This window comes from Pantoea sp. Lu_F5_004 (assembly GCF_051136245.1).
Lineage (GTDB): Bacteria > Pseudomonadota > Gammaproteobacteria > Enterobacterales > Enterobacteriaceae > Pantoea > Pantoea agglomerans.
This window is the reverse complement of sequence record NZ_CP194946.1, coordinates 3,662,485-3,719,229: the sequence shown is the minus strand read 5'-3', so window position 1 is coordinate 3,719,229 and position 56,745 is coordinate 3,662,485. Positions and strand designations below refer to the sequence as shown.

Sequence of the window (56,745 nt, the reverse complement as noted above, 5' to 3'; positions counted from 1 at the left end):
CAGGCACCACGGTAAGCATGGCGCGTAAGTCGAGTTTGCCCACTTCCAGCGGGTGATCCATCAGGTGCAACAGGTCAGAGCGACCGCGTGCCTCACGCAGGGAACGCAGGCCCATACGCGCCAGGATTTCACGCACTTCATGCGCCACGTTGAGGAAATACTGCGCCAGCTGACGCGGATCGCCATCAAACGCTTCGGCATTCGTGGTTAAGCCAGCCGGGCACTTAACGTTACAGTTCTTCGCCATCACGCATTTCAGCATCATCAGCGCTGTCGTACCGAACTCAAAGCTGTCGCCGCCCAGCAGCGCAGATTTCACCACGTCGCTGCCGGTCTGCTGTGCGCCAGAACAGCGCAGCAGCACTTTCTCACGCAGGCCATTAGCGCACAGCGCCTGGTGGACTTCAGCGATGCCGATTTCGGCCACGCGTCCGGTATATTTCAGGCTGGTCACCGACGCAGCGCCGGTACCGCCGGTGTTACCCGCAACGTTAATCACGTCTGCACCCGCTTTGGCTACGCCAACCGCGATGGTGCCGATCCCTTCAGACGAGACCAGCTTGACGATAACGCGCACCCGCGCGGCTTTGCAGTCGTGGATCAGCTGCGCCAGATCTTCGATGGAATAGGTGTCGTGGTGCGGCGGCGGTGAGACCAGCTCGACGCCAGGCGTACCGCCACGCGCAGCAGCAATCTCGACGGTAACTTTGGCCGCCGGTAACTGACCGCCTTCGCCAGGTTTCGCACCCTGACCAATTTTGATCTCCAGCTCTTCCAGCATCGGATCCGCCAGATAGGCAGCCCAGACGCCAAAACGGCCCGAAGCCAGCTGTTTGATGCGTGAGGCACGGATGGTGCCGTGACGGGAGTAATGCTCGCCGCCTTCACCGCAGTTACTCATGCCGCCGACCATATTGGTGCCGTGCGCGACCGCTTCATGAGCGGGAGCCACCAGCGCGCCGTGGCTCATCGCCCCGGAGGCAAAGGTACGGGTAATTTCACAGGCTGGCTGCACTTCGCTCAGCGGCAGTGAGGGCAGGGTAGTGAAGATACGTGACAGATAATCGGCCGCTTTACCGTAAGCGGTTACTTTCAGACCGCCAGTCACCACTTCGCTGCTTTCGATATCGTCGCCGAAGCGGGATTTCAGGGCGCGAGACAGATTCTGCAGGCGTTCGCTCTCAGGCTTCAGTCCTTCAATCGCATCAGTCAGACGCAGCATAAAGTGATTCAGGCTGCCATCTACCGCTTCACACTCCATGCCACGAATGGCAAAGCCGTTGTTGGTCAGCGAGTAGCGTCCCAGCTTGCGGCGGAACTCCGCTTCGCTGTCGATGTGGGTCAGGTCAGCCGGGAATGTCAGGATGTCGCGCAGGGCCGCCGGGCGACGTTTACGCTCTTCATACATCAGGCTTGAGAACTGACGGTAATCAGCAGTAATCGCGAAATTATTGATCACCTCATCCGGGATGCGCTCAAAGCTGCTGTCTTTAAAGGTCTCTGGCTTGATGCCAAACGCATTATCCAGTTTAGCCAGCGTCATCAGGCGGATGAAGTTGTCCTCTTCGCGCGCTTTGTCAGCAAAGCGAATCGGCTCTTCGGTCATATCGATAAAGGTCCGCACGGCGATGGTGCCGTAGGAGTGACCTGCGCCTTCTGCACGCTCTTTGAACAGACCCAGCAACGGAACTTCAGATTCGCCCTGGATCTTCAGTGCGCTCTGGTGCCAGTCAACGGCCATCTGCGCGATCGTCGCGAAGCCTGCGCCGCCCACCGGCGTTTTGATATTCGGGAAATACTTTTTCAGCACCGGGTCATCGGTGTTGAGGAAGTTAGGCTCAAAGAACTCGCCGCTGCTGTAGCTCTCAACGGTACAGAGGCCCACTTTGCCCATGGTTTTCATCAGTGCTTTTTCAGCCGCTTTGGCATAGCGCTTAAAGGCTTTATTACCTTCTTCACCTTCACCAAATTTCTCCTCTGCGCGCATCTGTACGCCCAGCGGATAGATAGCCGACGCCCCAAAGCCAAGTGTGGCGGCAATGTGGTGCGAGGAGATGCTCTGGCCGCTTTCAACTACCAGAGAAACATCCAGACGCAACCCTTCCTTTATCAGGCGCTGGTTGATGGCGGAAACCACCAGCAGCATCGGGATCGCGGCGTGCTTTGAAGAGATATGGCGATCGGTAAGTACGGCGATGCCACCCTGGGTACGGGCAAAATCAACCACCTGTTGCGCCAGGTCATCAATCGCTTTTTCCAGGGCATTCGCGTTCGCGGTGGTGCTCAGCAGATCTTTGCCGATCACCGGCTCATAGAGCATCTCAAAGCGGGCATAAGGTGCGATGCTCTGCTCGCGTAAACGCAGCATATCAAGGTGGCTGAGAATCGGGGTCGGCACCACAATCTGACGGCCTTTGCTGCGGCCCAGATGGGGTTTTGCCCCCAGCGCGACACGCAGCGTCATGCCATCCACTTCGCGGATTGAGTCCAGCGGCGGGTTGGTGACCTGAGCAAAGCGCTGAGAGAAGTAGTGCGCCATGCCGCCTTCATGATCGGATAAGCCGTTGATGGCGTTGCCGTAACCCATCGCGGAGATCTTCTCTGCGCCGGTATTCAGCATCGGATCCATCATGAACTTGAAGCTTTCCTGGTTGTAGTAGTAGGCAACAAAGCGCTGATACGTTTTCAGATCGCCACGATAACGCAGCGGTGAACCCTGTTGTTCTGCCGGGATCTCGGGCAGATCGTCAAGTCCGACGCGCGCTTCACGCAGCAACGCCGAATAATCTTTCTCTGCGGCCAGTTTTTCCAGCGCCTGCAGCGTGGTATAGCTGCGTTTTTCACGGTGATCGAAATAGAGCATACCGCCCGCTTCGATACGCCCACGACGCAACACGCTTTCAGGTGGGAAGGCGATCTGGCCCGCTTCCGACATCGCACCGATATAGTCAGCGGTTTCTACTGAACGCAGGGGACGCAGGCCCAGACGATCAAGACGGGCGCCAATCACTTCGCCATTACCAAAGATTAAGGCAGCAGGACCGTCGTTCTTCTCTTCATACAGCGAGAAGTACTCCAGCATGTCACGCACTTCTGGCGACAGCGCGCTGTCGTTTTCCCAGGCGGGCGGCATCATCGACACCACGGCGGTGATCAGATCGAGGTCATCTTCCATCAGACGGCTGTGGATGCTCTGATCCAGGCGCGAACTGTCGGACTGGCCTTTAGGCCGCACGATGGTCTTGCCACGGGCCAGCGCCAGCGCGGACTCAGCGATGCGGTTTTTACGGTCAGTGTTCAGCTCGCCGTTGTGCGCCATCAGGCGGAACGGCTGCGCCATCGTGGTATGTGGATCGGTGTTAGTGGAGAAGCGGGTATGGAAAAACAGCCCGCGCACCTGATGATCAGGATCGGTCAGATCTTTGAAGTAAGGGATCACTTCATTGGAATTCAGACGGGCTTTGAACACCTGCGTGCGTGACGACAGCGACAGCGGATAGAGGCCGCCAAATTCGCTTTCGGTGAAAGCTCGGGCTTCAATGGTTAACAGGGCGCGGTAGATGCGTTTTTCGAAGTCGTTCTGATCAACCACATCCTGTGGCGCAGTGAAAATCCACTGCAGAATCGGTAACTGGAACTGCGCGGCTGCCGGACGCGTCACGCTGCTGTCGAGCGGCATGTCACGTTTCATGAGTACCGGCAGACCAAAGCTGCTGAGGGTTTCATCCACCAGACGTTCGGCATTCGCACGCAGCTCAGCATCTTTCGGCACAAAGAAGTTACCGACACCAAAGCGTCCCGCTTCCAGCGGCTGGCCGGTAATTTTGCGGAAGAATTGCAGCGAAAGATCAACGTTGACCCCCGCGCCATCACCAACGCCTTCCGCTGACATGCCGCCGCGGTGAGGCACCGTACACAGGGCGCTGTGCGCCATCTGCAGAATCTCGTGGGTCTGCTCGCCGTCCTTACGCGTAATGAAACCTACACCACAGCTGTCACTGCCTGCTGTCGGATCATACAAGCCATAGGATTGAGGTTTTTTAGTGGACATTGAGGGTCTCCTTAAACTGCTTTGACATTACCTGCACTGTTTCAGGGTCTGAGCGCAACGGGGGCGCTATCATTTTCATCGCCATGCTCTGTCGAGCGCGCGTCATAGCCCTGAGCATTTCTCTCCAGACATCGGTAAAACGTCCTTAATTGAGCTGCTCTTTGATTTCCGGTCTCTTAAAGGAGATGACTTAAACCACGCGGGAGTCTTCTTGTTGCATAGATATGCCGAGACAATGGCCCGTCTGGAAAGCTTTCAGCGGATTTCCAACTTATCGGGAAAGCGTAATCAGGTCAAATAGGGCGGTCAGACGGGATTATCAGGCGTTTTATCTGCTTAAGGCTATGAATTTAATGATTTTTATGGTTTAAAATGTATCACTCTGGTGCCAGGAGACAGGCCGATAAATGTGAACTGACTCACTGTAGTGCAGGTGTCAGATCTCTGCACCATGCTGGTGACAGGGTCTTTAGCAGCATTAAATGCTGTTCAGCACCCGTGATGCATAGCATGTATCTGTTTTTCTTATGTCCGGCTATTTGAATGAAACCACGGTTGGTTATAAGAAAAATTAATCAGCATGGGCATGCTTAAAACAGCATTAAAGATGAATGGGTATGCATATAAAAGGGTGTGCCTGCGCAACAGGACGCTGCCAGGATATTGAAAAAAGGCCGTACAGAGGAATCGGTGATTCGCTGGCGGCCTTACAGATTATTCATTTGGCACAGTCAGTCAAGGGTTTTAACCGCTTTGTCCTTAACGTCGCCGATCGGCGAGGCTGCTGCACCATAAAAGCGCATTTGATCCCTTATCTCCACGCGACGTGCTGCGACGGCAGCGGGGTAACTGCGCTATTATGAGGCTGTTTCTCTTCCAGGGAGTTGTTATGAAACAAATTCGTCTGTTGGCGCAGTACTACGTTGATTTAATGGTGAAGCTCGGACTGGTGAGGTTCTCGCTGCTGCTGGCGTCTGCGCTGGTGGTGCTGGCGATGATTGTTCAGATGGCGGTCACGATGGTACTGCGGGGCCATGTCGAGAGTATTGACGTGGTGCGTTCGGTCTTCTTCGGGCTGTTGATCACGCCCTGGGCGGTCTATTTTCTCTCGGTGGTGGTGGATCAGCTGGAGGAGTCACGGCAACGACTGGCACGGCTGGTGGATAAGCTGGAAGAGATGCGTACCCGCGATCTGGAACTCAATCAGCAGATGAAAGAGACCATTACGCAGCTGAATCAGGAGATCAGCGATCGTAAAAAGGCGGAGCTGGCACGCGAACAGGTGATGGATAAGCTGCGTGAAGAGGTAACGCGTCGTGAGCAGGCACAGATTGAGCTGGAACAGCAATCCTCCTTCCTGCGCTCCTTCCTGGATGCCTCGCCTGACCTGGTGTTCTATCGCAACATCGATAAACAGTTCTCCGGCTGCAACCGCGCGATGGAGCTGCTGACCGGCAAAAGCGAAAAGCAGCTGATTGGCCTGACGCCGCGCGATATCTATGATGATGAAGCGGCCACTAAGGTGCTGGAAACGGACGAGAAGGTGTTCCGCCACAACGTCTCGCTGACCTATGAACAGTGGCTGCAATATCCCGACGGACGCAAAGCCTGCTTTGAGATCCGTAAAGTGCCTTACTACGACCGCGTGGGTAAGCGCAGCGGATTGATGGGCTTTGGCCGCGATATAACCGAACGTAAGCGCTATCAGGACGCGTTAGAGAACGCCAGCCGGGAGAAGACCACCTTTATCTCTACGATCAGCCACGAGCTTCGTACGCCGCTTAATGGCATTGTCGGCCTGAGCCGCATCCTGCTTGACACCGACCTTAATCAGGAACAGCTGAAATACCTGAAAACCATTCACGTCTCCGCTATCACGCTGGGCAACATCTTCAATGATGTGATTGAGGTGGACAAAATCGAGCGCCGTAAAGTGCAGCTGGATAATCAGCCGCTCGACTTCACCGGTTTCCTGGCCGATTTAGAAAACCTCTCTGGTCTGCTGGCACAGCCGAAAGGGCTGAAGTTTGTGCTCGCGCCGCAACTGCCGCTGCCGCATATGATCTCGACCGATGGAACGCGTCTGCGCCAGATTCTCTGGAACCTGATTGGTAACGCCGTGAAGTTCACCCAGCAGGGCGAGATCGTGGTGCGGGTAACCTATGAGCAGGACGAGACGCTGCGCTTTGAGGTGCAGGACTCCGGCATGGGTATCCGTCAGGAGGAGCAGGACAAGATCTTCGCTATGTACTATCAGGTCAAAGATCAGCATGGCGGAAAACCCGCAACCGGTACCGGCATCGGGCTGGCAGTATCACGCCGCCTGGCGCAGGCGATGGGCGGTGATATCCGCGTGCACAGTGCGCCGGGACAGGGGTCATGCTTCACCGTAGAGATCAAAGCGCCACGCATTGCTGAAGAGGTGGAGGATGAAGGTGTGGACGACAGCCTGCCACTGCCTGCGCTGCACGTGCTGCTGGTTGAAGATATTGAGCTTAATGTGATTGTGGCGCGCTCGGTACTGGAGAAGCTGGGCTGCAGTGTGGAGGTCGCCATGACCGGCAGCGAGGCGCTGGCGATGTTTGACCCCCTGGAGTTTGACCTGGTGCTGCTGGACATTCAGCTGCCCGATATGACCGGGCTGGATGTCTCACGTGCGATTCGCCAGCAGTACCAGGGTACGCATCTGCCCCCGCTGGTTGCTCTTACCGCCAATGTCCTCAAAGACAAAAAAGAGTACTTCGATGCGGGAATGGATGACGTGCTTAGCAAACCGCTGGCAGTGCCGGCACTCACTGCGATGATTAAAAAGTACTGGGATTATCAGGCCGAACCGGAAGAGGAGATCGCTGATGTCAGCGATGACAAAACCCGGATGCTGCTGGATGTCGCGATGCTCGAACAGTATATCGAGCTGGTTGGCCCCAGCCTGATTACCCAAAGCCTGACGATGTTTGAAAAGATGATGCCGGACTACCTTGCGGTGCTGGAATCGAATCTGATGGCGCGCGATCAGAAAGGCATTGCTGAAGAGGGGCACAAAATCAAAGGGGCGGCGGGTTCGGTCGGGCTGCAGCGTTTGCAGATGCTGGCGAAACAGATCCAGAGTCCGGAGTTACCGGCGTGGTGGGACAATGTGGGTGAATGGATTGATGAGCTGAAGCATGAATGGCGACACGATGTGCAGGTATTACGCGACTGGGTGGCAGAGCAGGATAAGTGATACCCCGGAAAAAAATGACCCCAGCCGAGGCCGGGGTGCGCGAAATACTGCGCCAACACCAGGGAAATCATTGCGGCCGCTATGATTTGAATAATTAATGCAGCCGCAGGGTATTGGTTAACACTGTCATCACCTTAGCAAATTCATCTTCTCATGCGACAAGATTCATTAAAATTTGTGATATTGAGCAGCGTTTAAATACAGAAAACATTAATTTGGCAACACAGTCAAGTAAGGAATTAATTTCTGTGCTGTGTTGCTGTTATTTTAATCAGTTTTACGCTTTTTCGTGTAGTTTTAACGCTGCCGGGCAGGGAAGCAGAGGCTGAACAGCACCAAAGTGAGCCCGCGTTAACATTTGCCTTTTAAGGGAGGCTAACGCGCTGATATTGCAAGCGCGCTGCCTGAAATGACACGAATTATCCAAAACGATTTGGAATGATAAAAAAGAATCTAAAACTTTGTGCTTCTGTCGTTCTGCCATCAGGGTTATTGCCGAAAGGAAATAGTGCCGTTCTGGCAACCTGTGACGCCATTAAGCGCTGTTTATTTATACGTTATAACGATAATTCTGATTAACCTTTGGGCTCAGCAGGATTAAGAAAAAAATAACAGTTAAGCATGGTAAATGATTTGTGCGGGTGCTTATTACTCATTATTAAGTGTTTATCTGGAAAGAGGCTAAGCAGTGGCAATGAATGGAACCGATTCCTTTTTTGCGGAAGTACTTGAACTATTTCGAACTGTTGCAGCATGTTGATGCAAAATGATTGAATAAAGTCTGGAAACAGCCAGTCAGTTTTCAGCGATAATCGTAAAAAAGCTGCTTTTTTAGCAGTGATTACATGAGTGATTGATTAACGTCTGAAACAAGTGTGGGAAGATTGCATGAACAAGCATAAAGGAAGCGTCGGGCAGCGTATCAGACGTATTGTTGGTCGTATCGTACTGGTGTGGCTGGGAATATGGCTGGCGGGCATTTTACTCTTTTCGTTCTTACCCGTACCGTTCTCAGCGGTGATGGCTGAACGACAGATTGGAGCCTGGTTACGCGGTGATTTTAGTTATGTCGCCCATTCAGACTGGGTCGGCCATGACGAGATTTCGCCCTGGATGGGGCTGGCCGTTATCGCTTCAGAAGATCAAAAGTTTCCCACCCATTGGGGCTTCGATGTGGCGGCGATTGAGTCTGTACTGGATAACAGCGATAGCCGGATGCGTGGGGCGTCCACGCTGTCTCAACAGACGGCGAAGAATCTGTTCCTCTGGGATGGCCGCAGCTGGGTGCGTAAAGGTCTGGAAGCGGGTCTGACGGTAGGAATTGAAACGGTCTGGACAAAGCGGCGTATTTTAACCGTCTATCTCAATATTGCGGAGTTCGGGCCGGGCATCTTTGGCGTTGAGGCGGCTTCTCAGCGCTACTTCCTTAAGCCTGCCAGCCGGCTGACCGCAGCAGATGCTGCCTTACTGGCAGCGGTGCTGCCTAATCCGATACGTTATCGTGCTGCTGCACCCTCAGGCTACGTCAGAGAGCGGCAGCAGTGGATACTGCGTCAGATGCGCCAGCTTGGCGGGGAAGGCTTCCTGCAGCGTAATCAGCTCGACTAAGCGTTAATCTTCATCGAAACCAGCTTCAAATAACTCAATGACCGCTGCCAGCGCCGGGATCTCCTCCGGGCCGCTGGCCTCAATCTCAATGTGGCCGCCTTTTGCCGAGTCGAGCATCAGCAGCGCAATCACGCTGCTGGCTTCGGCTTCAGTGCCCGCTTCATTGCGCAGTAGTACTTCGGCATCAAAGCTCTGCACCAGCTCAAATAACTTCATCGCCGGACGTGCATGCATACCCAGCTTATTTTTAATTTCTACAGTTTGTCTGACGGTCATGATTTGCGCTTTTCCAGCGTACGATGGCGTGACTGCACATTCTTACCCCGTGAACGGAAGTAATCTGCCAGCTGTTCTGCAATATAGACTGAGCGGTGTTTACCGCCGGTGCAGCCAATCGCCACGGTAAGATAGCTACGGTTATTGGTCTCCAGCATCGGCAGCCAGAGTTCAAGGTAGCTGCGCGTCTGGTAGATAAAATTATGCACTTCAGTGTGGCGATCAAGGAAGGCCGCCACAGGGCGATCCAGGCCGGTCATCGGGCGCAGTTTGGGATCCCAGTGGGGGTTGGGCAGAAAGCGCACGTCAAATACATAGTCAGCGTCAATCGGGATGCCATGCTTGAAGCCAAACGACTCAAACACCATGGTCAGCTCACGTTCACGCTTGCCCAGCAGGCGGGTACGCAGCATCTCGGCCAGCTCATGCACCGACATCTCTGAGGTGTCGATGATCAGATCGGCACGCGAACGAAGTGGCTCCAGCAGATCGCTCTCTTCATCAATCGCACTCTCCAGGGAGAGGTTTTTGCTGGAGAGGGGATGCAGACGGCGCGTATCGCTGTAACGACGTATCAGGGTGTTGCGATCGGCGTCGAGAAACAGCAGCTGAGGGGAAAATGTATCAGGCAGATTATTCAGTGCGGTTTCAAAAATTTCCGGGGATTCAGGCATATTACGCACGTCGATGCTGACCGCCGCCGAAATATTGCGCTCTGCCAGCGAGTTAGCTAACTCAGGCAGCAGCACGACCGGCAGGTTATCAACGCAGTAGAACCCCATATCTTCCAGCGCACGGAGCGCCACTGACTTCCCCGAGCCTGAACGACCGCTAACGATCATCAGCACCATGACCTTCTCTCCCGTTTTAAAACCGGCACCCGGCCGGTAAAGACGCGTTACTGCTCCGACTGGACTTCCGTAATAATGGCATAGAGCTCTTCATCACTCTGCGCTGCGCGCAGACGACGGCAAACCGTTTTATCTGCCAGACGCTTTGCCACCAGTGACAGGGTGTGGAGATGTGTTTTGCACTGGTCAGCCGGGACCAGTAAGGCAAACAACAGATCGACCGGCTGGTTGTCGACGGCATCAAACGCAATCGGCTGTTCGAGGCTGATAAAGACCCCAACCGCGCGCAGCGTATCCTCTTCCAGCTTGCCGTGCGGGATGGCTATCCCGTTACCAATACCGGTACTGCCCATGCGTTCGCGGGTCAGGATCGCTTCGAAAAGCGTCTGGTGCGGCAGGTTGAGCTGCTTAGCGGCCAGTTCGCTGATAATTTCCAGCGCACGTTTTTTGCTCTGGCAGTGGACGCCGCTGCGGGTGCAGTCTGGCGAAAGCACTGTGCTCAATTCCAGTGTGAGATCGTTGTTCATTATCGTTTCACTTGCGTGTTCACCAGGCCATTCACCGCCAGCGCGTATTGACGCGTGTGACAAACGGCGCCTGCTCAGATGACAAAACGGGGCGGATTATCCGCCCCATCCTGTCGGCTCTGCGCGCCAGGCGCGGTCGCTAGCGTGAAGGTTAGTGTTTTTTCAGTTTATCTTTGTGTTTGGTCAGCTGACGGGTGAGCTTATCGATCAGTCCGTCAATGGCCGCATACATATCTTCCGCTTCGGATGTGGCGTGCAGCTCGCCACCATTCACGTGTAGTGTTGCGTCAGCCACCTGTGTGACTTTCTCAACCTTCAGGACAATATAGACCTGATTGATATGTTCAAAATAGTGTTCCAGTTTGGCAAATTTACCGTTGACGAATTCACGCAGAGGTGGAGTGATTTCAACGTGTTGCCCGGTCAGGTTCAGCTGCATAGGTCTTCCTTCTCATTTCTTTCAAACCAGTTGTTTACGCTGGTTCGATGGCGGGATGGATAAAGACTCACGATATTTGGCGACGGTGCGCCGTGCCACCATGATCCCCTGATCAGATAACATGGAGGTCAGTTTACTGTCGCTCAAGGGTTTGGCTGGATTTTCCGCCGAAATTAATTTTTTCACCAGGGCACGAATCGCGGTAGAGGAGGCTTCACCGCCACCTTCCGTATTAACGTGACTGGAGAAAAAGTACTTCAGTTCAAAAATGCCACGCGGGCTGTGCAGATACTTCTGCGTGGTAACGCGGGAGATGGTCGATTCGTGCATCTCAACGGCCTGGGCAATATCCGCCAGCACCATCGGGCGCATAAATTCTTCACCCTGCTCGAAAAAGGCCTGCTGCTGCTCAACAATACAGCGCGTCACTTTCAGCAGGGTATCATTGCGGCTTTCCAGGCTCTTAATCAGCCAGCGGGCTTCCTGCAGATTACTGCGAATGAACTGGCTGTCGCTGTCGTTCCGCGTCGCGCCGCTCATTGCCGCATAGTGCTGATTGATCTTCAGGCGTGGCACGCTATCGGCATTGAGTTCAACCGTCCAGCGGCTGCCGACTTTACGTACCAGCACATCGGGAATGACATATTCTGGTTCGCCGGTGTTGATCGACTGACCCGGACGCGGGTCCAGCGACTGAATCAGCAGCATCGCCTCTTTCAGCACCTCTTCTTTCAGGCGTGTGACCCGCATCAGGCTGCGGAAGTCGTGGTTTGCCAGCAGATCGAGATGTTCGCTGACGATCAGGCGCGCCTCTGCCAGCATCGGCGTTTCGGGCGCATATTGTGAAAGCTGCACCAGCAGGCAGTCACGCAGATCGCGCGCGCCGACACCAATCGGGTCAAAGCGCTGGATGCGTTTCAGCACCGCTTCAACTTCATCCGCTTCGAGCTCATCATCGCCGATGCTGTCAAGAATCTCTTCAAGCGAAACGGTGAGATATCCGGTGTCATCAATAGCATCGACAATAGAGGTGGCAATGGCGCGATCGGTATCGCTGAACGGCGTCAGTCCGACCTGCCACATCAGATAATCCTGCAGTGACTGGGTCGTCTCGCCCTGATAAACCGGTAACTCATCATCCTGGTAATCGGTGCCGGTGCCGGAAGGCGTACCCGCGGTGTAGATCTCATCCCAGGTCGCATCCAGCGGCAGTTCATCAGGCATCTCTTTCTGCTCAAGCGCTTCGCGTGTATCCAGCGCCTCGGCCTCTGAAGACTCCCGTGAATCGATCTCTTCATGCAGGTCAGTCTGCTCAAGCAGCGGATTACTTTCCAGCGCAAGCTGAAGTTCCTGCTGGAGTTCAAGCGTAGAGAGTTGCAGCAGGCGAATCGCCTGTTGCAATTGCGGAGTCATTGCCAGCTGTTGGCTGAACCTGAGTTGTAAACCTTGCTTCATAGACAGGATGATCGTTCCCAGGTAAACATCGGTATTAACGACACCTTATCAGAGTCTGAACTCTTCACCCAAATAAACCCGCTTAACCTGCTCATCCGCAAGAATTTCATTCGGTGTGCCGTGTGCGATCAGGTGCCCCTGACTGACGATATAAGCCCGCTCACAGACCGCTAACGTTTCGCGTACGTTATGGTCGGTAATCAGCACACCGAGGCCGCTGTCACGCAGATGCTCAATGATCTTCTTAATGTCGATAACGGAGATGGGGTCAACACCGGCAAAAGGTTCATCCAGCAGGATAAATTTAGGATTAGCCGCCAGCGCCCGCGCAATCTCAACACGACGTCGCTCACCACCCGAAAGTGCCTGGCCCATGCTGTCGCGCAGGTGCTCAATGTGAAACTCTTCCATCAGTTCACGGGCGCGATCCTGGCGTTGCTCTTCGGTCAGATCGTCACGGATCTGCAAGACCGCCATCAGGTTATCGTAGACGCTGAGGCGACGGAAGATCGATGCCTCCTGCGGCAGATAGCCGATGCCACGACGCGCACGAGCATGCAGCGGCAGGATGCTGATATCTTCATCATCAATAATAATGCGGCCAGCGTCACGCGGCACAATGCCCACCACCATGTAAAAGGTGGTGGTTTTACCGGCACCGTTCGGGCCCAGCAGGCCGACAATCTCGCCGGATTTTACCTGCAGGCTGACATCTTCTACCACGCGACGGCCCTTATATGCCTTCGCCAGGTTTTCTGCGATTAATGTGGCCATAGCTATCAGTTACTCTTCTTTCCGCTGTTGGACGAACCTTTGTCCTGAAGTTGCGACGGCACCAGTACAGTCGTGACGCGCTTGTTCTGACCCTGACTGAAAGCCTGCATTTTCTGCTCTTTCACCAGGTAGGTAATACGATCGCCTTTGATGTTGCTGTCCTGCTGCTCAATGAACGCATTGCCGGTCAGTTCAACGAAATCGTTAGCCAGTTCATAGTGCAGTTTTGCGGCATGGCCCTGCACCGGCTTACCGCTGTCCTGCATCTGATAGAAGGTGGCGGGATTACCGTAGGCGTCAACGATGGTTTTCTTGCTGTCGCCGCCCGGACGGGTCACCACGACTTTATCTGCCGTGATTTTAATTGAGCCCTGCGTCACGATGACATTGCCGGTAAAGGTCGCGACATTGCCTTGCAAATCCAGCGCCTGATTCTGCGAGTCAATATTGACGGGCTTGTCCGAGTCACCGGTCAGAGCCAGCGCCGGAACGCTGGTTGCCAGCAGCAGGCTGGCCAGTAAAAGCTTCAGGCTATTTTTGTTCATTTTGAATTTCATAAGAGGTTTTGACCTTCTCGATTAACTCGGCGTTTTTTGTCCGTAAATTGCCGCGCATTTTCATGCCGGTGGAGTTAAAACTGCGGCCATACAATGTCACCTGGTCATCAGAGGTAACGTCCTGAGTGACAAGATTAATCTGGGCGTTATCGGTTTTGATCCGCTCAAGCTGAGAATCCTGCGTCAGCGTATTCAGCTCAACATGGCCATACAGGTAAAGCATACGATCTTTGGTGAGCTTTGCTTTATCCGCGCGTAACGTCCAGGTAGGGATTTTGTTCTCATCAAAGGTGGTCATGACCGGATTGTCGAACCAGCTCAGTTCATCATCCGAGAAATAGGTCACTTTGTCAGAGACCAGTTTATATGACAGCGCGCCCTGCGGGTTGTAAACCACAGTGTGTGAATCAGCACTGGTATAGGTCGGTGACTGAGTGTCCGTGCCGACTGGCGTGCCATCGTCATCCTGGTTAGTAAGATTCCAGCCGATCAAAACCAGTGCAATCAAGGTCAGAATCAGCGTTATCCAACGCCTGCTTTTACTCATACTGATTGCCCTTTGGCATCCTCAAATTTGTTCTGCGCCATTAAGATCAGGTCACATACTTCGCGAACTGCACCGCGTCCACCGGCAATCCGCGTGACATAATGCGCGCGCGGCAACAGGATTGGATGTGCATCCGCCACCGCCACGCTTAATCCCACTTTCGCCATAACAGGCCAGTCGATCAGATCGTCACCGATGTAGGCGACCTGGTCGTCGGAAAGAGACAGTTTATCCAGAAGTTCACGATAGGCCAAAAGCTTATCCGATTGTCCCTGATAAAGATGACGGATGCCGAGCGTTTTGCAGCGATCTTCCATCAGACGGGCATTGCGGCCGGTAATAATAGCCACTTCCACATCGGAGGTCAGCAAACAGCGAACGCCGTAACCGTCCCGCACGTTGAATGCCTTCAGCTCTTCGCCATTATTCCCCATGTAGATCACCCCGTCGGACATCACGCCATCGACATCGCAGATCAGCAGACGAATCCTGCTGGCGTGCGCCATAACGTCAGCGCTGACCGGGCCATAGCAGGTTTCAATCGGGTGGGTTGCCTGTTGCATTTTTTCTTCCTGTTCAGACTACGCCAGCGCGCAGCATGTCATGCATATGTACCACACCGAGCAGATGGTCGTCATCGGCCACCAGAATCGAGGTAATGTTTTTGGTCTGCATCAGGTTCAGGGCTTCCACCGCCAGCATATTAGGCCGCACGCGAATGCCACCTGGCGTCATCACTTCCCCGATGGTGGCACGCTGGAAATCGATGCCCATATCAAAGATGCGGCGCAGGTCACCATCGGTAAAGATACCTTCAATTTTCATCAGATCGTCGACGATCACCGTCAGCCCCAGATTCTTGCGGGTAATCTCCAGCAGCGCATCACGCAGCGAGGCGTCCCGTGTAACGTGCGGCAGTTCATCGCCGCTGTGCATGATATCAGCCACATGCAGCAGCAGCTTACGGCCCAGCGCACCGCCAGGATGGGACAAAGCAAAGTCTTCCGCGGTGAAGCCGCGCGCTTCCAGCAGCGAAACCGCCAGCGCGTCACCCATCACCAGTGTGGCCGTGGTGCTGGTGGTCGGTGCCAGTCCCAGTGGGCAGGCTTCCTGCGGAACATGGACACACAGATGCACATCGGCAACCCGGCCCATCGCACTGTCAGGCCGTCCGGTCATGCAGATCAGCGTGATGTGCTGACGCTTTAAAACCGGAATCAGCGCGAGGATTTCGTTTGATTCACCGCTGTTGGAGATGGCGATGACCACATCATTTTTGCTCACCATGCCCAGATCGCCATGGCTGGCTTCGGCCGGATGAACAAAAAAAGCGGGCGTGCCGGTACTGGCAAAGGTCGCCGCCATTTTTTTGCCGATATGGCCAGACTTGCCCATACCCATCACCACCACTTTACCCTGACAGGCGTAGATCAGGGCGCAGGCGCGGGCGAAGTCGTCGTTAATATATTGATCGAGTTGTTCCAGACCTTCGCGCTCAATGCGCAGTACGGTTTTCCCCGCCTGCTGGAAATCAAATGCTGTTGGTTGCTGATATGACATAGTGAGTCTGTCCTTGTTAGCCGTCCATGAATGCCGGCTGCATCCACAGCAGCGTCACCCAGACGAAGAAACTACAGAGTAAAAATAAGCCTGCCGTACGGCCAACGCGGCGGCGACGTAGCAGGCAGAGCAGGGCAAACAGCACGCTGACTCCCAGCATCACCCAGTAATCACGGGCGAAGGCGTGATAATCGACACTGCCAGGGTGAATCAGCGCCGGCAGACCCAGCACAATGGCAATATTATAAATGTTGGCGCCGATCAGATTGCCGATCGCGATATCATCTTCGCCTTTCAGCGCACCGGCAATAACCGTTGCCAGCTCGGGCAGGCTGGTGCCCACGGCGATCAGCGTCAGGCCCATCACCAGTTCGCTGACGCCAAAATAGTCGGCAAACGCCGTGGCATTGTCGATCACCATTCGTGTCGACATCGGCAGGATAATCAGCGCGACGGCCAGCCAGAGAAAGGCCACCGTATTTCCGCTCTCCTCGCGTGGCAATTCGGCCAGCTGCTCGCGGGTCAGGGTGTCGTTGTTATCCCGTTCTGCTTTACGCGCAATGCGAATCACTACCATCAGATAAATCGCGGCAATAGCGATCAGGCCTATTCCATCCAGTCGACTAAGCTGATTGTCAAACAGCATGAAACCGCTGAGCAGGGTAACCAGCAACATTAACGGCAGTTCACGGCGTATCAGATTAGAATGGACGCTAAGCGGGTGCATGAGCGCAGCGGCACCCAGGATGAGTAAAATATTGGTAATATTCGAGCCGAGCGCGGTGCCAACAGCAAGATCCATCTGGCCATGCTGCGCGGCGGAAAAGGAGAGGATCATCTCTGGCAGCGAGGTGCCGATGCTGACAACGGTCATGCCAATAATCAGTGGCGGGATGCCAAATGATCGACACAATATAGAGGCGCTAAACACCAGACGATCGGCACCATATGCCAGTAAAAGCAAACCGATAATCAGCAGTGCAGAAGCTACGAACATGAAAAATCCTTGCGTAAAAACCCAGGCCGGCAATGCCTTTCCCGACCGGTTTAAGGTTCTGTTTGGCGAGACAGGCGCTGATTTTGACCGTCCGGACGGCAAAAGTAAATTTAATGACCATTTTCGCCAAATCTTAGCGGTAAGTTTCTGTAAAGCTATCGTGAATCAGGACCGAACAGGCTACCATCGTACCCCATGTTTACGCCCGATCCTTACAAGAGGTTATAATGATCCAGCAGCAATCGAATCTGGTTGAGGTTCGTGGCGTGAGTTTTTCGCGCGGAGATCGCACCATCTTCGATGACATTTCGCTGACCGTGCCGAAAGGCAAAGTGACGGCGATAATGGGGCCGTCGGGGATAGGAAAAACCACGCTGCTACGCTTGATTGGGGGGCAACTTCAGCCGACCAGCGGTGAAATCTTTTTCCGTGGTGAAAACATTCCGTCATTGTCTCGCACTAAATTGTACGAAGCGCGCAAAAAAATGAGCATGCTGTTCCAGTCTGGCGCGCTGTTTACTGACCTGACGGTCTATGAAAATGTTGCCTGGCCGCTGCGTGAACATACCCGTCTGCCTCCTCCGCTGCTGCACAGCACAGTGCTGATGAAGCTGGAAGCGGTGGGTCTGCGTGGCGCGGCCCAGCTGAAGCCCGCGGAGCTGTCGGGCGGAATGGCGCGTCGTGTGGCCCTGGCGCGCGCTATCGCGCTGGAGCCGGAACTGATCATGTTTGATGAGCCTTTCGTCGGTCAGGATCCGATCACGATGGGTGTGCTGGTAAAACTCATTGATGAACTGAACCATGCTCTGGGCCTGACCTGTATTGTGGTCTCGCACGACGTACCGGAAGTACTGAGTATTGCGGACTATGCCTATATCGTGGCCGGACAAAAAATTATCGCACACGGCACCACGCCGGAGTTGCGAGAGAACAATGACCCGCGCGTTCGCCAGTTTATTGATGGCGATGCGGATGGTCCGGTTCCCTTCCGTTTTCCTGCCGGCGACTATCTCGCTGATTTAACCGGCTCAGGGAGTAACTAAACTGATGGTGTTGAAGGCGCTGGCGACATTTGGACGTCAGGGAATTGAAACGTGCGCCAGTTTTGGACGCGCAGGACTCATGCTCTTTCATGCGCTGGTGGGCAAGCCAGCGTTCCGCAGACACACGCCGCTACTGATTAAACAACTTTATAGCGTCGGCGTGCTGTCGCTGCTGATCATCGTGGTTTCCGGTCTGTTTATCGGCATGGTGCTTGGCCTCCAGGGTTATCTGGTCTTAAACACGTATGGGGCGGAAACCAGCCTCGGTATGCTGGTGGCGTTGTCATTGCTGCGCGAACTGGGGCCGGTTGTAACCGCGCTGCTGTTCGCCGGACGGGCAGGGTCTGCGCTGACCGCCGAAATCGGCCTGATGAAAGCCACCGAACAGCTCTCCAGCATGGAGATGATGGCGGTTGACCCGTTGCGCCGGGTGGTCTCGCCGCGCTTCTGGGCCGGTTTTATCAGTATGCCCTTACTGACGCTGATTTTTACCGCGGTAGGGATTGCCGGTGGGGCGCTGGTCGGGGTGAGCTGGAAAGGGATTGATCCTGGTTTCTTCTGGTCGGCGATGCAGAATGCCGTCGATTTTCGTGCCGATGTGGTTAACTGCCTGATTAAAAGTGCAGTATTTGCCATTACCGTGACGTGGATTGCGCTGTTTAACGGCTATGATGCGATTCCAACCTCTGAAGGGATCAGTCGCGCGACGACGCGCACTGTGGTGCACGCGTCACTGGCGGTGCTCGGATTGGATTTTGTGCTGACAGCACTGATGTTTGGGAATTGATGCAATGCAAAGCAAAAAAAGCGAAATCTGGGTTGGCATATTTATGATTATGGCGTTACTGGCGGCGCTGTTTCTCGCGCTGCGCGTCGCCGATTTAAAGTCGATGGGCACCGAGCCGACGTGGAAGCTCTACGCCACCTTTGACAATATTGGCGGTCTTAAAGCCAGTTCGCCGGTCAAGATTGGCGGGGTGGTGATTGGCCGGGTGACCAACATTGAGTTAGAGCCGAAAACGCTGCTGCCGCGTGTCACCATGGACATCAGCGATCAGTATGCGAATAAAATTTCAGACACCAGCTCGCTGGCGGTTCGCACTCAGGGACTGCTGGGTGAGCAATTCCTGGCGCTCAACTTAGGATTTGACGATCCTGAACTGGGTTCGGCGATGCTGAAAGATGGCGATACGCTGCGCGATACGAAATCCGCCATGGTGCTCGAAGACCTGATCGGTCAGTTCCTTTATAAGAGCGGCGATAATAAACAAAACAGTGAAAACAAGGATGCGCAGGAAGGCGACAGTGCTGCGCCTGCGGCACCGGCTCAACCTTAAAGAAGAGGGTATACCATGTTTAAACGTTTACTGATGATTGCCATGCTGGTGGTTGCGGTACCGCTGACGGCAACCGCAGCCGATCAGAGCAACCCCTACAAACTGATGAATGAAGCGGCGCAAAAGACGTTCACCCGTCTGAAAAACGAGCAGCCGAAAATCAAGCAGGACCCTAACTACCTGCGTCAGATTGTGCGTCAGGAGCTGCTGCCCTATGTGCAGATCAAATATGCGGGCGCGTTAGTGCTGGGCCGCTACTATCGTGATTCGACCCCCGCTCAGCGTGAAGCCTACTTCAGCGCCTTTGGTGACTATCTGGCGCAGGCTTATGGTCAGGCACTGGCACTGTACAACGGACAGAGCTACCAGATTCAACCTGAGCAGCCGTTAGGCGATGCCCAGATTGTCGCTATTCGCGTTTCCATTATCGACCCAAATGGTCGTCCACCGGTTCGCCTCGACTTCCAGTGGCGTAAAAACAGCCAGAGCGGTAACTGGCAGGCGTATGACATGATCGCTGAAGGCGTAAGCATGATCACCACCAAACAAAATGAGTGGAGCGATCTGTTACGTACCAAAGGTATTGATGGTCTGACGGCGCAGCTGAAATCTTCTGCGGCACAGCCAATCACGCTGGATAAACAACAATAATGCACGAATCGTTACGCTGGGAGCGGGAAGCCAGCACGCTATTACTGAAAGGCGAACTGGATCGCGACACGCTGATGGGCCTGTGGCAGCAACGTGAGACGCTGATTAAAGATGTCGATACCATCGACGTTGCGGCGCTGGAGCGTGTGGACTCTTCCGGGCTTGCCCTGCTGGTGCACCTGCGGGAAATCGCACGAGCACAGGGTATTACCCCTCGCTTTACGGGCATCAGCGATAAACTGCATTCGCTGATAACGCTTTACAATCTGCAACAGATTATTGTTTCTGCGGATAAAAGCGCCTGATATCCGGTTGTTATGCTAAGCCCCTGTTTTCAACAGGGGCTTTTGCGTATTTAAGAGTCAGCCGCTTTCCTCTACTATGTCAGCCTTATTATTATTAAGTGAAGTTAAGCCCAATGGAAAACAGTGAAATTCAGGCCGTGCTGATGGCAGCATTGCCTTTAGACGAAGTGCATGTGATGAGCAATGATGGCAGCCATTTTCAGGTGATCGCCGTAGGCGAACTGTTTGGCGAACTGAGCCGCGTGAAAAAGCAGCAGGCTGTCTACGCGCCGCTGATGGAATTCATCGCGGATAACCGCATTCATGCTGTCTCTATCAAAACCTATACTCCCGCTGAATGGGCGCGTGACCGTAAACTCAACGGTTTCTGATCCCCAGCGTGGTGAACTCGTCGCTGGCGAGTCCAATCTTTAGCTAGTTAATTGAGAGCCGTGTTAATGGACAAATTTCGTGTGCAAGGCCCCACCCGCTTAAGTGGTGAAGTAACCATTTCCGGGGCAAAGAACGCCGCGCTTCCTATTCTGTTTGCTGCGCTGCTGGCTGAAGAGCCGGTCGAGATCCAGAATGTGCCAAAGCTGCGCGACATTGATACCACCATGAAGCTGCTGAGCCAGCTGGGTGCGAAGGTGGAACGCAACGGTTCTGTGCATGTCGATGCCAGCGCGGTAGATGTATTTTGTGCGCCTTACGATCTGGTCAAAACCATGCGTGCCTCAATCTGGGCGCTGGGCCCGCTGGTAGCGCGTTTTGGTCAGGGTCAGGTTTCCCTGCCGGGTGGCTGCGCTATCGGCGCGCGTCCGGTCGATCTGCACATCACCGGTCTTGAACAGCTGGGTGCCGAGATCAAGCTGGAAGAGGGCTACGTGAAAGCGTCAGTCAATGGCCGCCTGAAGGGCGCACTGATTGTCATGGACAAAATCAGCGTCGGCGCGACCGTGACCATCATGAGTGCTGCGACGCTGGCGACCGGTACTACCGTGATTGAGAATGCGGCGCGTGAGCCGGAAATTGTCGATACCGCCAATTTCCTGAACACCCTGGGCGCAAGAATCAGCGGTGCAGGCAGCGATAAAATCACCATCGAAGGCGTAGAGCGTCTGGGTGGCGGTGTTTATCGTGTCCTGCCAGACCGTATCGAAACCGGTACCTTCCTGGTGGCTGCCGCCATTTCGGGTGGCAAAGTGATGTGTCACAAAACCCAGCCGGATACGCTGGATGCTGTGCTGGCCAAGCTGCGTGATGCGGGTGCCGATATCGAAACCGGTGAAGACTGGATCAGTCTGGATATGCACGGCAAGCGGCCAAAAGCGGTCAACGTGCGCACTGCACCGCATCCAGGTTTCCCGACCGATATGCAGGCGCAGTTCACTCTGTTAAACATGGTCGCGGAAGGCACGGGCGTGATTACCGAAACCATCTTCGAAAACCGTTTCATGCATATCCCGGAACTGATTCGTATGGGCGGACATGCTGAGATTGAGAGCAACACGGCGATCTGTCATGGGGTTGAAACCCTGTCAGGTGCGCAGGTGATGGCGACCGATTTGCGTGCGTCTGCCAGCCTGGTTCTGGCTGGTTGTATTGCGGAAGGAACGACGTTCGTTGATCGCATTTATCACATCGATCGTGGCTATGAGCACATCGAAGATAAACTGAAAGCAATGGGCGCCAACATTGAGCGCGTCAGCGAAGAGTAATCCCGCAGATGCTCTGAAAAAACCAGCCTCCTTTGGGGGCTGGTTTTTTTTCGCCTGAGGATCGCCTGAGTTTTCAGGCGTTATCGGAGTGATCGACGGGCGTCCGGATACGTTTCCTGCGATCCAGCAGGCAGTGGGTCTCGGGATCGTAATAGCGGCTGGGCCAGATCTCACACGGATGAACCTTGAGCGCGTCGGCGATCAACCATTCGCCCTTGGGCCATGGACGTGTCAGCGCATTAGCCAGCGTTGATGAACTGAGACCTGCTGCGCGTGACAGCGCCGCCAGTGTCATTCCACGCTTATGCAGCGCCGCGATAATGTCAGCCGGGTGCCAGTCTTCCATCCTTTTTTGCATATCCTGTTCTCCTTTTCCCTGTCATTGCGTCGTCCAGCAGGACGTGAGCTTTCCTTTTTACCGTTATCTGGAAAGATTAGGGTTTTTATAGCAAATAGTTCCCATTAGTTTCCAGTAATATTTGGATCCAGCATCTGATCTGTGGGGTGGCATGCAAAAGGAGTGCAACAGCTAAGAGGTAACAAAAAGAAGTGAGAGCAGGAACGTAAAAACGGAGCCTGTCAGGCTCCGTGAGGGATCAGAAATCGCGCTGAACTGACATGTGCGCCAGCGACTCCAGCGCACTGCGCCACGGCGATTCGGGCAGAATGCGCAAGGCATCAATCGCTTTATCCGCTTCCTGTTCGGCACGGCTGCGCGTCCATTCGAGTGAACCACACTGATTCATCGCTTCCAGTACCGGTTCCAGCAGATGGCGGCCATTTCCCTGCTCAATGGCTTCACGAATCATCTTCGCCTGTTCAGGTGAGCCGTGCTGCATAGCATGCAGCAGTGGCAGCGTGGGTTTGCCTTCACTCAGGTCATCGCCGGTATTTTTGCCCAGCGTCTCGCCGTCAGCACTGTAATCCAGTAAATCGTCAATTAACTGGAAAGCGGTGCCCAGATAGCGCCCATAATCCTGTAGCGCTTTTTCCTCTTCAGGTGTGGCTTCAGCCAGTATCGCCGAGGCCTGCGAGGCCGCTTCAAACAGGCGCGCGGTCTTGCTGTAAATCACGCGCATGTAGCTCTCTTCGGTGATGTCGGGATCGTTGACGTTCATCAGCTGCAGGACTTCGCCCTCAGCAATCACGTTTACCGCTTCTGACATCAGCGCCAGGATACGCAGCGAACCCATGCTGGTCATCATCTGGAAGGCGCGGGTGTAAATAAAATCACCGACCAGCACGCTTGCCGCATTGCCAAACGCCGCGTTCGCGGTCGCTTTGCCACGACGCATATCGGATTCATCCACGACATCGTCATGCAGCAGCGTGGCGGTGTGGATAAATTCGATCAGCGCCGCATTGGTCACGTGCAGATCGCCCTTGTAGCCCATGGCACGTGCGGATAGCACGGCAATCATGGGACGGATACGCTTGCCCCCACCACTGATGATGTAGTAGCCCAACTGGTTGATGAGCGAGACATCTGAATTCAGCTGGTCGAGGATGGTCTGGTTAACGGCAGCCATATCCTGTGCGGTTAATTCATTAATCTGTTCTAAGTTCATTCGTCTTTTCAGCTATGACTCGTTATCTCTGCCATGGTAAGTGCTTTTACCCAGCCAGCGTTCAGGTAATCTGTTACTGATTGTACTTGAATTTTCTGCCTGAGAAACGGTTGCATTCAGCCTGTGTTTTTTTTCTGCAAGAGTGTGCAAAGTGCTCTTGTCTTCTTCTGGAGTTTTGCGTAGAATTCGCGCCCTATTGTGAATATTTAGCGCGCCGCCTGATGAACTAAAAGGCAAGCGCAGAAGCGGAGTTTTATATGTACGCGGTTTTCCAAAGTGGTGGTAAACAACACCGAGTAAGCGAAGGTCAGACCGTTCGCCTGGAAAAGCTGGACATCGCAACCGGTGAAACGATTGAGTTTGACCAGGTTCTGATGATTGCTAATGGCGAAGACGTGAAAATCGGCGCGCCACTGGTTTCAGGCGGAATGATCAAGGCAGAAGTTGTTGCTCACGGTCGTGGCGAGAAAATTAAGATCGTTAAGTTTCGTCGTCGTAAGCACTACCGTAAGCAAGCAGGCCATCGCCAGTGGTTCACTGATGTGAAAATCACTGGTATCACGGCATAAGAGGAGATCTGACAAATGGCACATAAAAAGGCTGGTGGTTCGACTCGAAATGGTCGTGACTCCAATGCAAAACGTCTGGGTGTAAAACGTTTCGGTGGCGAATCTGTTCTGGCAGGTAGCATCATCGTTCGTCAGCGTGGCACCAAATTCCACGCCGGTACCAATGTAGGTTGTGGTCGTGACCACACCCTGTTTGCTACCGCAGACGGCAAAGTACAGTTCGAAATTAAAGGTCCGAACAACCGTAAATACATCAGCATCGTTGCTGAGTAAGGTTGTCGTGACGCAGACGTTTAACGTCTGAACGCACGAATTAAAGGCCCCGCAGCTCCTGCGGGGCTTTTTACATTCTGCGCTCTGTTGCGGTAAAAGCGACGCATCACAAAAGTTTGCTGTACACTTTATGTACGCACTGGCGAAAGCCAATCCTGATTTATCCGCCGCTGGTCAGCGCAGAAGACCCTGGCGGACCCGTCTGCAGAGTGCTGCAGGCGATTGTGTGACGGAGATAGAAAATGAAGTTTGTAGATGAAGCGACAATTTTGGTCGTCGCCGGTGATGGCGGTAATGGTTGCGTAAGCTTCCGCCGCGAGAAATATATCCCGAGAGGCGGCCCTGACGGGGGTGATGGCGGTGACGGCGGTGACGTTTATCTGATCGCTGATGAAAACCTCAATACCCTTATCGATTATCGTTTCGAAAAATCTTTCCGCGCCGAGCGTGGGCAGAACGGCCAGAGCCGCGACTGTACCGGTAAACGCGGTAAAGATATCGAAGTTAAAGTGCCGGTCGGCACCCGGGTTATCGATCAGGGTACCGGCGAGACACTGGGTGACATGACGCGTCACGGCCAGAAACTGATGGTCGGCAAAGGTGGCTGGCATGGCCTGGGCAACACCCGCTTTAAATCATCTGTAAACCGCAGTCCGCGCCAGAAAACCATGGGTACCCCGGGCGAAAAGCGCGACCTGCAGCTGGAGCTGATGCTGCTGGCAGATGTCGGGATGCTGGGCTTACCGAATGCCGGTAAATCGACCTTTATCCGTGCCGTATCGGCAGCGAAGCCAAAAGTGGCGGACTATCCGTTTACCACGCTGGTGCCGAGCCTGGGCGTGGTTCGTATGGACAGCGAGCAGAGCTTCGTCGTGGCCGATATCCCTGGCCTGATTGAAGGCGCAGCCGATGGCGCAGGCCTGGGCATTCGCTTCCTGAAGCACCTTGAGCGCTGCCGCGTGTTGCTGCACCTGATTGACATCGATCCCATCGATGAAAGCGATCCGGTTGAAAATGCCCGCATCATTCTCGGCGAGCTGGAAAAGTACAGCGAGAAGCTGTTCAACAAGCCACGCTGGCTGGTCTTCAACAAAATTGATCTGATCAGTGAAGAAGAGGCGCAGTCACGGGCTAAAGCGGTGGCTGAAGCGCTGGGCTGGGAAGATAAGTATTACCTGATTTCTGCCGCAAGCCGTACCGGTGTCAACGAACTCTGCTGGGACGTGATGAGCTTCATCAACGCTAACCCGAAAGAAGCGGAGCTTGAAGAGAAGCAGCCGGAGAAAGTGGAGTTCATGTGGGACGATTACCACAAAGAAACCATTGAAAACACGGTTGAAGTGGAAGATGAAGAGTGGGATGACGACTGGGATGATGAAGACGACGAAGGCGTTGAAATTATCTATCAGCGTTAACCGATCGCCTGCTATAGCGTGATATGCAATGCCCCCTTTCAGGCCTGAAAGGGGGCATTGTTCTTTCTGCAGCTAGCTCATCACCGCCACACTCAGTCGCGCACTGCAGCACAGCTGATCCCGACCGTTCCGAATCTCAATCTGCCAGCTCTGACTGCGTTTACCCAGATGCAGTGGACGGCAAATTCCCCGCACCAGACCGGCAGAAACCGCACGATGATGGCTGGCATTCACTTCTACGCCAACCACGCTGCTGCCTTCTTCAACCGCCAGATATCCGGCAATTGAGCCCATCGACTCCGCCAGCACCACGGACGCACCGCCATGCAGCAGCCCGAACGGCTGTTGCGTACGGGCATCGACCGGCATCGTCGCTTCCAGATAATCATCACCTATCAGGGTAAAAACGATACCCAGATGGGCCACCAGAGAGTTCTCACCCAGCGCATTCAGGGCGGGAAGATCAATGGATCGCTTCCAGATCGCTGTCATCATCAGGCTCCCAGGGTTGCGCCACCATCAACCACAATATCCTGCAGCGTCACATGACTGGCAAGATCCGACGCGAGAAACAGTACAGTGGCCGCAATTTCCTGCGGCTGCGCGATCTTGCCCAGCGGGATACCCAGCTTGAACTGATCCGGGAAGCCGGCAATCATCTCCTGCTCACCCGTCGGTGTGTGCCACAGGCTGCGCTGCATATCGGTGTCGGTAGAACCGGGTGAAACGATGTTGCAGCGCACGCCATAGGGGGCCATCTCCAGACCCACGGTCTGACAGAGACTGCGCAGCGCCGCTTTTGAAGCGCCATAAGCGGACATGCCAATACGCGGGGCATGAGCCGAATTAGACGCGACGGTGACGATGGCACCGGCGCGCTGTTCGCGAAAGCGTGGCAATGTCTGCTGGAACAGATTAAACGCGCCGCCCGCATTGACGTTAAGACACGCCTGCCAGTCGGTAAACGACAGCTCATCGGTGGCACCAATCCGTAAGATACCGGCTGCGTTGACCAGCACATCAATGCGCGGCTGCGCGGCCAATACGCGCTGGCAGATCGTTTTGACCTGCGCCGGATCGGCCACATCCATCGTGTGGCAGGGAAACGGGTAATCATGGCCCTTGAAACGTTGATCAAAAGCCTCGACCTGTGCGCCAGCCTGATGAAAGGCTAACGCAGTATGATAGCCGATGCCCTGGCCGGCACCGGTTACCCAGACGATTTTACCGCTGAAGTCGAATGTGTGGCTCATTTCGCCGGCTCCCGCGCCAGCAGCGCCCACCAGCCATCAATGCTCGGATTTTTCGCCAGGCTGACGAAATCGATATCACGATGTACCTGACGCCAGCGTGCCGCCAGCGCCATCACGCGTACTGAATCCAGACCGTAATCAATCAGGTTTTCATCATCTTCCGGCGCATCATCATCTTCCAGCAGCGGCAGGATCAACGCGCGCAGATCATCTTTGCTGAGTGGCACAGGCATCAGATCGGCGGTCATCACCACTTTTCCGCTACGGCCCGCGGTGTAGGTCAGCGCCATCATATGTTCCTCACGGCTGAAGTCAGCCAGCGCATCGGCCACCATAAACGGCTGAATATTGCGCATAAACGCATCGGTGGCCGTAGTCAGGCAGCCAATATGAGCATAGACGCCGGTGATAATCAGCTGATCGCGGCCCATCTCCTGCAGGATCGACTCCAGCGGCGAGCGGTGAAATGCACTGTAGCGCCATTTGGTCAGGACCTGATCGTCCTCATCAGGTGCCAGCGCATCCACGATCTTCTGCTGATCGGGATGTTTATTCAGTCCCGGTCCCCACATGTCGTTGAGCAGCGCACGATCTTCATCGCTCTGCGCGTTTGGCTGAGCGGTGTAAAACACCGGAATGCCCTGCGCTTTGCAGTAGCGACGCAGCCGGGCAATATTGTCGACTACCTGCTCAACCAGCGGGCTATTTTCGCCCCAGAAGTTGAGAAAATAGCGCTGCATATCGTGGATCAGCAGGGCGGCACGGTCCGGCTCCAGCATCCATTTCACTTTGTTGTTGGGCAACTCGGTGGCGGCTGGCAGCGGATAAGAGGTCAGTTGTGGAATAGCCATTGAAAATCTCCGGACAGATCAGGCTTGCGCTTGTTGATCGGCAAGTTGTTGGCGCAGACGTTTTTTGTCCACCTTTCCGACCGCGGTCAGCGGCAGGGCATCTACGCAGGTAATACGGTCGGGCAGCTTAAATTCTGCGACGCCAAGTTCACGCAGGTGACGACGCAGCACCACCGGTTTAACCGGCTGACGGGTAACGATAAAGGCACAGCTTTTTTCACCCATCAGCTCGTCGCTCATGGAGACCAGCGCAGCGTGGATCACATCCGCATGGCGCTGCAGCAGGTTTTCGATCTCTTCGGCTGCGATCTTTTCGCCGCCCCGGTTGATCTGATCTTTCTCCCGGCCCTGCACGATGATGTTGCCAGAGGGCGTGATCTCAATCAGATCGCCAGAGCAGTAAAAGCCCTGGTCATCGAAGCTGGCGGCGTTATGTTCCGGGCTGTTGTAGTAGCCACGGAAGGTATAAGGACCACGGGTCATCAGTCGACCGATGGAGCCTGCTGGCAATGGGTTACCCTGATCGTCGGCGACCCACACCTCGTCATCCGGGGAGATCGGGCGTCCCTGCGTGGTGAGAATGGTCTGCTCATCGTCATCCAGTCGGGTGTAGTTCACCAGACCTTCCGCCATACCAAATACCTGCTGAAGGGTGCAGCCGATCTCGTTCTGGATGCGCGCGGCCAGCGTTTCGCCCAGCTTTGCGCCACCGACCTGAATGCGTTGCAGCGAGGCCAGCGCGGCATTGCTGCCCCATTCCTGAATCGCCTGCAGCCAGAGACTGGCAGCGGGCGGAACCAGGCCGGTATCGGTGACCTGATGCTTTTCAATCAGCGGGAAGCAGAGCGTTGCGCTGGGATCGGCGGCTAAGATCACCTGTCCGCCCGCGTAAAAAACACCCAGCGCGCCCGGCGAACTCATCGGGAAGTTATGCGCGGCGGGCAGGGCGATCAGGTAGCGGGTGTCGGCGGTAACACCGCAGATAACGTCACTCTCACGGATGCTGTAGTAGTAATCATTATGGGTGCGTGGGATCAGTTTCGGTGTACCGGTACTGCCTCCCGACAGCTGGAAAAAGGCGACTTCATCGCCTGCGGTCGGGGTTGCGATGAAGTTGCCCGCGGATTCAGCCAGCAGGGCGTCGAGGCTGTTTTCCGTCTGAGCGTCATTACGCAGGATCACCTGTTGGAGTGAACGCTGATCGCGGCGAAGTTGCGCAATAAACGCATCATCGGCGAACAGAGCGTGGCTGCGATCGGCAATTAACAGGCTCGGCGAGATCTGACTGGCATAGGCGGCCAGTTCGGTGCGCTGATGGCTGAACAGGGCGTTAACCGGGGCGACGCCGATTTTGAACAGGGCAAACAGCGTCAGGTAAAATTCCGCCACGTTGCCAAGCTGCACCAGCGCCGTATCGCCTGACTTCAGGCCGCGACGCTGCAATGCCGCGGCCAGGTTGTCACTCAGCGCCGCCAGCTGGCGATAGGTAAATTGTCGTTCGCCATCAATCACCGCCACGCTCTCGCTGTCGCGATGACGTTCCAGGATGTCGGTCATCGGCAGATCGAGCCAGTAGCCTTTTTCACGGTAACGTGCGGCCAGATCGTCCGGCCAGCGGCTGTAGGAAATCGTCATACAGGTTCCTTTATTGCAGTCCAAAAGCGCGAAGCATGGTGTCGAGTTTGACGCCGGTTTCACGCCATTCTGATTCAGGTTGTGAGTCCGCTACGATGCCTGCGCCCGCAAACAGCCGCACCCGCGGGCCATTCACCGTACCGCAGCGAATGGTGACGACCCATTCGCCATTGCCCTGATCGTCACACCAGCCGACGATGCCGCCAAACAGCTGACGTTCAAATGGCTCCAGTCGCTGAATCAGCGCCTGAGCACGCTGATGCGGGAAGCCGCTGAGGGCCGGTGTCGGATGCAGCAGACAGGCCAGTGACAGCGCATTTTCGCGATCGTCCAGCACGTCACCCTGAATCTGCGTAGCGAGATGCCACAATGTTGCGGTGGTCAGCAGTGAAGGTGTCTCGGGGACCGACAGCAGGCGGCTGCGCGGCTGCAGCGTCGCACGCATCGCATCCGTGACCAGCTTATGCTCATGACGATCTTTTGCTGAGTGCATCAGGCTGTCGCCAGAGGCCTGGTCATGCTGCGGATCGCGATGACGCGGCGCTGAACCGGCCAGCGGACAGGAGCTGAACTGGCGGCCCTGCTTACGAATCATCAGTTCCGGGCTGGCGCCAACCAGCGCGCCGCCATCGGGCAGCGGCAGATGAAAGTGATAGCTGTTAGGGTTCTGCGCCACGATGCGCTGCATCAGGGCGGCCGTATCAACCGGCTGTTCCGCCACGATATCCATCAGCCGCGACAACACCACTTTATCCAGATCGCCGCGCTGCGTGGTCGCCACTGCCTGCGCAACCATGTCGATGAAAATGTCATGTTCCGGCACCGCCGTGCGGCGACGCACCTGCGGCAGTTCAGCCTCAGCCAGAGAGGCACTGGCGTTGAGGTCGTCACGGTTAAAGGTCTGATACGACTCAGGGATAAACAGCGCAGCGGGCTGATCCACGTCGAAGGGGATTGCACCCACCAGAATGGGATGGGCAATGCCCTGTTTTCTGGCTGAAGCAAAATGGTGCTGTAGTTGCTGCTGAAACTCCCCTGTCAGCTGCTCACCCTGCTTCACCGGCGCGGTAAGGGTAGTAAAACAGCCCTGTGTGGTCAGGCTTTGCCAGGGAGAGGTAAACAGAAAGCCACGGCAGAGTGCCGGGAAATCCTGCAACAAGGGATGTTCAAATGCCAGCGATTCCACCATAATTTCCACCTATAAATGATAAGATAACTAATAATGATTATCATTTGTATTGTGGGCCAGTAACCTACGTTGATTAGCCGAAAGTGTCAATAATTACGCGGCGATTCAGCTGGCATGGCCGGTTAAATCAGCACAAATGGTCTCTCTCTTTTTGCGGGTAAAAGTGGACGAAAATCTATGAGTAAACATGGTGTCACATCGGCGATAGCGCTGTTTTTCCTGAGTATCAGCCTGTTCAGCGTTACCGCTGCTGCCCAGACCGGCTGGCCGCGGACTGTCGCCGGGGCAACAGGCAATATCACGCTGACCCAGGCACCTATGCGTATTGTTTCGACCAGCGTTACCCTGACAGGCTCGCTGCTGGCGATTGATGCGCCGGTCGTCGCCAGTGGCGCAACTGCACCCGGCAGTCGGCTGGCTGATAAGCAGGGATTCTTCCGTCAGTGGGGCGAAGTGGCCAAACAGCGCGGCGTAAAACGTCTCTACATTGGTGAGCCCAGTGCAGAAGCGATTGCTGCTGAAGCGCCAGACCTGATTGTGGTCAGCGCCACCGGGAATGATTCGGCGCTCAAACTTGTCGATCAACTCGCGGCGATTGCGCCGGTGCTGGTGGTGAATTACGACGATAAAAGCTGGCAGCAACTGGTGACGTTGCTGGGCGAGGCGACCGGGCATGAAGCGGAAGCTGCCGCCCGGAAAGCTGAGTTTGATGCGCGAGAAAAGGCTCTGAAAGCGAAGCTGACCCTGCCGCCGCAGCCGGTTTCAGCGATGGTGTGGAACGGGGATGGCCGGGCAGTCAATCTATGGACGGATGCGTCGGCGCAGGGGAAATTACTGCAGCAACTGGGCTTCACTCTGGCGACGCCGCCGGCCACTCTTCAGTCTGGTCACAGCATGGGACAGCGTAAAGATATCCTGCAACTGTCAGGAGAAAATCTGGCGGCAGGCCTTAATGGTCAATCATATCTGCTGTTTGCCGCTGAAGAGCCCACCGCCGCACAGGTGATGAGCAACCCTTTCCTGGCACAGACCCCAGCGGTGCGCGCCAAAGCGGTCTATGCGCTGGGGCTGGATAGCTTCCGGCTCGACTACTACAGCGCCAGCAATTTGCTGACGCGGCTGGAGACGCTGTTCGTGAAATCATGATCCCGTTTCCGCCGGTGCAGGCGGTTGATAGCGACGCAGACGCGCCATCAGCAGCCACATGATGATGCCCAGCACGGTGGCTGCCAGACCAGACAGGCTGGCCGCCTGCTGCGGCAACAGCAGTGAACCCATCGCGCCAATCATCGCTGCACCTATCGCATCGCCGGTGACATTCTGCGCTGTCCAGAGGCTGTTGATCCTGCCGAGCAGCGCATCAGGCGTCAGCGTCTGGATCATCGCGTACTGCACCAGGCTGTTGATGGCACTGAAATAGCCAAAGGCCGCGAGGCAGACCAGACTGGCGCTGAACCACGGCATCAGGCTGAACAGAGCCAGTGCGACGAAAGCAGCAATAGCACTCGCCAGAATCAGGCGGCCCGGCTGTGGTGACTGTGCCAGCCGTCCGCTGGTGAGCGCACCTGTGGCAGCACCCAGCGGAACAGCGGCATACATCAGCCCTAACTCCGTCACGCCGACCTGCCAGTGTGGCGCCAGCGCCGGATAGAGCACGCGCACTGCGCTGGCTAACGTCACCAGCGCGCCGACCAGCGCCGCCATGCCAACAATCGGGCTGGCAAACAGGAATTGCACGCCGCTGGCCAGTGCTTTCAGCGGATGTTCACGCGGCTGCGGCGGTGGCGCAAGCCGCGGCAATCGCAGCAGGGTTAACACCGTCAGCAACGTGCCGAACGCCGCCAGTCCGTAGTTCCACGCCACACCGCCCTGCGCGATGACCAGTCCGGCAATGGCCGGGGAGAGAATCGCGCCAAAGCGCACCGTCAGCATGGTAATCGCACCTGCTTTCATCAGATTTTCACGCCCGACCAGCGCCGGAGTTGCCGCCAGCAGCGCGGTGACGCCTATCGCGCCGAAAAAACCATCCCACAGTCCCAGCACAAAGACGGCGATCACCGACGGCGAAGGGAGCAGGGCATTGATGCATAAGGCGACAAAGCCCAGGCCACAGGTGGATCGGGCAAACAGGATCAGACGTCGGCGCTCATAGCGATCCGCCAGCACGCCGCCAGTCAGCAGGCCGATAAACATGCCGGCACCGGCCAGCGTCACCGCCAGACCCACCAGCAGCGGCGACTGCGTCAGTTGCTGAATCTGAACCGGTACCGCCACCGCCAGCATGCCGAGGGCGACAATGGAGATAAAGCGGGCGATAAAAATGGCGCGAAAGGCGGGGTGGGTTCTCAGCAGGCTGAGATCGATAAAGTGGGAGGGTTTGTTCATAACGTCGCTTTTTTGCACCCATTTTCCTCATCATTGAGTCCGGGAGTCATGGTAACATACAAAAAATCACTAATAACGATAACAAGTATCATTATCATAATGACTCGTGCTGCGATCTCAATGAATCGGTGAAGGTTTAAACGTTATGCGTCAACTTCGTGCAATAGCAGGTTCAGGGATGCTGCTTTTGTTGCTTCTCGCGCTCAGCCTGATGCTGGGCGCCAAATCTATCCCCTTTCATGATGTCACGCAGGCCTTATTCAGCGACTGTAACCGCGTCGATTGTGTCATCGTGCGCGATGCCCGACTGCCGCGCACCCTGGCGGGTCTGCTGGCCGGGATCAGTTTAGGTCTGGCGGGCGCGCTGATGCAGAGCCTGACGCGCAATCCGCTGGCCGATCCCGGCATTCTCGGTATCAACGCCGGTGCGGGCTTTGCGGTGGTGCTGGGCATCGCCCTGTCTGGCGCAGATTCCCCCGCTGACTGGCTTGGCTTTGCCTTTACGGGCGCACTGCTGGCCTCCCTGCTGGTGGCGCTGACCGGCGCGCTGGGCGGTGGCCGCGTTAACCCGGTGCGTCTGACGCTGGCAGGCGTGGCGCTGGGCGCGGTGCTGGAGGGGTTAACCTCTGGTTTATCGCTGCTCAATCCTGACATCTACGATCATCTGCGTTTCTGGCACAGCGGCTCGCTGGATATCCGCAATTTTGCCATTCTGCGCACCACCTTTCCGGCGGTAGTCGCCGGTAGCCTGCTGGCGCTGCTGCTGGCGCGTTCGCTCAACAGCCTGAGTATGGGCGGTGATATGGCGACCGCGCTGGGTACCCGGGTGATGCGTACCCAGTTGGTGGGATTACTGGCTATTGCGCTGCTGAGTGGGGCGGCGACAGCTGCTGTCGGCCCCATCGCTTTTGTCGGCTTAATGACGCCACATCTGTCCCGCTGGCTGCTGGGTAACGATCATCGCTGGATGCTGCCCGGAACCCTTCTTATCACCCCCTGTTTGCTGCTGGCCGCCGATATTCTGGGACGGCTGCTGGTACCGGGTGAACTGCGCGTGTCGATTGTCACGGCCATACTGGGCGCGCCTATGCTGATTGTGCTGGTGCGCCGCAAGTCGGGAAGAGGGCAGCTATGAAACGGGTGATGATTAATGCGCTGATGCTGCTGATGGCCTGCGGGGTGCTGGCCTTTCTGAGCATTACGCGCGGCACCTTACCGCTCTCCGCCAGCCAGTTGTGGGCCCTTATCAACGGCGAGGCGGCGCGCAATATTCAGCTGATTGTGCTGGAGTGGCGACTGCCGCGCGTCATGATGGCGTTGCTGATTGGTGCGGCACTGGGCGTCAGCGGGGCAATTTTTCAGTCGCTGCTGCGCAACCCGCTGGGCAGCCCTGATATTCTGGGTTTCAATACCGGCGCTTACAGCGGCGTGCTGGTGGCGCTGGTGCTGTTCCAGCAAAACATGGAGGGCATGACGCTGGCGGCACTGCTTGGCGGACTGCTCACCGCGGGCGTGGTCTGGCTGTTCAGCTGGCGCAACGGCGTGGAGACCTTTCGTCTGATCATTGTGGGCATCAGCGTGCGGGCGCTGCTGATGGCGCTGAACAGCTGGCTGATTATCAGCGCCTCACTGGAGGCGGCACTGAGCGCCGGGCTCTGGAGCGCCGGTTCACTCAACGGCATTACCTGGGCGAAAACGACGCCGGTGATTACGGTGCTGCTGCTGGCGCTGCTGGCGACAAGCATGCTGGCCCGGCGCATGCGTCTGCTGGAGATGGGTGACGACACTGCCTGCGCGCTGGGCGTACCGGTTGAACGCAGCCGCATTTTGCTGATGCTGACGGGCGTGATCCTCACCGCCGCCTCTACCGCGCTGGTCGGTCCCATCTCCTTTATTGCGCTGCTGGCACCGCAGATTGCTCGTCGGTTGTGTGGCGGTATCAAAGGCGCGCTGCCGCTGGCTGCCTTATGCGGCGCGCTGCTGTTAACCGCCGCGGATTACGCCGCGCAGCACTTTTTCCTGCCTTATCAGCTGCCGGTTGGCGTCATCACGGTTAGCCTGGGCGGACTCTATCTGATTGCTCTACTGGTACGGGAGGCGCGACGCCAATGACAGTGAAAACACGTTTGCAGGGCGACGCGCTGACGCTGGGGTATGACAAAAAAATCGTGGCGGAGAATCTCACCGTCGCGATCCCCGACGGTGAACTGACCGTTATTATTGGCCCCAACGCCTGCGGAAAGTCGACGCTGCTGCGTACCTTAAGCCGTCTGGTCTCGCCCCTGAAAGGCCAGGTGCTGCTGGATGGCAATGCGATTGCTCACTACGCTACCAAAGAGGTGGCGCGTCGGCTGGGGCTGCTACCGCAAAGCTCGAATGCGCCAGCGGGCATCAGCGTCAGCGAACTGGTCGCGCGCGGGCGTTATCCGCACCAGTCGTTGTTTGGTCGCTGGCGACAGGACGATGAGACTGCTGTTCAGCAGGCAATGCAGGCTACCGGCGTGGCAGACTTAGCGCAGCAGCAGGTTGATACGCTCTCTGGCGGCCAGCGGCAGCGGGTGTGGATTGCGATGGTGCTGGCTCAGCAGACGCCACTGTTGCTGCTGGATGAACCGACCACCTGGCTCGACATCGCCCATCAGATTGAGTTGCTGGAATTAATGCAGGATCTCAATCAGCAGCATGGTCGTACGCTGGTGGTGGTGCTGCACGATCTCAATCAGGCGTGCCGCTATGCCAGCCACCTGATTGCGATGCGAGACGGGAAAATCATTGTCGAAGGGAAACCGGCGGAGATCGTCACGCCGGAACTGATAGAAGCGATCTACGGCCTGCGCTGCATCATCATTAACGATCCGGTGGCCGGTACGCCGATGATTGTGCCGCTGGGAAGAGGCTGACCTGCGCTTTCTTCGGGTGGAGAAAGCGCAAAGTCAGAACGGCTCAGGGATTCAGCGACGCCAGGCACTGCTGCAGTCGTGGCCCAATCTGTTCGAACATGCGCGGTGAGATGATCTCGACGTGCGCACAGTCCAGCGGCCAGATAGTCAGCTCGCCGACATAGGGCGCCCAGGCGCGGCGCGCATCCTGACCGGGCTGCTGCGTCTGTTCCGCCAGGAACAGGGTTGCGTGTCCGCTGAAGCGAGCACTGCGCGCTGTTGCCAGCAGGCGCACCGAACTGGCGTAGTTGGCTTCAATGGTAGTAAACAGTGCCTCCATTCCTTCACCGGCCTGCCGCCGCTGCGCAGCGATAAACTGCTCGCGCTCACGATTAACCTCTTCCAGCACCGCCGGATCCAGCACATTTTCGCCGCGCCGTTCATCCCAGTTCTGCGTCTCCGGTGGCCAGGTATCCAGCAGTCCGAGGAAGGCAACGGTTTCACCTTCGGCCTCCAGCCGCGCGGCGATACCCTGCGCCAGCGTGCCGCCCAGCGAGTAGCCCAGGAAATAGTATGGCCCCTGTGGCTGCTGCTGACGCACCGTCGCCAGATGCGCCTCACACACCGCGTCAAGGTGCTGCGCCTGGTTCAGCGGGCTGGTGATGTCGGGTGACTGAATGCCAAGTAGCGACCAGCGTGCATCCAGATAGCGCTGCAACACGCTGAACTGCCAGGCAAAACCGGAGGCGGGATGGAAGCAGAACAGCGTCGGGCCAGTGCCGCGTCGCAAGGGTAATACCGCTTCAAATCCGGCACGAGCCACATCCGCTGGCTCGCTGCAGAGCAGTGCTGCCAGCTTTTCTACCGTGGATGCCACCATGATCTGGCCCACCGACACCGGCTGATTCAGCGTCCGGCGCAGCTGTGCTGCCAGCCGCATTGCCAGCAGGGAGTGGCCGCCCAGCGAGAAGAAATCATCCTGGGCGCTTACCGGTTCGCACTCCAGCAGCCTGGCAAACGCCTGTGCCAGTGTCGTTTCGAGTCCGGGATGCGGCGCGCGACCAGCCAGTGCTGCCTGCGTTTGCGGCAGCGGCAGCGCTTTGCGATCCAGCTTACCGTTGCTGCTGAGCGGTAACGCCGCCAGCTGAACAATCGCCACCGGCACCATATGCGCCGGTAACTGTGAGGCCAGAGTCTGACGTATTGCGTCGGTATCGATCGGGCCATCAGCCACCACATAGCCGACCAGCTGGCGGGCATCGCCCTGCTGATCGCTGCTGCTTCCCAGCACCACCGCATGTGTGACGGCCTGCTCAATGCCAGGTAGCGCAGCCATGGCGTGGTCGATCTCGTTCAGCTCGATACGCTGCCCGCGAATTTTTAGCTGATCGTCGCTGCGGCCCAGATACTCCACCGCACCATCCGGCAGCCAGCGCGCCACATCACCGGTGCGGTACATCCGGGAGCCGTGACCCCACGGATCGGCGACAAACCGGCTGGCAGTGAGGTCGGGACGATCAAGATAGCCATGCGCCAGCTGCACGCCGGTCAGATAGAGATCGCCAGCCACGCCCGGTGGCACCGGCTGCAGACGCGCATCCAGAATCCGTAAGCCGGTGTTCCAGACCGGGAAGCCAATCGGCACGCTGGCCCCTTCGACGGCCGCCAGCTCCGGGCCAAAGGCCGGATAGTAGCTGACATCAACCGCCGCTTCGGTCGGGCCATAAAGATTATGCAAGGGGACCCGGGTCAGTGCCTGCCACTGGCGCGATAGCTCTGCGGGCAGCGCTTCGCCGCTACAGAAAACCCGGCGCAGGGTGGCGCAGCGCGCTATCGCGTCATCTTCCTGCAGCGAAGCGACAAAAGCAGCCAGCATCGACGGGACAAAATGGGTGGTGGTCACGCGGTAGCGGGCAAACAGCTGCTGCAGCGCGTCCGGGTCGCGATGAGCATCGGGCGGTGCCATCACCAGCTGTGCGCCGACGATGAGCGGCCAGAAGAACTCCCATACCGAAACATCAAAACTGCTCGGGGTTTTCTGCAACACCACATCATCGCTGCCGAGCGGATAGCGATCCTGCATCCATAACAGACGGTTGATGATCGCCTCATGACTGACCAGCACCCCTTTTGGCCGGCCGGTCGAGCCGGAGGTATAGATGATGTATGCGCCATCCTGTGGGCATGGGGCCTGCATCAGTACGCTATCAACGGGTGTTAACAGCGCGTCGTAAAACAGTGGCGCGACGGGTGAGAGTGCCGCCAGCCGATCGGCCAGTTCACGGCAGGTGATCAGCGTTTTCGGCGCGGCATCTTCCAGCATCATCTGTAGCCGATCGTCCGGATAGCCGGTATCGAGCGGTAGCCAGGTTGCACCCACGCTGACGATCGCCTGCAGCGCCAGCGATAAAAAGACTGAACGCGGCAGCGCTACGGCGACGATATCACCCTGAGTTACTCCCTGCGCAATCAACTGCTGCCCCAGTGCGGCGACCTGCTGCTGCATCTGTTGATAATTAAGCTGATGCCCCTCATCTGCCAGTGCCGGAGCGCGCGGCGAACGCTGTGCCTGACGAAGCAGCAGGCTACTCAGGGTTTCTGCGGGCAGCATTACTGCGGTCTGGTTGATCGCCGCGAGCTGCTGATGCTCTTCCGGCATCAGCATATCCAGCTCGCCACAGGCACTGGCTGGCCGGACGGCAAGCTGCTGAAGCAGCAGGCCAAAGCGGCTGGCGTGTTGCTTCAGCGTTGTGTCGCTGTAACGCTGTGCATTAGCCAGTAACTCCAGGGTCAGGTCGCCCTGTTCGCTGAGGTAGATAGCAATCTCCAGATCGCGTACCGGTCCTGACGCCAGTTGATGGGTTACGCCTTTGATGCCAGCGAAATCGAGCTGGTAATCAAACATCTTCAGGTTGATTACCGGCCCATAGAGCGGATCGCTGTCACCGGAGCGACCCAGATCGCGCTGCACCTGTTCAGCATCGTAACGCTGATGACGACGCATTTTTTTGACTTCACCCGCCAGACGCCCGGCCAGTGCCGTCAGCGGCTGTGCCGGATCGTAATGCACCGCCATTGGCAGCACGTTAATCACCGGACCGGTGGCGCAAAGCGCGGCCGAGCCGATACGGCGCATAAAGATGAAACCGGCGGCGAACGCATGCTGACCGGTGAGGCGCGCCAGCCATAAGGCCACCAGCGCAAAGGCGGTATCCGCGACGCTGAGGTTGTGCTGCCCGGTGTGCGTCAGCAAAGCCTGAAACGTGTCGCGATCCACGGCAAACGTGTGGCGCAGCAGGTCGGTACTGGCGCTCTGACCGGCCAGCGGCAGAGCGGACAACGAGGCGGGCGCAGGTAACTGCGCCCCTTTCTCCAGCCAGAACTGGCGATCGCGCTGCCAGCCCGAAGATTTCTGATAGCGCTGATATTCATCAACGACGTCGCTGAACGGCACGAACGGGCTTGGCTCCGGCGTGTCGCCGCGCTGCCAGGCGCTGTAGAGATTGGCGATACGGCGGGTCAGGGCGGTGAAACTAAAACCATCAACCACCAGATGATGGTATCGCTGATACCAGTACCAGTGATCCTCATCCAGCCGAAACAGGCTGTGATGGTAGAGCGGCGCGCCGCTCAGCACCCGCAGATCGCCGGTCATATCCTGCTGCATCAGCGCACGTGCTGCGGCCTCCGGATCGGCGGCGTCGCGCAGATCGATCACCTCAGGCTCGCGGAAAGCCTGGGGTTCAGGCCACTGTAGCGGTTCACCCTCCAGCTCGCCAAAGGCCATATTCAGTGTGTCCGCTTCCTGCATGCCAGCAATTATGGCCCGTGATAACAGCGCGCTGTTCAGCGCACCGCGCAGTTCGACAAAATGCGCCACGGCGTAAGCATTGGAATAGGGCGATAGCTGGTCAGCGATCCAGATTCCGGGCTGAGCGGCCACCAGTGGCAGCGTTTTTTGTTCTGTCTGCGGGTTGAGGGTGATCTCAGACATTTTCGCCTCTGTCCTGCGTCATAACCGGACGGATATCGTGCCAGTTTTCATTCAGCCAGCTCAGACAGTCAGCCTGTGGTCCGGGGCCAAACACCGGCTGCCATCCTGCCGGAACCGCACAAAAGGCGGGCCATAGGCTGTACTGCTGCTGATCGTTCTTCAGTACCTGACAATCCTGTTGCGGATCGTCGAAAGGGTTAAGTTGTTGCATGTCGGTCTCCTGTCCGCAGTCACCGGGCGCGCTAACGCCGCTGTCCTGCATATCCGATATCTTTCAGTGGCGCGCAGAAGGCGGGATATAAGCGGGTCAGGGCTATTGCCACATGGCTTTAAGGCCTGCCAGCAGTCCGCCGCGCCAGCACAGCGCATCGTGGCCGCCTTCAACCGGGTGATAGCTGACCTGATGTCCGGCGGCGGTCAGATCGCGCTGAAACTGCTGGTTTGCTGCCAGAATCAACCGTTCGCGTCGTCCCGCTTCCATGTAGAAGCGGCGAGGGGGTGCCTGCAGCAAACCCTGTTGTAACTGCTGTGGCAGCCAGCCATTGGGGTCGCCGCGCGCGGGCCACCAGAACGAACCGGAGAGGCTGATCGCTCCAGCAAAGGTTTCCGGCCAGGTCAGGGTGGCGTAAGCGGCAGAAAGGCCGCCAAAACTCTGTCCCGCTACCAGCGTGCTGTCGGCACGAAACGGCGCCCAGCGCTGAACCTGCGGCAACAGCTCGTGCTGAATCGCCAGCCAGAAGTCAGGGTTACAGGTCAGCTCACGCGTGCGGTGTTCGCGGTCGATGATGTCGATCATGACATAGACCGCAGGGGGCAGTTCGCCCGCCTCTGTCAGTTGCTGAAGCGGGCCGGCAACCGGCATGTTCTGTGCCCAGAACTGACCATCCAGCAGCAGTACCAGCGGACGATCGCCTGCACTGGCGTCTCCGGTAACAGAGATCCAGATCTGACGCTGGTTTCCCAGCCGTTCGCTGCGCCACAAATAGTGTTGCAGCGGAATATCGGCGGCACGGCCTTCATCAACCGCACGCCACACCTGCTGATCCGGCGCGTGTGGCAGGTGCAGTGGCGAGACCCTCATTCCGCGTCCACCCGCCCAGCTTCGCAAAGGATTCAGCGGGTCGCTTTGCGCCTGCGGGAATTTCTGACGCCACCACTGGCGCACTGACTGCATATCGGCCTGCCCGGTAAAAGTCTCTTCCTGACTATCAGGAATCAGGCAGTAGCTGCCGCGCCAGTCAGCGGGCAGGGCGGTTTGCCACCACCAGACATCGGTATCGGGAACAGGCGTTAATGAGGAGGGGACCGCAGAATGATGATGATCGGTTACGCCGGTAATATTGATCCAGACGCGCCGGGTAGCGGAGTGCTGCGTGTCACCCTGGGGATCGCGCCAGAAAAAGGTGACCTGACAGGTTCCCTTTTCGCCAGCTTCAACCAGAGGAATGCCCCGTTGCTGCTGCTGTTGCCACCAGCGTTCACTGCCGGTTTCTTCATTTAACCACGTCATACGCGCCATCTTTCGATCACCCTTGATTAGGGTCATGCATGTTATGAATAATAGTATTGATAATTATTTGCATTTGCAATAGGGTGTTTCCGCCCGACAGGGAGCGCGTGCATCCTCTCTGCCGCACCGGCTTTCAGACTGATGCAAAGCGGTTCTGACACTGGCCCGGCGACAAGGGGAAAACGTTGCAGGCAAGGTTATTACTTTTTTACCGGCACGCCGGCAGTGGCATCCTCGCCGGCACTCCAGGAACAGAAAAATGAAAAAGTTATCCCGGCTTTCGTTAGCCATTATGATTGAACTGGGTTTCACCGCCTCTCTCATTTCTGCCGGTGCCGTGGCTGCCGAAGCCACCCGCGAACCGGCCATCGACAGCAGCACCTCCGATACCCTCCACGACGAGACCATGATGGTGACCGCCGCCGAGCAGACGTTGCAGGCACCTGGCGTGTCGACCATCACCGCCGACGAAATTAAAAAACATCCACCCGCACGCGATGTCGCCGAAATTATCCGCACCATGCCTGGCGTCAATCTGACCGGTAACTCCACCAGCGGCCAGCGCGGAAACAATCGCCAGATCGATATCCGCGGCATGGGGCCGGAAAATACCCTGATTCTGATTGATGGATTGCCGGTGACCAGCCGCAACGCGGTTCGGCTTGGCTGGCGTGGCGAGCGTGATACGCGCGGCGACACCAACTGGGTGCCGCCAGAGATCATTGATCGCATTGAGGTGATCCGCGGTCCGGCAGCAGCCCGTTACGGTAACGGTGCAGCGGGCGGCGTGGTGAACATCATCACTAAAAAAGAGATGGATAATCAGTGGCACGGCTCATGGAGCGCCTATTACAACGTGCCGGAACACAAGGAGGAGGGCGCGACCCGTCGCACCAACTTCAGCCTTGAAGGTCCACTGGGCGATGATGTCAGTTTCCGGCTCTATGGCGGACTGGCAAAAACGCAGGCTGATGCTTACGACATTAATGAAGGGCACGCCGCAGACCGCACCGGCAGTTACGCCGGATCGTACCCGGCGGGCCGTGAAGGCTCGATCAACAAAGATATTCATGGCCTGCTGCGCTGGGCATTTGCGCCGATGCAGACGCTGGAAGTGGGGGCCGGTTACAGTCGTCAGGGCAACCTCTATGCCGGGGACACGCAGAACACCAATACCAACGCCCTGGTGAAAAGCAAATATGGTGACGAGACCAACCGGCTCTATCGGCAGAACTTTTCTGTTAAGTGGACCGGTGCCTGGGATAATGGCATCAGCACCAATACTTACGCGCAATATGAGAATACCCGCAACGCGCGTCTGAATGAGGGGCTGGCGGGCGGCACCGAAGGCATCTTCGCCAACAGCAACTTCAATACCATCCAGCTGGATGATGTGTTGTTGCACAGTGAGGTCAGCGTGCCGTTTGAATGGCTGGTGAACCAGACCGCGACTTTCGGGACGGAATGGAATCAGCAACGGATGAAGGATCCTTCATCGACGACGCAGGCCGCCAGCTACGGGTCGATTCCCGGTATCGCTACGACCGGCCGCACACCCTATTCACAGGCGGAGATCTTCTCGCTGTTTGCTGAAGACAATATTGAGCTGACCGACAGCACCATGCTGACGCCGGGCCTGCGCTTCGATCACCATTCGATTGTCGGCGATAACTGGAGCCCGTCGCTCAACCTGTCACAGGGATTAGGCGATGAGTTCACCCTGAAAATGGGCATTGCGCGCGCCTACAAAGCCCCGAGCCTCTATCAGACCAACCCGAACTATCTGCTCTACAGCAACGGTCAGGGCTGCGCCGCCAGTGCCGGTGCCTGTTATCTGATGGGTAATGACGATCTGAAAGCGGAAAACAGCATCAATAAAGAGATTGGGGTCGAATGGAAGCGCGACGGCTACCAGGCGGGCCTGACCTGGTTCCGCAACGACTACCGTAACAAGATCGAGGCTGGCACGGCGCCAACCGGCACCGCATCTAACGGCAAAACCGACATCTACAAATGGGAAAATGTGCCAAAAGCGGTCGTCGAGGGGCTGGAAGGCACGGTCAATGTCCCATTCTCCGACAGCGTGACGTGGAACAATAACTTCACTTACATGCTGCAGAGTAAGAATAAAGAGACTGGCGATCGTCTGTCGATTATTCCGGAATATACGCTCAATTCGACGCTGAGCTGGCAGGCGATGCAGGACCTCTCCCTGCAAACGACGCTGACCTGGTACGGTAAACAAGTACCGAAGAAATATGACTATAAAGGTAACGCCGTCACCGGTAGCGCCACCGATCAGGTGAGCCCCTATTCGGTTGTAGGCATGAGCGGCACCTATGACGTTAATAAATATGCCAGCGTCACCGTGGGTATCGACAACCTGTTCGACAGGCGTCATTTCCGTCAGGGCAACGCGCAGACCACCGGCAATGCCACCACCGGAGCGTGGCTCTATGGCGCAGGGGCCAATACCTTTAACGAGTCGGGCCGCACTTATTATATGAGCGTGAACACCCGCTTCTGATGGACAGGCAATAAAAAGCGCAGCGGTTGATCTGACCGCTGCGCTTTTTTTATGACTGAATAATCAGTTGTTCTGATTGATATCGCGGTAGAGACGGCTCTCAAATCGCACCAGCGGAATACGGCGGGTACGCTGATCTTCCGGCGGGACCGCATAACCGGAAAGGAACTGAACGAATGCCACCCGCGCGCCACTGGAAGTAGTAATAAAGCCCGCCAGGTTATAGACGCCCTGCAGTGAACCGGTTTTCGCCGAGACTTTGCCATCCAGCCCCGCCTCATGCAGCCCGCCGCGATACTGCAGCGTGCCGTCGTAACCTGCCAGCGGCAGCATCGAAATATAATCCAGCGTATTGTCATTCTTCGCAATAAACTGCAAAACCTGCATCATGGTTTGCGGCGAAATCAGGTCATGGCGGGAGAGACCGGAACCATCCACCTGAATGCTATTACCCATGTCGACATTGGCTTTGGCTTTCAGGATGCGGCGAACGGCATCCTGTCCGGCGCGGAACGTGCCGGGCACATTGAAGTAGTGATGACCAATGGTGCGAAACACCGTGTCGGCAATCATGTTGTCTGACTTCTTCAGCATGGTGTGCAGCAGCGTATGCAGCGGCGCGGACTGGGTCGATGCCAGCACCGTACCCGGTTCGGTGACCTGTGTCTGTCTTACCAGATGCCCGCTGTAGTCAATCTCAGACGACCGCAGTTCTGCCTTGAGTATTTCGCCAGCCCAGGCCGCGCCATCCTGCACCGCAAATGCCAGCGGCAGCGGTTCCGCGCGCTGGCGCATACAACCCGTCAGGGTGTAACGGTTCAGCTCGCCCGGCACCACATCCAGCTCGCAATATTGCCCTTCGCCGCTGTTGCGGCCAATGGTACGCACCTGGCTGTACATATGCGCCGGATAATAGGAGGCGATGCGCACAAAGGCATTTTCACCCGGCGTATTAGCACTGTAGAGCGACACCGAGAAGCAGTTTTTATCAACGATTGCCGCACCCGGCGGGGCGCTGAAGCACTGAGTCATATCATTCCACGGCCAGCCCGGCGCCATGTCGTGACTGGCAAAAACGGAGGTGTCGATAACCAGATTGCCTTTGATATGGTTAATGCCCTGCTTCTTTATCGCCGCCACCATGTTGCGCAGATCCTGCCGGCTTAAGGTGGGATCACCGCCGAAACGTGCGACTAAATCGCCGTTCAGTGTGCCATCGATAATGGCGCCGCGAGTCTCAAAAGTGGTCTGAAAACGGAAGTCGCCACCCAGCTCCAGCAATGCTGCCAGCGCCGTTACCACTTTCATGGTACTGGCGGGCAGGGCCATCTGTTTTCCGTGATAATCAATAATCGGGGTTGATGCGCCTACTTTCTGCACCATCAGCGCCAGATTGGCACCGTCTGGCAGGTACTGCATGTATTCATCAACTGGCGCTGCGTGTGCCTGCAGCATAAATGCGCAGCTTAATCCGGTAACAAGTCGTGAAAATCGCATAATCTCGCGGTAACTGGCAGGTGAGGGCGTCAATACTACGTCGCTGGACGGTGCAAAGTAAACGATGACCCGCAGGGAACTCTGGGGTAAAATACGTATCAAATTGCAAAACTCTTTTCTGGCCTGGAAGCATCTCCGGGTCAGGATTTTTTTATTTGCAAAACGGGCTAATGCGCCGCAGAACGCTTTTTTCTGCAGTCACCGGTCAGGATGACATCGTTAAACAGGAAAGATGGCGAGGAGCTTAAATGAATCAGATTCCGATGACGTTAAGAGGCGCTGAAAGATTGCGCGAAGAGCTGAACGAGCTGAAAACCGTGAAGCGCCCGCGCATTATCGCCTCTATCGCTGACGCACGCGAACATGGCGATTTAAAAGAGAACGCGGAATATCACGCTGCACGTGAAGAGCAGGGTTTTTGCGAAGGTCGTATTCAGGAGATTGAAGCCAAACTCTCCAATGCGCAGGTTATCGACGTCACTCAGATGCCGAAAACCGGACGCGTGATTTTCGGTGCAACCGTTACCGTGCTGAACGTCGAAACCGACGAAGAAGCGACGTATCGCATTGTGGGCGATGACGAAGCGGACTTTAAGCAAAATCTGATTTCGGTCAATTCGCCGATGGCGCGTGGCCTGGTGGGTAAAGAGGCCGATGACGTGGCTATCGTTAAAACCCCGGGCGGCGACGTTGAGTATGAAATCCTGAAGGTGGAATACCTTTAAGATGTTGCTACGCTTTGAAAAGCGTTAAAGCACAATGTAAAGAAAGGAAAAAGGCCGCATTGCGGCCTTTTATCTGAGGTAAGAGCATGTCACTTTCTTTGCCCACTTAGCGTGGCAGAGAAATTTTGCTCTCTTTAGAGGGGCGATACAGCACCAGCGTTTTGCCGATCACCTGTACGTTGCTGGCACCGGTCTCACGCACGATAGCCTCAACGATCAGCTGTTTCGTTTCACGATCTTCTGAGGCAATTTTTACCTTGATCAGTTCGTGATGCGACAGAGCCTGCTCGATTTCGGCCAGCACGCCTTCAGTCAGGCCATTGCCACCCAGCATAACCACTGGCTTGAGCGGATGGGCGAGGCCCTTGAGGTGCTGTTTTTGTTTGGTACTTAGATTCATCGTAGTTTTTTACTTACTCAGGGATTGAAAACGGTTCATTCTACCGCCATCTCGGGTATATCACCAAATCGACGCAACCCATTGCGTGCAGGTTTATCGCTACGATGACGATTTAGTTGGAAATATTATGACGGGTAAAAAGCGTTCGGCCAGCTCCGGCCGCTGGCTTCAGGAACACTTTAGCGATAAATATGTGCTCCAGGCGCATAAAAAAGGGTTGCGCTCGCGCGCCTGGTTTAAACTTGATGAAATACAACAGGGTGACAAGCTGTTCAAACCCGGCATGACCGTGGTAGATCTGGGAGCTGCCCCCGGTGGCTGGTCGCAATATGTGGTACAGCAAATTGGGAACAAAGGGCGAGTCATTGCCTGTGATATCCTGCCAATGGATCCGATAGTCGGTGTCGATTTCCTTCAGGGCGATTTTCGTGAAGAATCGGTAGTCAATGCGCTGCTTGAACGCGTTGGCGATCAAAAAGTTCAGGTTGTCATGTCCGATATGGCGCCGAATATGAGTGGTACACCTGCCGTAGATATTCCCCGGTCGATGTATTTAGTCGAGCTGGCGCTGGAGATGTGTCGGGATATCCTGGCACCTGGCGGCAGTTTTGTAGTGAAAGTGTTTCAGGGAGATGGCTTCGATGAATACCTGCGGGAAATTCGCTCCCTGTTTACGAAAGTGAAAATTCGTAAGCCGGACGCTTCACGTTCACGTTCACGTGAAGTGTATATTGTGGCGACTGGGCGCAAACTATAACCAAATTGCTGGAGAAGTCCGCAGTTTTGCTGCGATTCCATGTATGCGGGATCTATAGTACCCTACGCTATCTGTTAACACCGTTGTAATATGAGGTTAATCCCTTGAGTGACATGGCGAAAAACCTGATTCTCTGGTTAGTCATCGCGGTCGTGCTGATGTCAGTATTCCAGAGCTTTGGGCCCAGCGAGTCGAATGGCCGTCGGGTTGATTATTCAACCTTCCTGTCGGAAGTGAACCAGGATCAGGTCCGCGAGGCACGTATTAACGGGCGTGAAATTAACGTCGTTAAAAAAGACAGCAATAAATACACGACCTACATTCCTGTCAACGATCCCAAGTTGCTCGATAACCTCTTGACCAAAAACGTCAAAGTGGTTGGCGAACCGCCGGAAGAACCAAGCCTGCTGGCTTCAATCTTCATTTCGTGGTTCCCGATGTTGCTGCTGATCGGTGTGTGGATCTTCTTTATGCGTCAGATGCAGGGCGGCGGCGGTAAGGGCGCGATGTCCTTCGGCAAGAGCAAAGCCCGCATGTTGACGGAAGACCAGATTAAAACCACTTTCGCCGACGTAGCCGGTTGTGACGAAGCGAAAGATGAAGTTGCTGAGCTGGTGGAATATCTGCGTGAGCCGAGCCGTTTCCAGAAGCTGGGCGGTAAGATTCCAAAAGGCGTTCTGATGGTGGGGCCACCGGGTACCGGTAAAACCTTGCTGGCAAAAGCGATTGCAGGTGAAGCGAAGGTGCCTTTCTTTACCATCTCCGGTTCTGACTTTGTGGAAATGTTTGTCGGTGTCGGTGCATCCCGTGTGCGTGACATGTTCGAACAGGCCAAAAAAGCGGCTCCGTGCATCATCTTTATCGATGAGATCGACGCCGTCGGTCGTCAGCGTGGCGCCGGTTTAGGCGGTGGACATGACGAACGTGAGCAGACGCTGAACCAGATGCTGGTTGAGATGGATGGTTTCGAAGGTAACGAAGGTATTATCGTTATCGCCGCAACTAACCGTCCTGACGTACTGGACCCTGCGCTGCTGCGTCCAGGCCGCTTTGACCGCCAGGTTGTAGTTGGCCTGCCAGATGTTCGCGGTCGTGAGCAGATCCTGAAAGTGCATATGCGTCGTGTGCCACTGGCTACAGATATTGATGCAGCAATCATTGCACGTGGTACGCCAGGCTTCTCAGGTGCCGATCTGGCCAACCTTGTTAACGAAGCAGCGCTGTTCGCGGCCCGTTCAAACAAGCGTGTGGTTTCGATGGTAGAGTTCGAGAAAGCGAAAGACAAAATCATGATGGGTGCGGAACGTCGCTCCATGGTGATGACGGAATCGCAGAAAGAGTCAACTGCCTACCACGAAGCAGGCCACGCCATTATTGGTCGCCTGGTGCCAGAGCATGACCCGGTTCATAAAGTAACGATTATCCCGCGCGGTCGCGCACTGGGTGTGACCTTCTTCCTGCCTGAAGGCGACGCGATCAGCGCCAGCCGTCAGAAACTGGAAAGCCAGATCTCAACGCTTTACGGCGGTCGTCTGGCAGAAGAGATCATCTACGGTGCAGAACGTGTTTCTACCGGTGCGTCCAACGATATTAAAGTTGCGACCAATCTGGCGCGTAACATGGTGACGCAGTGGGGCTTCTCTGAAAAACTGGGTCCGTTGCTCTATGCAGAAGAAGAGGGTGAAGTGTTCCTCGGACGTTCTGTCGCGAAAGCGAAACATATGTCTGATGAAACGGCCCGCATCATCGACCAGGAAGTTAAGCACCTGATCGACAGCAACTACCAGCGTGCTCGTCAGATTCTGGGTGAGAACATGGACATCCTTCACGCGATGAAAGACGCGCTGATGAAGTATGAAACCATCGATGCACCGCAGATCGATGACCTGATGGCGCGCCGCGAAGTGCGTCCGCCAGCGGGCTGGGAAGATCCAGGCAGCAACTCAGACAGCAACGGTACGCCAAAGGCGCCACGTCCGGTTGATGAACCGCGTACGCCAAACCCAGGCAATACCATGTCAGAGCAGTACAACAAATAAGACGCAACATCGTCAGACAAAACCCCGGCTGGTCCGGGGTTTTTTACATCCAGATATTGATCAGCAAGGAGTTTCCGCCATGAAGTTGTTCGCCCGTGATTCCCATCTCGATTTATCTTTTCCTCATGTGATGGGCATTCTCAACGTCACGCCGGACTCCTTTTCAGATGGTGGAAAGCATAATGCGCTGGTCGATGCGCTGACGCATACCAATGAGATGGTCAATGCAGGCGCGACCATCATCGATGTGGGCGGAGAATCAACCCGTCCTGGCGCGGATGAAGTGAGTGTGGAGGAGGAGCTGGAGCGGGTGATTCCGGTCATCGATGCCATTGCCCAGCGTTTCGAAGTCTGGATTTCAGTGGACACCTCTAAAGCTGACGTCATCCGGGAAGCTGCGCGAGTGGGTGCTCACATCATTAACGACGTGCGTTCCCTTTCTGAACCCGGAGCGCTGGAAGCCGCAGCCGCGACCGGACTGCCTGTCTGTTTAATGCATATGCAGGGCGAACCGCGCACCATGCAGCAGGCACCGGTTTATGAAAATATTTTAAGCGAAGTGGACACTTACTTCGCTCAGCAGATAGCGCGCTGCGAAGCGGCGGGCATTAAAAAAGAGCGTCTGATACTCGACCCGGGCTTCGGTTTCGGTAAAAATCTCAGCCACAATTATGAACTGCTGGCTCATCTTGGCGATTTTCACCACTTCGGCCTGCCGCTGTTAGTGGGGATGTCGCGTAAATCGATGATTGGCCAGCTGTTAAACGTCGGCCCGTCACAGCGTTTAACCGGCAGCCTGAGTTGCGGGGTGATTGCTGCAATGCAGGGCGCGCAGATTATTCGCGCCCATGATGTAAAAGAGACGGCTGAAGCGATGCGCGTGGTCGAAGCGACCCGAAGAGCAAAAGGAGTATCATGAGTAATCGTAAATATTTCGGTACAGACGGCATTCGCGGCAAAGTCGGTGAAGCACCCATCACTCCTGATTTCGTCCTGAAGCTAGGCTGGGCCGCAGGTAAAGTGCTGGCGCGCCACGGTTCAAAGAAAATCATCATCGGCAAAGATACCCGTATCTCTGGCTATATGCTGGAGTCGGCGCTGGAAGCCGGCCTCGCCGCGGCGGGCCTGACGGCCGCCTTTACCGGCCCGATGCCGACACCAGCCATCGCCTATCTGACCCGTACCTTCCGCGCAGAGGCGGGCATTGTGATTTCAGCGTCACATAACCCGTTTGACGACAACGGAATTAAATTCTTCTCGTCCGAGGGCACCAAACTGCCTGACGATGTTGAAGAGGCAATTGAGCTGGAGATGGAAAAGCCGATTACCTGCGTTGAATCAGCGCAGTTAGGCCGCGCCAGCCGCATCGTTGACGCAGCAGGGCGTTACATTGAGTTCTGTAAAGGGACGTTCCCCAGCGAACTGAATCTGAATGGCCTGAAAATTGTGGTCGACTGCGCCAATGGTGCCACCTACCACATTGCGCCGAATGTATTGCGTGAACTGGGCGCGACGGTGATTGCTATCGGTGTCCAGCCAGACGGCATGAACATCAACAAAGAGTGCGGTGCCACCGACCTCAAACTGCTGCAGCAGCGCGTGCTGGCGGAGAAGGCCGATATCGGCCTGGCCTACGACGGTGACGGCGATCGCATCATGATGATTGACCATCTGGGTGACAAAGTTGATGGCGACCAGATCCTCTACATCATTGCGCGTGAAGCACTGCGTCAGGGACAGCTGCGCGGCGGCGTGGTGGGTACCCTGATGAGTAACATGGGGCTGGAATTAGCGCTGAAACAGCTTGGCATTCCATTTACCCGTGCCAAAGTCGGTGACCGTTATGTACTGGAGAAGATGCAGGAGAAGGGCTGGCGTCTGGGTGCAGAGAACTCCGGTCATGTGATTCTGCTGGATAAAACCACGACCGGTGACGGTATCGTTGCAAGTTTGCAAGTGCTCACTGCGATGGTGCGCAATCACATGAGCCTGCACGATCTCTGTAGTGGCATGAAGATGCTGCCGCAGGTCCTGGTTAACGTACGCTTTGCGGGCGAACATGATCCGCTTCAGAGTGACTCGGTAAAAGCTGTCACGGCCGACGTGGAAAAAGCGCTGGCGGGTCGCGGACGCGTTCTGCTGCGTAAATCAGGTACTGAGCCATTAATTCGTGTCATGGTCGAAGGCGAAAATGAGGCGCAGGTCACCGAACTGGCGAATCGCATCGCCGACCAGGTCAAGGCCGTTTAAAACCGTAACAGGCGGTCTGCAGAGTGCTGAACTGCCTGTAAAATCACCGGGATGGCGTTTTTTTCTGCAAACAGTGTGGGTAGTAAAAATTGCACTTGCAGAGATATGCGCCTTTGGTTAGTATTCAGACCCGCTTCTGATGGGTGATGACGAGACTCCCCATCAATACTGGTTGAAGCTTTAACTGTACGATTACCGTGCAAGGAACAGGATGATATGTACCAAGCTCTTTTAGTAGTTTTCCTTATTGTAGCTATCGCCCTCGTGGGTATGATCATGCTGCAGCAAGGCAAAGGCGCTGATATGGGAGCCTCATTCGGTGCAGGCGCATCCGGTACGGTGTTTGGTTCTTCGGGCTCAGGTAATTTCATGACTCGTACAACCGGCATCTTAGCAGCGCTGTTTTTCATCATCAGCCTGGTTCTGGGTAATCTGAACAGCAATAAAGCGTCTAAAGGAAGCGAGTGGGAAAATCTTTCTGCGCCGGCGCAGTCTTCTCAACAGACTGAAAAGCCAGCTCAACCGGTAACTCCGGGCAGCGATATTCCTAAGTAAGGTCGTCAGCACAACGAATCGTTGTGGTCAGTGCAGTGCCGTGGTGGTGGAATTGGTAGACACGCTACCTTGAGGTGGTAGTGCCCGATTGGGCTTACGGGTTCAAGTCCCGTCCTCGGTACCAAATAGTAGTATCCCTTGCATTTTATGCAGGTCTGGCGTATTATTCGCCACGTTTTCGGACGCGGGGTGGAGCAGCCTGGTAGCTCGTCGGGCTCATAACCCGAAGGTCGTCGGTTCAAATCCGGCCCCCGCAACCAATTTTCCCTTTGAGTTCTTTTTCAAATATACTGTATGCATCGACGGACGCATTCACGGTTATTTTTTGAAAGAAAATTCTTTGGATGGAGTCCGGGCCGCATTGCGGCATACAGGGTCCAGTGATTAAAAGCCCCGAATATTCGGGGTTTTTTGTTATTAGCGAATCGTAATACTGGGCTATAGGCCCTTTTTTTATGTCTTGGGGGTGGGCTTGTCCACATTAGAGCAAAAATTGACAGAGTTGGTATCGGCTCCCGTAGAAGCGCTGGGTTACGAACTGGTTGGAATTGAATTCGTTCGTAGTCGCACATCTATCCTGCGCATCTATATTGATAGTGAAGATGGCATCAATGTCGATGATTGCGCCGATGTCAGCCACCAGGTAAGTGCGGTAATGGATGTTGAAGATCCCATTACGGTCCCTTACAACCTAGAAGTCTCTTCACCGGGACTCGATCGTCCTCTGTTCACTGCAGAACACTACACCCGCTTTATGGGTGAAGAAGTGAGTCTGGTGTTGCGTATGGCCGTTCAGAACCGCCGTAAATGGCAGGGAACCATTAAGTCAGTTGATGGCGAGATGATCACGGTGCACGTTGAGGGTAGCGATGAAGTGTTCGCGCTGAGTAATATTCAGAAAGCGAACCTGGTCCCCCACTTTTAAAAGTCCGGATTGAGGCTAACCAGGATGAACAAAGAGATCTTAGCTGTTGTAGAAGCCGTTTCTAACGAAAAAGCCCTGCCGCGTGAGAAAATCTTCGAAGCGCTGGAGAGCGCGCTGGCGACTGCGACCAAGAAAAAGTATGAGCAGGAAATTGAGGTACGCGTCAGCATTGATCGCCGCAGTGGCGATTTCGATACTTTCCGCCGCTGGGAAATCGTAGAAGAGGTGACACAGCCGACGCGCGAGATCACGCTGGATGCGGCCCGCTTCGAAGATGAAGCATTCAATCTGGGCGAATATGTCGAAGATCAGATTGAATCGGTCACCTTTGACCGTATCACCACCCAGACTGCTAAGCAGGTTATCGTGCAAAAAGTGCGCGAAGCTGAGCGCGCAATGGTGGTTGATCAGTTCCGTGAGCAGGAAGGCGAAATTATCACGGGCGTGGTGAAGAAAGTTAACCGCGACAACATCTCCCTCGACTTAGGCAGCAATGCCGAAGCGGTGATTCTGCGCGAAGATATGCTGCCGCGTGAAAACTTCCGTCCTGGCGACCGTATTCGTGGCGTACTCTACTCTGTACGTCCGGAAGCGCGTGGCGCGCAGCTGTTCGTGACGCGTTCTAAACCAGAAATGCTGATTGAACTGTTCCGCATCGAGGTGCCAGAAATTGGCGAAGAACTGATTGAAATTAAAGCCGCTGCTCGTGATCCGGGTTCGCGCGCTAAAATTGCAGTCAAAACCAACGACAAACGTATTGATCCGGTGGGTGCCTGTGTGGGCATGCGCGGCGCGCGTGTTCAGGCAGTTTCCAGTGAACTGGGTGGCGAGCGTATCGATATCGTGCTGTGGGACGATAACCCGGCGCAGTTTGTTATTAACGCCATGGCTCCGGCCGATGTGGCGTCAATCGTGGTTGATGAAGATAACCACACCATGGATATCGCCGTAGAAGCTGGCAATCTGGCTCAGGCGATCGGCCGTAACGGCCAAAACGTGCGTCTCGCTTCACAGCTGAGTGGCTGGGAGCTGAACGTGATGACCGTCGATGATCTGCAGGCTAAGCATCAGGCTGAAGCACATGCAGCGATCGATATGTTCACTAAACATCTCGACATCGACGAAGAGTTCGCCACCGTACTGGTGGAAGAGGGCTTCTCCTCGCTGGAAGAGCTGGCATACGTGCCAATCAACGAGCTGCTGGAAGTCGACGGCCTCGACGAAGAGACCATTGAAGCCCTGCGTGAACGAGCAAAAAATGCGTTAACCACCCTGGCACTGGCGAAAGAAGAGAGTCTTGGAAATCAGGAGCCCGCTGAGGATCTTCTGAATCTTGAAGGCCTCGATCGTGCGCTGGCGTTCCGCCTGGCGTCGAAAGGCGTTTGCACGCTGGAAGATCTCGCTGAGCAAGGTGTTGACGATCTGACGGATATTGAAGGCATGTCTGATGAACAAGCCGGCGCGCTGATTATGGCCGCACGTAATATCTGCTGGTTCGGCGATGACGCGTAATAACAGGAAGGAACAGCATGACAGATGTAACCGTAAAATCGCTGGCCGCAGAAATTCAGACTCCGGTCGATCGCCTGGTACAGCAATTTGCTGATGCGGGGATCCCTAAGTCTGAAAATGACGCAGTGACCCAGCAAGAGAAAGAAACCTTACTATCTCATCTGAACCGTGAACACGGTCAGGTCGGTTCAGCTAAGCTGACGCTGCAGCGTAAAACGCGCAGCACCTTGAATATTCCAGGCACCGGGGGTAAAAGTAAGTCGGTGCAAATTGAAGTCCGCAAAAAGCGTACCTATGTGAAGGGTGATGCAGAGGCTGAGCAAGCTCAGGCAGAAGCTGAAGCCGAGGCGCAGCGTGAAGCGGAAGAGCAGGCGCAACGCGAGGCTGAAGAAAAAGCCCGTCGCGAAGCTGAACAGAAAGCGCAACGTGAAGCCGAAGATAAAGCCAGGCGCGAAGCCGCTGACAAGGCCAAACGTGCAGCAGCGGAAAATGACAAAGTGACAAATCAACCTACCGACGAAGTGACCAGGGCTGCGCAATCAGACAAAGCCCGTCGCGAAGCTGAAGCTGCCGAACTGAAGCGTAAAGCTGAAGAAGAAGCCCGCCGTAAGCTTGAAGAGGCTGCCCGCCTCGTAGCAGAAGAAGCCCGCCGTCTGGCTGAAGAGAAATCAGCTGAATGGGAAAAACCGGAAGAAGAGGATAAAGGCGACTATCACGTCACCACTTCGACCCATGCCCGTCAGGCGGAAGACGAAAACGACCGCCAGGTTGAAGCAGGTCGTGCGCGTGCGCGTACTACTGCTAAAGCTGCGCGTCCGGCGAAAAAAGGCAACAAACACTCTGAAGCCAAAACTGACCGTGAAGAAGCGCGTGCGCAGGTTCGTGGCGGTAAAGGCGGCAAGCATCGCAAACCTAGCGCACTGCAGCAGGGCTTCAACAAGCCAGCGCAGGCCGTTAACCGCGATGTTGTGATTGGCGAAACCATCACCGTAGCCGAACTGGCTAACAAAATGGCGGTGAAAGGTTCTCTGGTCATTAAAGCGATGATGAGAATGGGCGCCATGGCGACCATCAACCAGGTCATCGACCAGGAAACTGCACAGCTCGTTGCCGAAGAGATGGGCCACAAAGTGACCCTGCGTCGTGAGAACGAGCTGGAAGAAGCGGTAATGGACGATCGTGATACTGATGCTGCGCAGGAGTCTCGTGCTCCGGTTGTCACCATCATGGGCCACGTCGACCACGGTAAAACGTCCCTGCTGGACTATATCCGTTCCACTAAAATCGCCTCTGGCGAAGCGGGCGGTATTACTCAGCACATCGGTGCTTACCACGTTGAAACCGACAACGGTATGGTCACCTTCCTGGATACCCCGGGTCACGCCGCGTTTACCGCGATGCGTGCACGTGGTGCGCAGGCGACCGATATCGTTATCCTGGTGGTTGCAGCAGACGATGGCGTGATGCCACAGACTGTCGAAGCTATTCAGCACGCCAAAGCCGCTAAAGTGCCGGTTGTGGTTGCAGTGAACAAGTGCGATAAGCCAGAAGCGGATCCGGATCGTGTTAAAAACGAACTGACTCAGTACGGTATCATTCCGGAAGAGTGGGGCGGTGAAAACATGTTCGTTAATGTCTCTGCGAAAGCGGGTACCGGCATTGATGACCTGTTAAACGCTATCCTGCTGCAGGCGGAAGTGCTGGAACTGACCGCTATCCGTGAAGGTATGGCGAGCGGCGTGGTGATCGAATCGTTCCTCGACAAAGGTCGTGGTCCGGTTGCCACCGTGCTGGTACGTGAAGGTACGCTGAACAAAGGCGACATCGTTCTTTGTGGTTTCGAATATGGCCGCGTTCGTGCAATGCGTGACGAACTGGGTCGCGAAGTCATGGAAGCGGGTCCCTCTATCCCGGTTGAGATTCTGGGCCTGTCCGGCGTGCCGGCTGCGGGTGATGAAGCGACCGTGGTACGTGACGAGAAGAAAGCACGTGAAGTTGCGCTCTATCGTCAGGGCAAATTCCGCGAAGTTAAACTGGCTCGCCAGCAGAAATCTAAGCTCGAGAACATGTTTGCTAACATGACCGAAGGCGAAGTGTCTGAACTGAACATCGTTCTGAAAGCTGACGTTCAGGGGTCTG

At 55.8% G+C, this 56,745-nt stretch carries 52 protein-coding genes and 2 tRNA genes (2 of these 54 cut by a window edge); 29 read left to right on the top strand and 25 right to left on the bottom strand.

All coding sequences use genetic code 11. From position 1 onward, the window contains the following. Positions 1-4,051 carry the 5' portion of a glutamate synthase-related protein gene (locus ACR8BN_RS17255; protein WP_434747167.1) on the bottom strand. Its footprint begins 1,481 nt before the window's first position, so the window shows 4,051 of its 5,532 coding nt (coding positions 1-4,051); it begins with the start codon at positions 4,049-4,051; its stop codon lies off the left edge, out of view. A gap of 889 nt (positions 4,052-4,940) precedes the next feature. On the opposite strand from ACR8BN_RS17255, the gene arcB reads away from it, so the two are divergent. Further along, positions 4,941-7,274 carry an aerobic respiration two-component sensor histidine kinase ArcB gene (arcB, locus tag ACR8BN_RS17250; RefSeq protein ID WP_010251930.1) on the top strand — a complete coding sequence of 778 codons (2,334 nt, stop codon included), beginning with the start codon at positions 4,941-4,943 and terminating at the stop codon, positions 7,272-7,274. 888 nt (positions 7,275-8,162) lie between these two features. Then, complete coding sequence (gene mtgA / locus ACR8BN_RS17245; protein ID WP_434747166.1) at positions 8,163-8,882, top strand: monofunctional biosynthetic peptidoglycan transglycosylase; 720 nt, start codon at positions 8,163-8,165, stop codon at positions 8,880-8,882. Between the two features lie 3 nt (positions 8,883-8,885). Here mtgA and npr read toward each other — a convergent pair whose 3' ends face one another. The 11 genes from npr to ACR8BN_RS17190 form a co-directional block, all read right to left on the bottom strand. Next, positions 8,886-9,158 (bottom strand): PTS phosphocarrier protein NPr, encoded by a 273-nt coding sequence (gene npr, locus ACR8BN_RS17240; RefSeq protein WP_010251923.1) that lies wholly within the window; start codon positions 9,156-9,158, stop codon positions 8,886-8,888. Continuing rightward, positions 9,155-10,009 (bottom strand): RNase adapter RapZ, encoded by an 855-nt coding sequence (rapZ, locus tag ACR8BN_RS17235; protein ID WP_010251920.1) that lies wholly within the window; start codon positions 10,007-10,009, stop codon positions 9,155-9,157. Before rapZ ends, npr begins: the two co-directional genes overlap by 4 nt. Before the next feature lie 47 nt (positions 10,010-10,056). Then, the gene (ptsN, locus tag ACR8BN_RS17230; protein ID WP_010251916.1) at positions 10,057-10,536 is read right to left on the bottom strand and encodes a PTS IIA-like nitrogen regulatory protein PtsN; all 480 of its coding nucleotides are present in this window, start codon (positions 10,534-10,536) and stop codon (positions 10,057-10,059) included. 151 nt (positions 10,537-10,687) lie between these two features. Further along, the gene (hpf, locus tag ACR8BN_RS17225; protein WP_010251913.1) at positions 10,688-10,975 is read right to left on the bottom strand and encodes a ribosome hibernation promoting factor; all 288 of its coding nucleotides are present in this window, start codon (positions 10,973-10,975) and stop codon (positions 10,688-10,690) included. Between the two features lie 21 nt (positions 10,976-10,996). Next, positions 10,997-12,430: an RNA polymerase factor sigma-54 gene (gene rpoN / locus ACR8BN_RS17220; RefSeq protein WP_031592007.1), complete on the bottom strand. Its 1,434-nt coding sequence runs from the start codon at positions 12,428-12,430 to the stop codon at positions 10,997-10,999. Positions 12,431-12,478: 48 nt separating this feature from the next. After that, positions 12,479-13,204: an LPS export ABC transporter ATP-binding protein gene (lptB, locus tag ACR8BN_RS17215; RefSeq protein ID WP_003851107.1), complete on the bottom strand. Its 726-nt coding sequence runs from the start codon at positions 13,202-13,204 to the stop codon at positions 12,479-12,481. Between the two features lie 5 nt (positions 13,205-13,209). Further along, a complete protein-coding gene (lptA, locus tag ACR8BN_RS17210; RefSeq protein ID WP_064704934.1) occupies positions 13,210-13,761 on the bottom strand; it encodes a lipopolysaccharide ABC transporter substrate-binding protein LptA in 552 nt (183 codons plus the stop codon). Next, complete coding sequence (gene lptC / locus ACR8BN_RS17205; RefSeq protein WP_031592009.1) at positions 13,736-14,308, bottom strand: LPS export ABC transporter periplasmic protein LptC; 573 nt, start codon at positions 14,306-14,308, stop codon at positions 13,736-13,738. Before lptC ends, lptA begins: the two co-directional genes overlap by 26 nt. Continuing rightward, positions 14,305-14,871 carry a 3-deoxy-manno-octulosonate-8-phosphatase KdsC gene (kdsC, locus tag ACR8BN_RS17200; protein WP_263056382.1) on the bottom strand — a complete coding sequence of 189 codons (567 nt, stop codon included), beginning with the start codon at positions 14,869-14,871 and terminating at the stop codon, positions 14,305-14,307. Before kdsC ends, lptC begins: the two co-directional genes overlap by 4 nt. A 13-nt stretch (positions 14,872-14,884) precedes the next feature. After that, positions 14,885-15,868 (bottom strand): arabinose-5-phosphate isomerase KdsD, encoded by a 984-nt coding sequence (gene kdsD / locus ACR8BN_RS17195; protein WP_010251903.1) that lies wholly within the window; start codon positions 15,866-15,868, stop codon positions 14,885-14,887. Between the two features lie 16 nt (positions 15,869-15,884). Beyond that, positions 15,885-16,865, bottom strand: coding sequence for a calcium/sodium antiporter (locus ACR8BN_RS17190; protein WP_434747165.1), 981 nt, complete (start codon positions 16,863-16,865; stop codon positions 15,885-15,887). Here ACR8BN_RS17190 and ACR8BN_RS17185 point away from each other — a divergent pair. The 8 genes from ACR8BN_RS17185 to murA all read left to right on the top strand — a co-directional run bounded on the left by ACR8BN_RS17185 (position 16,864) and on the right by murA (position 21,898). After that, a complete protein-coding gene (locus ACR8BN_RS17185) occupies positions 16,864-17,121 on the top strand; it encodes a hypothetical protein (protein WP_124889623.1) in 258 nt (85 codons plus the stop codon). The two genes, ACR8BN_RS17190 and ACR8BN_RS17185, sit on opposite strands and share 2 nt — an antisense overlap. Continuing rightward, positions 17,093-17,908 carry a phospholipid ABC transporter ATP-binding protein MlaF gene (mlaF, locus tag ACR8BN_RS17180; RefSeq protein WP_031592011.1) on the top strand — a complete coding sequence of 272 codons (816 nt, stop codon included), beginning with the start codon at positions 17,093-17,095 and terminating at the stop codon, positions 17,906-17,908. Before ACR8BN_RS17185 ends, mlaF begins: the two co-directional genes overlap by 29 nt. A 4-nt stretch (positions 17,909-17,912) precedes the next feature. Further along, positions 17,913-18,695 (top strand): lipid asymmetry maintenance ABC transporter permease subunit MlaE, encoded by a 783-nt coding sequence (mlaE, locus tag ACR8BN_RS17175; RefSeq protein WP_010251894.1) that lies wholly within the window; start codon positions 17,913-17,915, stop codon positions 18,693-18,695. Between the two features lie 4 nt (positions 18,696-18,699). Next, a complete protein-coding gene (gene mlaD, locus ACR8BN_RS17170) occupies positions 18,700-19,245 on the top strand; it encodes an outer membrane lipid asymmetry maintenance protein MlaD (protein WP_064704999.1) in 546 nt (181 codons plus the stop codon). Between the two features lie 15 nt (positions 19,246-19,260). Then, entirely contained in the window at positions 19,261-19,896 is a 636-nt protein-coding gene (mlaC, locus tag ACR8BN_RS17165) for a phospholipid-binding protein MlaC (protein WP_010251887.1), read from the top strand. Continuing rightward, positions 19,896-20,201 (top strand): lipid asymmetry maintenance protein MlaB, encoded by a 306-nt coding sequence (gene mlaB, locus ACR8BN_RS17160; protein WP_031592014.1) that lies wholly within the window; start codon positions 19,896-19,898, stop codon positions 20,199-20,201. The genes mlaC and mlaB overlap by 1 nt, the downstream gene beginning before the upstream one ends. A gap of 113 nt (positions 20,202-20,314) precedes the next feature. Then, the gene (gene ibaG, locus ACR8BN_RS17155; protein WP_010251880.1) at positions 20,315-20,572 is read left to right on the top strand and encodes a BolA family iron metabolism protein IbaG; all 258 of its coding nucleotides are present in this window, start codon (positions 20,315-20,317) and stop codon (positions 20,570-20,572) included. Positions 20,573-20,638: 66 nt separating this feature from the next. Next, a complete protein-coding gene (gene murA / locus ACR8BN_RS17150; protein ID WP_010251868.1) occupies positions 20,639-21,898 on the top strand; it encodes a UDP-N-acetylglucosamine 1-carboxyvinyltransferase in 1,260 nt (419 codons plus the stop codon). 73 nt (positions 21,899-21,971) lie between these two features. Here murA and ACR8BN_RS17145 read toward each other — a convergent pair whose 3' ends face one another. Both ACR8BN_RS17145 and ispB read right to left on the bottom strand, forming a co-directional pair. Continuing rightward, the gene (locus tag ACR8BN_RS17145; RefSeq protein ID WP_069025732.1) at positions 21,972-22,256 is read right to left on the bottom strand and encodes a helix-turn-helix domain-containing protein; all 285 of its coding nucleotides are present in this window, start codon (positions 22,254-22,256) and stop codon (positions 21,972-21,974) included. A 238-nt stretch (positions 22,257-22,494) separates the two neighbouring features. Beyond that, complete coding sequence (gene ispB, locus ACR8BN_RS17140; RefSeq protein WP_031592018.1) at positions 22,495-23,466, bottom strand: octaprenyl diphosphate synthase; 972 nt, start codon at positions 23,464-23,466, stop codon at positions 22,495-22,497. A 257-nt stretch (positions 23,467-23,723) separates the two neighbouring features. Between ispB and rplU the strand changes: the two genes are divergently transcribed. The 3 genes from rplU (at position 23,724) to cgtA (ending at position 25,723) form a co-directional block, all read left to right on the top strand. Beyond that, the gene (gene rplU / locus ACR8BN_RS17135) at positions 23,724-24,035 is read left to right on the top strand and encodes a 50S ribosomal protein L21 (protein WP_008925416.1); all 312 of its coding nucleotides are present in this window, start codon (positions 23,724-23,726) and stop codon (positions 24,033-24,035) included. 15 nt (positions 24,036-24,050) lie between these two features. Continuing rightward, positions 24,051-24,308 (top strand): 50S ribosomal protein L27, encoded by a 258-nt coding sequence (gene rpmA, locus ACR8BN_RS17130; protein WP_031592019.1) that lies wholly within the window; start codon positions 24,051-24,053, stop codon positions 24,306-24,308. Between the two features lie 242 nt (positions 24,309-24,550). Beyond that, a complete protein-coding gene (cgtA, locus tag ACR8BN_RS17125) occupies positions 24,551-25,723 on the top strand; it encodes an Obg family GTPase CgtA (RefSeq protein ID WP_003851092.1) in 1,173 nt (390 codons plus the stop codon). A 72-nt stretch (positions 25,724-25,795) separates the two neighbouring features. Here the strand turns inward: cgtA and ACR8BN_RS17120 are convergent, their stop codons facing one another. The 5 genes from ACR8BN_RS17120 to ACR8BN_RS17100 are packed head-to-tail and all read right to left on the bottom strand — an operon-like array spanning position 25,796 to position 30,651. Further along, positions 25,796-26,215, bottom strand: a complete 420-nt coding sequence (locus ACR8BN_RS17120; RefSeq protein WP_029519501.1) for a hotdog fold thioesterase — start codon at positions 26,213-26,215, stop codon at positions 25,796-25,798. A gap of 2 nt (positions 26,216-26,217) precedes the next feature. Further along, a complete protein-coding gene (dhbA, locus tag ACR8BN_RS17115; protein WP_069025734.1) occupies positions 26,218-26,976 on the bottom strand; it encodes a 2,3-dihydro-2,3-dihydroxybenzoate dehydrogenase in 759 nt (252 codons plus the stop codon). Next, a complete protein-coding gene (locus tag ACR8BN_RS17110; RefSeq protein ID WP_069025735.1) occupies positions 26,973-27,827 on the bottom strand; it encodes an isochorismatase family protein in 855 nt (284 codons plus the stop codon). Before ACR8BN_RS17110 ends, dhbA begins: the two co-directional genes overlap by 4 nt. Before the next feature lie 18 nt (positions 27,828-27,845). Continuing rightward, positions 27,846-29,462, bottom strand: a complete 1,617-nt coding sequence (locus ACR8BN_RS17105; RefSeq protein WP_083070327.1) for a (2,3-dihydroxybenzoyl)adenylate synthase — start codon at positions 29,460-29,462, stop codon at positions 27,846-27,848. Between the two features lie 10 nt (positions 29,463-29,472). Beyond that, the gene (locus tag ACR8BN_RS17100; RefSeq protein WP_434747164.1) at positions 29,473-30,651 is read right to left on the bottom strand and encodes an isochorismate synthase; all 1,179 of its coding nucleotides are present in this window, start codon (positions 30,649-30,651) and stop codon (positions 29,473-29,475) included. Between the two features lie 177 nt (positions 30,652-30,828). Here ACR8BN_RS17100 and fepB point away from each other — a divergent pair, with 177 nt between their 5' ends. Then, on the top strand, positions 30,829-31,797 hold the full coding sequence (gene fepB / locus ACR8BN_RS17095) for a Fe2+-enterobactin ABC transporter substrate-binding protein (RefSeq protein ID WP_434747163.1): 969 nt from the start codon (positions 30,829-30,831) through the stop codon (positions 31,795-31,797). Here fepB and entS read toward each other — a convergent pair. Then, positions 31,792-33,036 carry an enterobactin transporter EntS gene (entS, locus tag ACR8BN_RS17090; RefSeq protein ID WP_115764077.1) on the bottom strand — a complete coding sequence of 415 codons (1,245 nt, stop codon included), beginning with the start codon at positions 33,034-33,036 and terminating at the stop codon, positions 31,792-31,794. The genes fepB and entS overlap by 6 nt on opposite strands. Positions 33,037-33,181: 145 nt before the next feature. On the opposite strand from entS, the gene fepD reads away from it, so the two are divergent. From fepD to ACR8BN_RS17075, 3 genes are read left to right on the top strand one after another with little or no spacing between them, the layout of a single operon-like run. Further along, entirely contained in the window at positions 33,182-34,171 is a 990-nt protein-coding gene (gene fepD, locus ACR8BN_RS17085; protein ID WP_083070323.1) for a Fe(3+)-siderophore ABC transporter permease, read from the top strand. Beyond that, positions 34,168-35,148: an iron-enterobactin ABC transporter permease gene (fepG, locus tag ACR8BN_RS17080; RefSeq protein ID WP_434747162.1), complete on the top strand. Its 981-nt coding sequence runs from the start codon at positions 34,168-34,170 to the stop codon at positions 35,146-35,148. Before fepD ends, fepG begins: the two co-directional genes overlap by 4 nt. Next, a complete protein-coding gene (locus ACR8BN_RS17075; RefSeq protein WP_434747161.1) occupies positions 35,145-35,936 on the top strand; it encodes an ATP-binding cassette domain-containing protein in 792 nt (263 codons plus the stop codon). The genes fepG and ACR8BN_RS17075 overlap by 4 nt, the downstream gene beginning before the upstream one ends. 43 nt (positions 35,937-35,979) lie before the next feature. Here ACR8BN_RS17075 and ACR8BN_RS17070 read toward each other — a convergent pair whose 3' ends face one another. The 3 genes from ACR8BN_RS17070 to fes all read right to left on the bottom strand — a co-directional run bounded on the left by ACR8BN_RS17070 (position 35,980) and on the right by fes (position 41,428). After that, on the bottom strand, positions 35,980-39,909 hold the full coding sequence (locus ACR8BN_RS17070; protein WP_434747160.1) for an enterobactin synthase subunit F: 3,930 nt from the start codon (positions 39,907-39,909) through the stop codon (positions 35,980-35,982). After that, complete coding sequence (locus tag ACR8BN_RS17065; RefSeq protein WP_029519500.1) at positions 39,902-40,120, bottom strand: MbtH family protein; 219 nt, start codon at positions 40,118-40,120, stop codon at positions 39,902-39,904. The genes ACR8BN_RS17070 and ACR8BN_RS17065 overlap by 8 nt, the downstream gene beginning before the upstream one ends. A gap of 102 nt (positions 40,121-40,222) precedes the next feature. After that, positions 40,223-41,428: an enterochelin esterase gene (gene fes, locus ACR8BN_RS17060; protein ID WP_434747159.1), complete on the bottom strand. Its 1,206-nt coding sequence runs from the start codon at positions 41,426-41,428 to the stop codon at positions 40,223-40,225. A gap of 250 nt (positions 41,429-41,678) precedes the next feature. Here fes and ACR8BN_RS17055 point away from each other — a divergent pair, with 250 nt between their 5' ends. After that, complete coding sequence (locus ACR8BN_RS17055) at positions 41,679-43,946, top strand: TonB-dependent siderophore receptor (protein WP_434747158.1); 2,268 nt, start codon at positions 41,679-41,681, stop codon at positions 43,944-43,946. Between the two features lie 63 nt (positions 43,947-44,009). Here the strand turns inward: ACR8BN_RS17055 and dacB are convergent, their stop codons facing one another. Further along, the gene (gene dacB, locus ACR8BN_RS17050) at positions 44,010-45,443 is read right to left on the bottom strand and encodes a serine-type D-Ala-D-Ala carboxypeptidase (protein WP_010251813.1); all 1,434 of its coding nucleotides are present in this window, start codon (positions 45,441-45,443) and stop codon (positions 44,010-44,012) included. Between the two features lie 248 nt (positions 45,444-45,691). On the opposite strand from dacB, the gene greA reads away from it, so the two are divergent. Beyond that, positions 45,692-46,168: a transcription elongation factor GreA gene (gene greA / locus ACR8BN_RS17045; protein ID WP_010251811.1), complete on the top strand. Its 477-nt coding sequence runs from the start codon at positions 45,692-45,694 to the stop codon at positions 46,166-46,168. A gap of 106 nt (positions 46,169-46,274) precedes the next feature. Here the strand turns inward: greA and yhbY are convergent, their stop codons facing one another. Beyond that, a complete protein-coding gene (yhbY, locus tag ACR8BN_RS17040; protein ID WP_010251809.1) occupies positions 46,275-46,568 on the bottom strand; it encodes a ribosome assembly RNA-binding protein YhbY in 294 nt (97 codons plus the stop codon). A gap of 127 nt (positions 46,569-46,695) precedes the next feature. On the opposite strand from yhbY, the gene rlmE reads away from it, so the two are divergent. The 10 genes from rlmE to infB all read left to right on the top strand — a co-directional run. Further along, positions 46,696-47,325 (top strand): 23S rRNA (uridine(2552)-2'-O)-methyltransferase RlmE, encoded by a 630-nt coding sequence (gene rlmE / locus ACR8BN_RS17035; RefSeq protein WP_010251807.1) that lies wholly within the window; start codon positions 46,696-46,698, stop codon positions 47,323-47,325. A 113-nt stretch (positions 47,326-47,438) separates the two neighbouring features. Then, positions 47,439-49,364 (top strand): ATP-dependent zinc metalloprotease FtsH, encoded by a 1,926-nt coding sequence (gene ftsH / locus ACR8BN_RS17030; RefSeq protein WP_031592034.1) that lies wholly within the window; start codon positions 47,439-47,441, stop codon positions 49,362-49,364. Between the two features lie 79 nt (positions 49,365-49,443). Next, entirely contained in the window at positions 49,444-50,283 is an 840-nt protein-coding gene (folP, locus tag ACR8BN_RS17025) for a dihydropteroate synthase (protein WP_434747157.1), read from the top strand. Beyond that, a complete protein-coding gene (glmM, locus tag ACR8BN_RS17020; protein ID WP_031592038.1) occupies positions 50,280-51,614 on the top strand; it encodes a phosphoglucosamine mutase in 1,335 nt (444 codons plus the stop codon). The genes folP and glmM overlap by 4 nt, the downstream gene beginning before the upstream one ends. A gap of 216 nt (positions 51,615-51,830) precedes the next feature. Next, the gene (gene secG / locus ACR8BN_RS17015) at positions 51,831-52,169 is read left to right on the top strand and encodes a preprotein translocase subunit SecG (RefSeq protein ID WP_010251798.1); all 339 of its coding nucleotides are present in this window, start codon (positions 51,831-51,833) and stop codon (positions 52,167-52,169) included. A 37-nt stretch (positions 52,170-52,206) separates the two neighbouring features. Further along, positions 52,207-52,293: transfer RNA gene (locus ACR8BN_RS17010), tRNA-Leu, on the top strand. A 59-nt stretch (positions 52,294-52,352) separates the two neighbouring features. Continuing rightward, positions 52,353-52,429, top strand: a tRNA-Met gene (locus ACR8BN_RS17005). A 212-nt stretch (positions 52,430-52,641) separates the two neighbouring features. After that, positions 52,642-53,094 carry a ribosome maturation factor RimP gene (gene rimP, locus ACR8BN_RS17000; protein WP_010251795.1) on the top strand — a complete coding sequence of 151 codons (453 nt, stop codon included), beginning with the start codon at positions 52,642-52,644 and terminating at the stop codon, positions 53,092-53,094. Between the two features lie 24 nt (positions 53,095-53,118). Further along, positions 53,119-54,606, top strand: coding sequence for a transcription termination factor NusA (nusA, locus tag ACR8BN_RS16995; RefSeq protein WP_010251792.1), 1,488 nt, complete (start codon positions 53,119-53,121; stop codon positions 54,604-54,606). Between the two features lie 17 nt (positions 54,607-54,623). Beyond that, positions 54,624-56,745, top strand: partial view of a translation initiation factor IF-2 gene (infB, locus tag ACR8BN_RS16990; RefSeq protein WP_031592039.1) — the 5' portion only. The gene runs 572 nt beyond the window's last position; only the first 2,122 of its 2,694 coding nucleotides appear in the window; the start codon lies at positions 54,624-54,626; the stop codon falls past the right edge of the window.

What these genes read in the sequence shown, in the direction of transcription:
- arcB (WP_010251930.1), top strand. Translation starts at nt 4,941, where the DNA reads ATGAAACAAATTCGTCTGTTGGCGCAGTACTACGTTGATTTAATGGTG.
- mtgA (WP_434747166.1), top strand. Translation starts at nt 8,163, where the DNA reads ATGAACAAGCATAAAGGAAGCGTCGGGCAGCGTATCAGACGTATTGTT.
- npr (WP_010251923.1), bottom strand. Translation starts at nt 9,158, where the DNA reads ATGACCGTCAGACAAACTGTAGAAATTAAAAATAAGCTGGGTATGCAT.
- rapZ (WP_010251920.1), bottom strand. Translation starts at nt 10,009, where the DNA reads ATGGTGCTGATGATCGTTAGCGGTCGTTCAGGCTCGGGGAAGTCAGTG.
- ptsN (WP_010251916.1), bottom strand. Translation starts at nt 10,536, where the DNA reads ATGAACAACGATCTCACACTGGAATTGAGCACAGTGCTTTCGCCAGAC.
- hpf (WP_010251913.1), bottom strand. Translation starts at nt 10,975, where the DNA reads ATGCAGCTGAACCTGACCGGGCAACACGTTGAAATCACTCCACCTCTG.
- rpoN (WP_031592007.1), bottom strand. Translation starts at nt 12,430, where the DNA reads ATGAAGCAAGGTTTACAACTCAGGTTCAGCCAACAGCTGGCAATGACT.
- lptB (WP_003851107.1), bottom strand. Translation starts at nt 13,204, where the DNA reads ATGGCCACATTAATCGCAGAAAACCTGGCGAAGGCATATAAGGGCCGT.
- lptA (WP_064704934.1), bottom strand. Translation starts at nt 13,761, where the DNA reads ATGAAATTCAAAATGAACAAAAATAGCCTGAAGCTTTTACTGGCCAGC.
- lptC (WP_031592009.1), bottom strand. Translation starts at nt 14,308, where the DNA reads ATGAGTAAAAGCAGGCGTTGGATAACGCTGATTCTGACCTTGATTGCA.
- kdsC (WP_263056382.1), bottom strand. Translation starts at nt 14,871, where the DNA reads ATGCAACAGGCAACCCACCCGATTGAAACCTGCTATGGCCCGGTCAGC.
- kdsD (WP_010251903.1), bottom strand. Translation starts at nt 15,868, where the DNA reads ATGTCATATCAGCAACCAACAGCATTTGATTTCCAGCAGGCGGGGAAA.
- ACR8BN_RS17185 (WP_124889623.1), top strand. Translation starts at nt 16,864, where the DNA reads ATGAAAAATCCTTGCGTAAAAACCCAGGCCGGCAATGCCTTTCCCGAC.
- ACR8BN_RS17190 (WP_434747165.1), bottom strand. Translation starts at nt 16,865, where the DNA reads ATGTTCGTAGCTTCTGCACTGCTGATTATCGGTTTGCTTTTACTGGCA.
- mlaF (WP_031592011.1), top strand. Translation starts at nt 17,093, where the DNA reads ATGATCCAGCAGCAATCGAATCTGGTTGAGGTTCGTGGCGTGAGTTTT.
- mlaE (WP_010251894.1), top strand. Translation starts at nt 17,913, where the DNA reads ATGGTGTTGAAGGCGCTGGCGACATTTGGACGTCAGGGAATTGAAACG.
- mlaD (WP_064704999.1), top strand. Translation starts at nt 18,700, where the DNA reads ATGCAAAGCAAAAAAAGCGAAATCTGGGTTGGCATATTTATGATTATG.
- mlaC (WP_010251887.1), top strand. Translation starts at nt 19,261, where the DNA reads ATGTTTAAACGTTTACTGATGATTGCCATGCTGGTGGTTGCGGTACCG.
- mlaB (WP_031592014.1), top strand. Translation starts at nt 19,896, where the DNA reads ATGCACGAATCGTTACGCTGGGAGCGGGAAGCCAGCACGCTATTACTG.
- ibaG (WP_010251880.1), top strand. Translation starts at nt 20,315, where the DNA reads ATGGAAAACAGTGAAATTCAGGCCGTGCTGATGGCAGCATTGCCTTTA.
- murA (WP_010251868.1), top strand. Translation starts at nt 20,639, where the DNA reads ATGGACAAATTTCGTGTGCAAGGCCCCACCCGCTTAAGTGGTGAAGTA.
- ACR8BN_RS17145 (WP_069025732.1), bottom strand. Translation starts at nt 22,256, where the DNA reads ATGCAAAAAAGGATGGAAGACTGGCACCCGGCTGACATTATCGCGGCG.
- ispB (WP_031592018.1), bottom strand. Translation starts at nt 23,466, where the DNA reads ATGAACTTAGAACAGATTAATGAATTAACCGCACAGGATATGGCTGCC.
- rplU (WP_008925416.1), top strand. Translation starts at nt 23,724, where the DNA reads ATGTACGCGGTTTTCCAAAGTGGTGGTAAACAACACCGAGTAAGCGAA.
- rpmA (WP_031592019.1), top strand. Translation starts at nt 24,051, where the DNA reads ATGGCACATAAAAAGGCTGGTGGTTCGACTCGAAATGGTCGTGACTCC.
- cgtA (WP_003851092.1), top strand. Translation starts at nt 24,551, where the DNA reads ATGAAGTTTGTAGATGAAGCGACAATTTTGGTCGTCGCCGGTGATGGC.
- ACR8BN_RS17120 (WP_029519501.1), bottom strand. Translation starts at nt 26,215, where the DNA reads ATGACAGCGATCTGGAAGCGATCCATTGATCTTCCCGCCCTGAATGCG.
- dhbA (WP_069025734.1), bottom strand. Translation starts at nt 26,976, where the DNA reads ATGAGCCACACATTCGACTTCAGCGGTAAAATCGTCTGGGTAACCGGT.
- ACR8BN_RS17110 (WP_069025735.1), bottom strand. Translation starts at nt 27,827, where the DNA reads ATGGCTATTCCACAACTGACCTCTTATCCGCTGCCAGCCGCCACCGAG.
- ACR8BN_RS17105 (WP_083070327.1), bottom strand. Translation starts at nt 29,462, where the DNA reads ATGACGATTTCCTACAGCCGCTGGCCGGACGATCTGGCCGCACGTTAC.
- ACR8BN_RS17100 (WP_434747164.1), bottom strand. Translation starts at nt 30,651, where the DNA reads ATGGTGGAATCGCTGGCATTTGAACATCCCTTGTTGCAGGATTTCCCG.
- fepB (WP_434747163.1), top strand. Translation starts at nt 30,829, where the DNA reads ATGAGTAAACATGGTGTCACATCGGCGATAGCGCTGTTTTTCCTGAGT.
- entS (WP_115764077.1), bottom strand. Translation starts at nt 33,036, where the DNA reads ATGAACAAACCCTCCCACTTTATCGATCTCAGCCTGCTGAGAACCCAC.
- fepD (WP_083070323.1), top strand. Translation starts at nt 33,182, where the DNA reads ATGCGTCAACTTCGTGCAATAGCAGGTTCAGGGATGCTGCTTTTGTTG.
- fepG (WP_434747162.1), top strand. Translation starts at nt 34,168, where the DNA reads ATGAAACGGGTGATGATTAATGCGCTGATGCTGCTGATGGCCTGCGGG.
- ACR8BN_RS17075 (WP_434747161.1), top strand. Translation starts at nt 35,145, where the DNA reads ATGACAGTGAAAACACGTTTGCAGGGCGACGCGCTGACGCTGGGGTAT.
- ACR8BN_RS17070 (WP_434747160.1), bottom strand. Translation starts at nt 39,909, where the DNA reads ATGTCTGAGATCACCCTCAACCCGCAGACAGAACAAAAAACGCTGCCA.
- ACR8BN_RS17065 (WP_029519500.1), bottom strand. Translation starts at nt 40,120, where the DNA reads ATGCAACAACTTAACCCTTTCGACGATCCGCAACAGGATTGTCAGGTA.
- fes (WP_434747159.1), bottom strand. Translation starts at nt 41,428, where the DNA reads ATGGCGCGTATGACGTGGTTAAATGAAGAAACCGGCAGTGAACGCTGG.
- ACR8BN_RS17055 (WP_434747158.1), top strand. Translation starts at nt 41,679, where the DNA reads ATGAAAAAGTTATCCCGGCTTTCGTTAGCCATTATGATTGAACTGGGT.
- dacB (WP_010251813.1), bottom strand. Translation starts at nt 45,443, where the DNA reads ATGCGATTTTCACGACTTGTTACCGGATTAAGCTGCGCATTTATGCTG.
- greA (WP_010251811.1), top strand. Translation starts at nt 45,692, where the DNA reads ATGAATCAGATTCCGATGACGTTAAGAGGCGCTGAAAGATTGCGCGAA.
- yhbY (WP_010251809.1), bottom strand. Translation starts at nt 46,568, where the DNA reads ATGAATCTAAGTACCAAACAAAAACAGCACCTCAAGGGCCTCGCCCAT.
- rlmE (WP_010251807.1), top strand. Translation starts at nt 46,696, where the DNA reads ATGACGGGTAAAAAGCGTTCGGCCAGCTCCGGCCGCTGGCTTCAGGAA.
- ftsH (WP_031592034.1), top strand. Translation starts at nt 47,439, where the DNA reads ATGGCGAAAAACCTGATTCTCTGGTTAGTCATCGCGGTCGTGCTGATG.
- folP (WP_434747157.1), top strand. Translation starts at nt 49,444, where the DNA reads ATGAAGTTGTTCGCCCGTGATTCCCATCTCGATTTATCTTTTCCTCAT.
- glmM (WP_031592038.1), top strand. Translation starts at nt 50,280, where the DNA reads ATGAGTAATCGTAAATATTTCGGTACAGACGGCATTCGCGGCAAAGTC.
- secG (WP_010251798.1), top strand. Translation starts at nt 51,831, where the DNA reads ATGTACCAAGCTCTTTTAGTAGTTTTCCTTATTGTAGCTATCGCCCTC.
- nusA (WP_010251792.1), top strand. Translation starts at nt 53,119, where the DNA reads ATGAACAAAGAGATCTTAGCTGTTGTAGAAGCCGTTTCTAACGAAAAA.